We start from the raw sequence: 57,671 nt of genomic DNA, 5'->3' as shown, positions 1-57,671 counted from the left end.
CGGCGCGGCGGCGGGATAGACCACCGGACGGGTGCGCTCCAGTACTTCTATCTCGCTGCCTGCCTCAATCCAGCCCTCGTTCAGGGCGATCAGATTCTGACCGAAGTAGACCTCGCCATCCTCGCCACGGCGGTAGCGGGTGAGGGTGGCCAGCGGCTCTTTCAGGGCGTTGAAGCGATCGGTGCCTGCTTCCACCGTGGTCATGATGCAGCGGCTGCAGGGCTTGACCACCTTGAATTCCACCTCGCCGATGCGGATACGCACCCAGCTGTCCTCCTCGAAGGGCTGGGTATTGCTTGCCACCAGATTGGTGCGGAACTGGCTCATCTGGTGCAGCGCATCGGAGCGCAGATTGAGATCCTCAAGGGAAGCCTGGCTTATCAGCAGCAGCGGATAACCGTCGGCAAAGCTGACCCGGGTGCCGGTCTTCTCGCGAAAGCGATCCGAGGTTTCACCCAGCCAGAGCAGTTGCACCGTCTCCCCTGCCACCCGGCTTAGCCAGCCATCGGCTTTGGGGTCGGTGTGCAGGGCGGTGAAACGGTCGCTCCAGACTCCGGTAGCTTGCGGGGTGCGGCTGAAGTCGACCTCTTGCAGGGTGAGCGGTTCAAAGCCCGGATAGCGCAGTTGCAAGCCTCCTTCGATGGGGGTGGCCACGACCTGTTGCAGCTGGGGATGGGTACGGGCGGTGATAAAGGTGCCGTCCGGTTTGACCACCATGTAGCGGCGATCCCCTGCCAGTCCCTCTTCGGTCACCCGGGCGCGAGCCAGCGGCATACCTGCAGTCGATTTGATGGGGTAGAGGTGAATGCTGTCTAGCCTGGGCATCTTCATATCCTTGTGACGCGGCGCGATCGCCTGGAAAAAGGGGAACATAACGGTTCCCCGACGATCCGGCAATCCTTTCAAGGGGGCGGTCTATAGTTGGGAAAACAGAACAAGAGGGCATCGGGATGAAAATAAGCTGGTTGCTGGCGGGGAGCCTTTTTTGCCAAGGGCTCTGGGCGCAGGAGCTGACTCTGACCACGGGAGAGTATCCCCCTTACTGCTCCGAGACGCTGAAGTATCAGGGGCTGATCCCCCATGTGGTGAGCGAGGCATTCAGGAGTGAAGGGGTGAGCGTCAAGTTCCAGTTTCTGCCTTGGAAGCGGGCCTTTCGCTTGTCGGAGGAGGGGGTGGTGGATGGCACTGTCCACTGGTATGAGTCGAGCGAGCGGCGCAAAACCCATCTCTACAGCGATCCCATCCTGAGCGAGACCTACGTCTGGTTCTATCTCAAGTCCGATCCGCTGGAATGGCGCAGCTATCAGGATCTGGCGGATCGCAAGCTGGCTGCGGTCAGTGGCTATACCTACAATGCAGATTTTTTTGCAGCCATCGCGCAGGTGCCGCTGCAGGTGCAGTTCGTCACCCGGCTGCGCCAGAGCTTTGATCTGCTGCTCTCCGGCCGCGCCGACCTGACCCTGGAGAACATAGATGTCGGCTACTACTCCCTGCGTCAGTTCTACCCGGCCAGCACGGTCGATCTCTTTGCAACCCATTCAAAACCCGTGATGAAGGTCGAAGGTCACCTGTTGATCAGCCGCAAGCGTGCCAACGCTGACGAATTGATCAAAACCTTCAATCGGGGGCTCGCCAAACTGAAAGCCAGCGGTCAGCTGGAGAAGATGTTACTTGAGTCACGTTCTGGTCTCTATGAACCATAAAGTGCAACATTTTTTGATCCTGATTCGCTAATCAGTACAAAAAAGCGGCCATTATCGACTCAGTTCCCAGTTTCTAACGCTTTCGCTTCTTCCCCATCCGGCCACCGTCCGCCTCGGCTACACGGTATCAAGCGCCATCGGGTGGGGCCTGTCACACAAAAAGAAGAAAGCAATGTATGAGCAAACAACTGGACATGACCCCATTGCCGGATCTCTCCCTGAAAACGGGAACAGGCCCGGTGCGTACCCGGCTACCCGTTTGGCGGCCAGCCCTGCCACCCTGCAATCACGCCTGCCCGGCCGGAGAAAATATCCAGGCCTGGCTCTCTTTGGCGCAGGCCGGCCGTTTTGAGGCGGCCTGGCAGACCCTGACCGAAGAGAACCCCTTGCCCGCCATTCATGGCCGGGTCTGCTATCACCCCTGCGAGAGCGCCTGCAACCGCGGTCAGGTGGATGAATCCGTCTCTATCCATGCCATCGAGCGTTTCCTCGGCGACGAGGCGCTGGCCCGTGGCTGGCAGCCTGCGCCACCTGCCCCTGCCAGCGGCAAGAAGGTGCTGGTGATCGGTGCCGGCCCCTCCGGCCTCTCCTGCGCCTGGCACCTCAACCGGCTCGGCCATCAGGTGGAGATCCGCGAAGCCGGGCCGCTTGCTGGCGGCATGCTGCGCTTTGGCATTCCCGCCTACCGTCTGCCCCGCGACGTGCTGGATCGGGAGGTGGCCCGCATCGTGGCGGCCGGGGTGACCCTGACCCTCAACCACAAGGTGGAGGATGTGCTGCGTGAGCGCGACGAGGGGGGCTTTGATGCCGTCTTTATGGCCATCGGCGCCCATCTGGCCAAGCGGGTCGATATTCCGGCCCGTGAAGCGGGCAAGATCCTCGATGCGGTGAGCTTCCTCGAACAAGCCAGTTTGGCCGAAGAGCAGGGCTTACCGCCCCCTAAACTGGGACGACGGGTGGCGATCTACGGCGGCGGCAATACCGCCATGGACGCGGCCCGCACCGCCCGCCGTCTCGGGGTCGAGGAGGCGATGATCATCTACCGCCGTGACCGGGATCATATGCCCGCTCACGCCTTCGAAGCCGACGAGGCCGAGGAGGAGGGTATCAAGATCAACTGGCTGCGCAGCATCCGTCAGCTCGACAACACCAATATCGAGGTGGAGGTGATGGCGCTGGGTGCCGAGGGCAAGCCGGTGCCCACCGGCAAGTTTGAAACCCTCGAAGCGGACTCCCTTATTCTGGCGCTCGGTCAGGAGGTCGACCTATCGGTGCTGGAGAGCATCCCCGGCGTGCGGGTCAACAAGGAGGGGGTCGTACAGGTGGCGGGCAACCTGATGACGGATGTGCCGGGTCTGTTTGCGGGCGGCGACATGGTGCCCTCCGAGCGCACCGTCACCATCGCCACCGGCCACGGCAAGAAGGCGGCGCGCCATATGGATGCCTGGCTGCGCGGTCGCCACTACCACAAACCGCTCTCCTACCCGCTGGTGGGGCCGGAGCAGTTGCAACTCTGGTTCCAGACCCACGCCTCGGCCAGCAGTCAGCCGGTCAAACCGGCGTGGGCGCGGGATGACTTTGGCGAGATCATCGGCGGGCTGGATGAGGTGGCCGCCCGTTACGAGGCGGCGCGCTGCTACTCCTGCGGCAACTGCTTCGAGTGCGACGGCTGCTACGGCAGCTGCCCCGAGCAGGCCATCGCCAAGCTGGGGCCGGGCAAGGGGTATCAGGTGGATGCCGAGCGCTGCACCGGCTGCGGTGCCTGTCACGACCAGTGCCCTTGTCACGCCATCGAGCTGCGCCAACCGGAGGAGTCCTAATGAAACATGAACTGATCATGGTCGACGGCAACGAAGCCGCGGCCCGGGTGGCGTACCAGCTGAGTGAAGTGTGTGCCATCTACCCCATTACCCCGAGCTCGACCATGGCAGAACTGGCCGATGCCTGGGCGGCGGAGGGGCAGACCAACCTGTGGGGCAACATTCCCACTGTGGTGGAGATGCAGAGTGAAGGGGGGGCGGCCGGTACGGTACACGGCGCCCTGCAGGCGGGGGCGCTCGCCACCACCTTCACCGCCAGTCAGGGGCTGATGCTGATGCTGCCCAACATGTACAAGATTGCCGGTGAGCTGACCTCGGCGGTGTTCCATGTGGCGGCCCGCTCGCTGGCGGCGCAGGGGCTGTCGATTTTTGGTGACCATCAGGACGTGATGGCGGCGCGCAGCACCGGCTTTGCCATGCTCGCCTCCGGCTCGGTGCAGGAGGCGCAGGACTTGGCCTTGGTTGCCCACAGCGTCACCCTGCAGTGCCGGGTGCCCTTTATCCACTTCTTCGACGGCTTTCGTACCTCCCACGAGGTGAACAAGATCACCGCCCTGCATCGGGATGAAATTCGCGCCCTTATCGACAACGACTGGGTACGCGCCCACCGTGCCCGGGCGCTGAACCCGGATCATCCGGTGATGCGTGGCACAGCCCAGAACCCGGATACCTATTTCCAGTCCCGCGAGAGCGTCAACCTCTTCTACGAAGCGGTTCCGGCGCGGGTGCAGCAGTGCATGGACAATCTCGGCGAGCTGACCGGCCGCCACTACCGGTTGGTTGAGTACCACGGCGCGCCCGATGCCACCGACGTCATCGTGCTGATGGGCTCGGGGGCGGCTACCGCCCGCACCACAGTGGATTGGCTCAACCGGCAGGATCGCAAGACCGGGGTGCTGGTCATTCGCCTCTATCGCCCCTTCCCGGTACAGGCGCTGCTCGACGCGCTGCCCGCGAGCGTGCGGCGCATGGCGGTGCTGGATCGCACCAAGGAGCCGGGGGCGGGCGGCGAGCCGCTGCTGCTGGATGTGCAGAGCGCCCTTATCGATGGCTTGCAGCGCGGCCTTATCAAGCGGTTGCCCTGGCTCAGTGGCGGTCGCTACGGCCTCTCTTCCAAAGAGTTCACCCCCGCCATGTGCGCGGCGGTGTTCGAGGAGTTGGCATCCGATGCGCCGCGCCCGCGCTTTACCGTGGGGATAGTGGATGATGTATCGGGCCTCAGTCTGGCCTGGCACCCTATCGGCGATCTGGAGCCCGCCAGCCGGGTGCGGGCGCTCTTCTTCGGCCTCGGCGCTGATGGCACAGTCGGCGCCAACAAGAACAGCATCAAGATCATCGGCGAGCTGGAGGGCTTCCACGCCCAGGGCTACTTCGTCTACGACTCCAAGAAGTCGGGCTCGCGCACCGTCTCCCACCTGCGCTTTGGCCCCGAGCCTATCGACGCCCCCTGGCTTATCGAGCAGGCGAGCTTTATCGGCTGCCACCAGTGGGGCTTTGTCGAATCGGTGGATCTACTGGAACACGCCGCAGAAGGGGCGACCCTGCTGCTCAATGCTCCCTATGAGGCGGACAAGGTGTGGGGCCAGCTACCCGAGCGGCTGCGCGCCCGTGTTCGCGCCCTCAATATCCAGCTCTACTGCATCGATGGGGATCGGGTGGCCGAGCAAAACGGCATGGGCAATCGCATCAACACCATTATGCAGACCTGCTTCTTCGCCCTGGCCGGGGTGTTGCCACGGGACGAAGCCATTGCGCTGATCAAGGAGAGCATCGAGAAGAGCTATGCCCGCAAGGGGCCCGAAGTAGTCGAGCGCAACTTCGCGGCGGTGGATGACACCCTGGCCCATCTCCATCAGGTGGCCATCCCGGCCGGTGAGGAGCAGATCAGCGACTATCCGCTGCCATTGGCTCCCGGCGGCAGCGAGTTTGTCCAGCGGGTCACCGGCGAGATGCTGGCTGGGCGCGGCGATCTTATTCCGGTCTCCATGTTGCCGGTGGATGGCACTTACCCCACCGCCACCAGCCGCTTCGAGAAGCGCGATATCGCCCGCGAGATCCCGATCTGGCATTCGGATATCTGCATCCAGTGCGGCAACTGCGTCTTTGTCTGCCCCCACGCGGCGCTGCGGGCCAAGTTCTACCATCAGGACTGGCTGGCGACCGCCCCCGAGGCAGCGCAGTCGGTGCCCGTCACCGCCAAGGGCTTCCCCGACAGCCGCTACACATTGCAGCTCTATCCGGAGGATTGCACCGGTTGTGGTCAGTGCGTGCAGGCCTGTCCGGTGCGGGCTGGGGCCGATGAGGAACACGAGGGCGAGCGCGCTATCGCCATGATGGACAAGGCCCCCCATCTGGCTGGCCAGAAGCAGGCACTGCGCTGGTTCGAGAGCCTGCCGTGGCCTGCCCGCGAGCGGGTGGACTTCTCTACGGTGCGCGGTGCCCAGTTCCTCGAACCCCTGTTCGAGTTCTCCGGCGCCTGCGCCGGTTGCGGTGAGACCCCCTATCTCAAGCTGCTGACCCAGCTGTTTGGCGATCGCATGCTGGTGGCCAACGCCACCGGTTGCTCCTCCATCTATGGCGGCAACCTGCCGACTACGCCGTGGGCCAAGAACGGCGAAGGGAAGGGGCCAGCCTGGTCCAACTCCCTGTTCGAGGACAACGCCGAGTTTGGCTTTGGTTTTCGTCTCACCGCCGATCAGCATCACGGGCAGGCGGTGGCGGCCTTGCAGGCGATGAAGGGTGAACTGGGTGAGGCATTGGTCGAGTCGCTTATCAACGCTCCGCAGCGGCTGGAGTCGGAGATCCGCGCCCAGCGTACCCGGGTCGCGCAAGTGCGCGAGCGGCTGGAGGAGGTGAAATCCGGCAAGGCTCGCGAGCTGCTCTCCTTGATTGATCAGCTGGTGCGCCGCTCGGTCTGGATCATCGGCGGCGATGGCTGGGCTTATGACATCGGCTCGGCGGGGCTCGATCATGTGCTCGCCTCCGGCCGCGATGTGAACGTGCTGGTGATGGATACCGAGGTCTACTCCAACACTGGCGGTCAGATGTCGAAATCGACCCCGCTCGGCGCCGTCGCCAAGTTCGCGGCGGGAGGCAAGACGCTGGCCAAGAAGGATGTGGCGTTGCAGGCCATCTCCTACGGCAACGTCTATGTTGCCCGCATCGCCTTTGGTGCCAACCCGCAGCAGGCGCTGCAAGCGTTGCGTGAGGCCGAAGCCTATCCGGGGCCGTCGCTTATCATCGCCTACAGCCACTGTATCGCTCACGGTATCGATATGGAGTTTGGCCTGACCCAGCAAAAACGCGCCGTGGCCTCCGGTCACTGGCCGCTGATGCGCTACAACCCGGTATTGCGCAGATCGGGGCAGAACCCCTTTAGTCTTGACAGCCTGCGCCCCTCCATTCCCCTTGCTACATACCGGCAGGAGGAGACCCGCTATCGGGTGCTGGCCCAGAGCCATCCGGAGGAGGCGCAGCGGCTGATGCAGGTGGCACAAAAGGTGGCGTGGCAGAAGTGGGCCACTTACGAGGAGATGGCCACCCGCGAGGCCAGCCATTTCCATCCGCCGGTGTAATGATAGGGTGAGTGAAATATAACCAAGCGGGCCAATGGCCCGCTTTTTGTATTGGAAATACACGAATTGTTCTTAGGAAAAACGCATTTTGTCCGATGGTAAGTACCGTTACAGAATCATCACGATATTGATCAAAATAACAAATTTATTGATATGTAAGCCCCAAGTGGGCATTATTCACATATGAAATAATTTTAATTCATCTATTCTATAAACAATATTTGTATTTGGGGAGAGGTTATGAGACTAACAGTTCCAGAATTAAAAATTAATGATGGTGAAGGATTTTCAACAGAAAAAGATTTGTTTAATAGAAAGCAGTTTGGTGACCGACTTTATAATTTGATAATTAATTCTGATGAGAATTTGGTACTGGCCTTGGATGCTCAATGGGGTGAAGGCAAAAGCACATTTATAAAAATGTGGTCTGGTGAAAATAAATATAAGCAAGAGCCACCTCTTGAAACAATATATTTCGATGCATTTGAAAATGATTACCAAAAAGAACCATTCTTAGCTCTCGCCTCAGAAATATATGAGTTACTAGAGGACAAGGCTGAAAGTAAGAAAGTAGAGTTCAAGCAAAAAGCAGCTCAGGTTTTTAAAACTTTTAGTCGGGGGATGATTAAAACTGGTATTCGGCTAGGTACTGCGGGTCTACTTGATGGATCGATTCTCGATCAAGCTGAAAATGATATTTCTACATTGGTTTCTGAGCAAGTAGATTCCGTTATTGCATCAAAGTTTGAGAGTTCTAAAGCAGATAAATTAGCATTGAGCAATTTCAGAGAGTTTTTATCAGATATAGCGATCAATCATACACCTGGACAACGCATAGTTTTTGTTATTGATGAGCTCGACCGTTGCAGACCTGATTTTGCATTAGACCTACTTGAGAATATTAAACACCTATTCTCAGTATCAGGTATCACATTCTTGCTTGTTATGAATAGAAAGCAATTGGAGGAGTCGGTCAAGTGTCGATATGGCAATGGAATTGACTCTGTTACATATCTACAGAAATTTATTAATGTTTGGCTATCTTTGCCTCGTACATCTGGAAAATATCGGCAAGATGATGGAGTATTATATCTAATGAATTCATTTAATTTAATGAAGGAAGGGCAATCTATTCAAAATCAGAATACTATACTCGTACTAAAGTCATTGGTGAGACATTTAAAGCCATCATTGCGTGATATAGAGAGGATGTTGACCTATTTTGCGATCATTGAAAACTCTTGTAATGAATCTATGAATGAACTTTATCAGAGTGTGATGGCGACAATTTGTTTCATGAAAGTAGCTAATCCAAGGATACTGGATGCAGTAATTAGTAAGCGCGCTAATGTTCGAGAATTACTTGATTTTCTTCAATTGTCTAATGGTTCGGATCACTCAGAGGAGTATACTTTGCAGTATTTGGCTTCAGCGATAGAATTTGATCTTTCCTCTGAAGAACGTAGGGGAGAAATAATTGCGGCTAAGGTGATAAATCCCCCGTATGGGTATCAATCAGGCCAAGTTTTTGATTATTTTTATCAGATGTTGAATAACATTCAGCCCGTTAGGTGATGTGCATATTTAGTAGTTCGAAATGCATTGTTGAATATGACATTTATCTATCTGCAGGCCAAGGCTTCCTTTTCCTACCAAGGCAGGTAAGCTGCGGGGCAAATAGCGTCAAGCAGGAGAAGGGACGATGACAGAACAACATATCGCCGGGACGATCGGCATTCTGGGGGCGGGGTGGCTGGGGCTGCCGCTGGCGCGGGCCCTGCTGGCGGCAGGCAAGTCGGTGGCGGTGACGGTCAGTAGCGCCGAGAAGGCGGCCCGTTTGCAGGGGGAGGGGTTCAACGCCCATTCGCTGACCATCTCTGCCAACATGGGCTCTGCCGAGATGCCCGTCGCTGATCAAAAAGCGCCGTGGCCCATCCCCTGCGAATCGCTGGTTATCTGCGTACCGCCCAGCAAGACCGATGACTATCCGCAGGCGGTGGCAAAGACCTGCGCGTTGACCAAAGCAAGCGGCACCCGGCGAGTGCTGTTTGTCAGCGCCACCTCGGTGTGGGGGGCGGGGCAGCAGGAGGGGGAAGAACCCCAACCCCGCCATGCCCGTGGCGAGCGGATGCTGGCGGCGGAGCAGGCGGTGCTGGCGGCCGGTTTCGAGGCGGTGATGATAGTGCGCCCCTCCGGCCTTTATGGCCCGGATCGCCATCCCGGCCGTTTTCTGGCGGGCAAGACCCTGGATGGCGGCGCCCAGTCGGTCAATCTGGTCCATCTGGACGATGTGGTGGCGGCTTGCATGCTGCTGCTGGAGCGGGGCAAGGACGGGGATGTTTTCAACCTGAGCGCGCCTGTGCATCCGCGCCGCGAGCAGTTCTACCCCTTTGCAGCCCGCCAGCAGGGGTTGCCCGTGCCGATCTTTATCGAGCCTGCCGGTGAATTTCAGCCCATCGACGGTCAGTTGATTTGCCAGCAGATGGGATTCAACTATCGCTGGCCCGATCCGGCCCACTGGTTTGCCGAGCTCGCCGCCTCGGACAATTGAGGTTTGCCAAGGGGGTGATCGCCCCCTATCATGCCGCCATCCATGAGAGAGAGGCGGTAATGATGGTAGATACAAAACGTCACCCCGATGGGGAGTTGTTGCTGAGAACCCTGGCAATGCCAGCCGATACCAACCCCAATGGCGACATCTTTGGTGGCTGGATCATGTCCCAGATGGATATAGGTGGGGGCATTATGGCCAAGGAGCTGGCAAAAGGACGTATTTGTACCGTATCCGTCGAAGGCATGACCTTTCACAGTCCGGTCAAGGTGGGCGATGTGGTCTGCTGCTACGGCCGCTGCATGAAGATCGGCCGCAGCTCCATGAAGCTCAAGCTGGAGGTGTGGGTCAAACCGGTACTGCGGGAAAACGATGCCCAGCGCTACTGCGTGACCGAGGGGATCTTCACCTATGTCGCCATCGACGAACAGGGCAAATCCCGCCCGGTTCCGGTGAGTGCCTGATTAAATCAGCCGGGCATTGATGATGGATATTTCCTGCTCAAGCCCGGTTTTTTGCCGTATCATGCGTTCCAGCATCTCTTCCGAGCCCACATATTGCAGGGTGTCAAACAGGCAGAGATCGCATTGAGGGTCCCGTCTTATCTGATAGACGGTGGACAGCTCCACTTGATGACAATTTCCTTGTTGATCATAAAACGTCACGTTGTACCGAAGTTCTTTCGCCATGAGACAAGGTCCTTCTGGTTGGGTGGAACAGGGACTATCAGCTTAGTCGGCGTGGATGACGTTTGTGATGGTCGCAACAAAAAGCAAAGGCGGGCGGTTGTTAGCCAATGAAAAATAGTTATCGCATTCTTGGCACCTCCCTGCTGACCCTGGGGTTGGTAGGCTGTTTTGAGGTGCCTGATCAGAACCATCTGGTCACAGCTCAAGGGATTGTGCCGGGACTCGACTGCCAGCGTCCGCCGCTGGTGGCGTTGGCGACCACGGCGCTGCCCCGTGAATTCGGGGTGACGGTGTGGAATCTCTACAAGGGCCAGCGCAAAAACTGGCGCGAAGGGATGGACAGTTATGCCAAGGGGCAGGATCTGGTGCTGCTGCAAGAGTCGGCCACCCGTCCCGAGATGCTCGACTGGCTGCGCGCCGGTGATTTCCAGTGGCAACAGCTGCAAGCCTTCACCCAGGGCGGCGTCTCGTTCGGGGTGATGACGGTGGCCAAGACCCCGCAGGCGTTCGTCTGTGGCGTGCGCTCCCCCGAGCCCTTGCTGCGCATCCCCAAATCCGGACTGGTGAGCCTCTATCCGCTGCAGGGCGATCCTGACGGCGTCATGGTCATCAATATCCATGCGGTCAATTTTGAGCTGGGGATGGCCACCTTCCGCGAGCAGCTCAACGATTTGACTGCCTTGGTGCGCCGCCATCAGGGGCCGGTGATCCTGGCCGGTGATTTCAACACCTGGAGTGACAAGCGTCAGTTCTGGTTAAGCAAATTGGTGGACGAGCTGGGTCTGCAAGAGGCCGTGCCGGTGCCTGATTTGCGCCGCACCGCCTTCGGTCGCCCGCTGGATCACCTCTACTACCGCAATCTGGACCTGGTTGAGGTGAGTTCACCGGCCACCGACAGTTCGGATCACAACCCCATCATTGCGCGCTTTGCCGCCCAGTCTGTAACTCCCTGACAAGAGATGGTGCGAGTTCCGCTCATAAAAAAATCCGGCGCCTGATGGCGCCGGATTTTTTATACGTTCTGGCGGTCAACCCGCTCGGGATGACCCGCAGGCATTACTGGTAGAGACCCAGATTCGCTTTGGCGTAGGCTTCGAAATCGGTGCAGCCACCGATGTGCTGCTCGTCCAGGAAGATCTGCGGCACGGTATTGACCGGCTTGCCGGCGCTCTTGGCCAGATCTTCTTTGGTGATGCCTTCTGCATGGATATCCACGTAGCGGAATTTGAAGTCATCGCGCTGTTCGGTCAGCTGCTCGGCGATCTGTACGGCACGGACACAGTAGGGGCAACCCGGGCGACCAAAAATCACTGCAAACATATTTTCTCTCCGTTTTTTAAGCCGTTTATGTATGGCCGTTGATATGAGGCAGGCAACAGCATAGCCCTGCCTTGTGGCGACTTGAAGCCGAAATTATCGATACCCTGATCCGAGTGGGCCTATTGGCTCAGCTCTCATCGGCGATCTGGATCGGCTGCTGTTGATAGATGCTCTCCAGCACCCCCTTCTCGAATACGGTCCAGGGCCACGGCGCTTTGCTGGCACGGTAGCGCTCATGGGTGGCCGGATCTTGGGACAGGCCACGCTGGAACATCACGAACGCCTTGCGCTGGCCGCCTGCCGTGTCGATAAAGCCCACCAGATTGGAGGTGCCGGTGATGGTACCTGTCTTGGCATGGACCTTGTTCTTCATCATGGGGGCGGTGACGCTGCGGCGCCACGCCAGGGTGCCATCCACCTGAGAGCTTGGCAGCAGCTTGATCAGGCCAAGCTCGGCATCATTCTTCTGGATGAAGTTGAGCACCGACATCATCTGACGGGCGCTGATGAGATTGTGAGCGGAGAGACCGGAGCCATCGGCCAGGGTGGCGTTGCCCAGATCGATGCCGTTCTTGGTCAGGATGGCGCGCACCGCCATGGTGCCGCTGCGATAGCTGCCCGGCTTGTTGTAGTAGTGACGACCCACGGTTTTGAGGAAGGTATCGGCATAGAGGTTGTCCGATTTCTTCAGCATCTTGGCCAGCATCACCGGCAGGGAGACCGAGTAGTGGGTGCCGAGGGTCTCAGCCCCTTCAGGGGCCTTGTGGGTGACCCGCAGCAGGCCATCATGCTTGATACCGGCCCGGTTCATCGCCCAGCGGATGTTGTCCCAGCCCCAAGCCTCCACATCGTGAATGGCGAAACGCAGACCCTGCGGCTCCTTGTTCGGAGTGATGCAGCCCTTGAGCTCGTAGAAGTTGCCCTTGGCCATGTCCACTTCCAGTGCGCAGAACTGGCGTGCCATGTCGCCATAGCTCATCACTTCCACGTTGTCGGCACCGATGCCGATGGGCACGCCTGTAGCTACATTGCCGACCGCCGGTTTGCCAATCTGGGTGGCAGTGATGGTGCCGTAGGCGCAGTTCTTGTCGATGATGACCGAAGAGACGGGCGCTGCGAAGCAGAGGGTCTGATCCCCCCACGACCAGCCGTTGCCGCGCTCGTAGCCGTTGTAGGCGCCGGTGTTGACGTAGACATTGCCCTTGATGCTGGTGACGCCGAGCTGCTTGAACAGGGCCAGCAGATCCATGCGGGAGAGGGTGGGGTCGCCGACGAAGTTGATCCAGATATCGCCGTTGATGGTGTCACCCTGTTTGGCGCCCGGCTGGGCCTGAATGTCGGTGGCGAAGCGGAAATCGGCACCCAGCTCGAGGCGGGCTGCCAGTGCGGTGAGCACCTTCATGGTGGAGGCGGGGGCGATCATCTGATCGGCGTGGCGGGCGAACTCGACGCCGTTATTGCCCTGCACCATGATGGCGTACTGGCCACCCTGAGGGGGCGTCAGCGGGGCGGCATGAGCCGCCAGAGAAGAAAAGAGAGCACAAAAACCAATCAACAGCCGCTGCATAACATCCTCTAACGTGACGAAGGGCCCGGCAGTGGTGCCGACCCTGATAATTCAACCAGCCGATGCGGGATCGACGGGATAACGCAATTCATGCCATGTATGCCGGTCGCCATCATGCCAGCGAGTTGGCGGTACGATAGCGACCCTCATAATCAAAAATTTTCTCTTTTATCTGCCAGAAGCGACCCGATTTGCGGGCGATGACAAAATCTGGATGACGGAACTGGCTTTGCGCGGCCAGCACGCTCGCCAGGGTGGTAAATTCGGGCTCCAGCCCCGGGGCGGGCCAATGATGACGCACAAAGTGCTGTTGAAACAAGCGCCGTGCGCCCGGGGAGTGAAATCCGAAGTATTCACTGAGGGTCAGCCCATCCTCATCGTGGTAGGTCACCTCCAGCCGCTCCCCCTGTTTGCCGCGCCCTGCTGTGAGGGTTAGCCCGGCGCAGCGGATCACCATGCAATCCTTGAGATTGAGCGCCTCTTTGAGCTTGTCGTCAGGGTCCACCAGCAGCTGATCGCAGCTCTGGCAGCGGCGGGCGGCGATGTCGTTCTCGGCGCCACAGCCGGGGCAGATCTTGGCGCGAAAGCGGTAGTCACACTCCTCGCGGTTACCCTCATCATCTTCAAACAGCCCCTGACAGCGGCGGCCGTAGTGCTCGATCACCTTGCCATCCTCGTCGGTCTTGCCCCAGAAGGTGTTGGCAAAACCGCAGGCGGGGCAGGGCACCTGCACCGGCTCGGTACCGGCGTGGGGGCGAGTCTCCCCCACTTCGGGGGCGAACAGGTTGAAGTTGTTGCCCGCATAGTCGAGCACCAGACAATCGCGCTTGCCCGGCGAGAGACGCAGGCCCCGCCCGACGATCTGCTGATAGAGCGAGACCGACTCGGTGGGGCGCAGCATCACGATAAGATCGACGTGGGGGGCGTCGAAGCCGGTGGTGAGCACCGCCACGTTGACCAGAAACTTGAGCTCCCGCGCCTTGAAGGCGTTGATGAGGGCATCGCGCTCCGGCCCCGGCGTTTCGCCGGTAATAAGGGCTGCCTGCTGACCTCTGGCGCCAAGCAGGCCGTGAATTTCACGGGCATGCTCGACGGTGGCGGCGAAGATCATCACCCCCTGCCGGTCGGCGGCATACTCCAGCACCTGACTAAGGATATGGGGGGTGACCCGCTGCTGGCGCTTGAGCTCGCCGTTGAGATCCGCCTCGCTGAAGAGGCCATTCTCCCGCGGCACCAGCTTGCTGAAGTCGTAGTGAACTATGGGGGCATCCACCATGCGCGGTGGGGTCAGGTAGCCGTTTTTGACCATAAAGCGCAGGGGCAGCTCGAACACGCAGTCGCCGAACAGCCGCTCGCCGTGGCTCTTGACCATGCCGTGGTAGTGGCGCCGGTAGATCCAGCCCAGCCCGAGCCGATAGGGGGTGGCGGTGAGGCCGAGGAGCTTGAGGGCGGGATTGGCGGCCTTGAGGTGGTCGATCACCTGATGGTACTGGCTATCGTCATCGAGCGAGACCCGATGGCACTCATCGATGATGAGCAGCGAAAACGCCCCGTCGAAGGCATCCAGATTGCGGGCAACCGACTGCACCGAGCCAAACACCACCTGGGCGTTCGCCTCCTTGCGATCCAGACCGGCGGCGAAGATGTCTGCCTTGAGCTCCCACGCCTCGTACTTGGCGTGGTTCTGCTCCACCAGCTCCTTGACGTGGGCCAGCACCAGCACCCGACCGCGTGCCTTGCGGGCCAGCTCGGCGATCACCAGACTCTTGCCAGCCCCGGTGGGCAGCACAACCACGGCGGGATCCGGGTGTTTGCGAAAGTGGTTGATCACGGCGTTGACGGCGTCGGTCTGATAGGGTCTGAGAACGAACATGAGGGCGTGGCGTTTGGGCATGGTGCGGCGCAGGGTGGCGCCATTATAGGGTGCTTGCCGTCACAAAAACAGCGGGCCGGCATGATGCCGACCCGCAGGGTGCTTGGTTGCTGATCAATGGAACGGGAAGATGTAGTTCATCCAGCTTGCCATGCGCAGCAGCACTTTGCGCATCACAGATACATGGTGGAAGTAGTGGGTATAGATGGCAGCCTGTCCGCTGGAGCCTGCAATTACCTGATACTTGGCCCACTCTGGGTCGGTGATGGAGATAACCACCGGCAGACGACCTGGGCGCACCGCAGTGGTCTGATCCAGCAGACCGGCGTTGGCCTGCACGTTACCGGCGGCAATGGCCGGAACCACGGCTGTCACCTTGCCTTTGAAGATCTTGCCGGGTACGCCATCGATCACCACTTCTGCCTCATCACCCACCGCCAGTCGCTGCATGCTGTTCTGCCAGAACCAGCCGACGTAGGCGGTGTCATCCTTGTGGATGAAGGTCATCACCGGACGATACATGAAGGGGGTGGCGATCATGCCGGGGCGCAGGGCCAGCTGCACCACATGGCCATCGCTCGGGGCATAGACCACGGTTTGGGACTGCTGGTACTTGGCTTCCATCAGCTGGGCCTGCAGATCATTCAGGGTGGCTTTCTGCTGGTCAATCTGGGCCACGATGTCATCCACGTTGGCCTGGGTGACGTCGAGGTCGCGCTGCTTGCCCACGCCACGACGCATCAGGTCGCTGGCGCGATCTCTGTCCAGCCTGGCGGAGCGCAGTCTCGCCTCGATGGACTTGAGGTGCTCGCGGTTGGATTCGACCCGTGCGGTGAGGCTATCCACTTTCAGGCGGAACGGCTCGTCATCGAGGCGAAACAGCACATCCCCTTTCTTCACCGGCTGATTGGCCTGAACCGGAACCTCAACGACCCGGCCCTTGACCAGCGGCACTATGGGGGTAGAGACGTAGTAGTTGCGCGCCATCTCGGAGTAGGGGTGGTTGTAGTTCATCAGCATGATCAGGGTGCCGATGAGCAGCACGCCACCCAGTGCTGCGGTGGGGACGGTCCACTTGTTGAGCGGGATGCGGAAGATTTTGAAGATGGCGACACACAGCGCCGTGTAGGTCAGGATCAGTAGCAGGTCCATGGTTTATCCCTGTTGCTCACTCTGTTCGATAGTGTTGATACGGCTCTTCAGATCCGCCAACTCCTGCTTGAGGGCTGCCAGCTCCTCTTCATCTTTTTGCAGCCGCTGGCTAAAGCCCCAGCCGCGATCGGGGCGATAGATGGTTGCCCAGATCCAGAGGAAGGGCCACAGCACATGCAGGGTAAACAGGCTGACCCAACCTGCCACGTGAATGGCATCCTGATGAGGGTGATTCCGATGTTTGGCAATCTCGTAAGGAATATCGTGGATAACGATGACTCCATAAAAAATGACCAGCCCGACAAAGACGAGCAGACCAAGTGCAAAGTAATCAAGGGCCATTTATAACCTCCACTGGCATGACGCACAGCTTAATCATTGGTTCCAACAAGCACGAAAGCAATTAAGAATCACACATTTATCGTCAGTTCGCCCGGAATCTTAAAGCTATTCGCTGTATTGAAGCTGAAGCCATTCAACAGTTGCATTATTAGTCTTTTTGTCATTAAAAAAGGCGCCATCAGGCGCCTTTTTTGTGCTGCTTTCGCTGCATTTTTTGCTGTTTTTACCCTTCGCTGGTACTGCTGACCAGCGGCTGGCGGAACTTCATCAGGAAGGCCACGGTAATGGCCGCCGTTGCAGTCAGGCCGATGATGGTGGAGGTCCCCATCTCCAGCCCGAACCCGATGGGGGCGTTGGCCAGATAGGTGATCACCACAGCAGTCATGAACATGGCGGGAATGGTGCAGATCCAGTGCAGCTTGCCCTCTTTGATGAGGTAGGCAGCCGCAGCCCACAGCATGATGACGGCGGTGGTCTGGTTGGCCCAACCGAAGTAGCGCCAGATCACCCCGAATTCAGCCTTGGAGATGATGAAACCAAGGATAAACATGGGGATGGCGATCAGCAGACGCTTGGCCAGCGGCTTCTGTGTCATCTTCAGGAAGTCCGCCACGATCAGGCGAGCACTGCGAAACGCGGTGTCACCGGAGGTGATGGGCAGGATCACCACGCCGAGGATGGCCAGAATGCCGCCGACTGTGCCGAGCAGGCTGGTGGAGACTTCGTGTACCACGGCTGCCGGGCCGCCGTTGGCCATGGTAGCGTTGAGCGCTTCGGTGCTGTCGTAGAAGGAGAGACCCAGGGTGCACCAGATAAGGGCGATGATCCCTTCACCGATCATTGCGCCGTAGAAGATGAAGCGGCCGGATTTTTCGTTCTGCATGCAGCGCGCCATCAGCGGTGACTGGGTGGCGTGGAAGCCTGATACCGCGCCACAGGCGATGGTGATGAAGAGCAGCGGCCAGAGCGGCAGTTCGGTCGGGTGCAGGTTGGAGAAGTCCATCCCGGTGTTGTAGAAGCCTTTGCCGGAGGCGATCAGGCCAACGATGAGGCCGACCGACATGAAGACCAGCAGGGCGCCGAAGATGGGGTAGAAGCGGCCGATGATCTTGTCGATGGGCACTATGGTCGCGAGGATGTAGTAGGCAAAGATTGCCACGATCCAGTAGACCAGATCGGTGGAGGTGAGGTTGGCGAGCAGCCCTGCCGGGCTCAGCACAAATACCACGCCCACCAGCATCAGCAGCACCACGGCAAACAGGTTCATGAAGTGCTTGGCGGCGGTGCCCAGATGCTCACCGACCACGGTTGGCACCGAGGCCCCCTTGGCGCGAACCGACAGCATGCCGGAGAAGTAGTCATGTACCGCACCGGCGAAGATGCAGCCAAAGACGATCCAGAGCATGGCGACCGGGCCGTAGAGGGCACCCAGGATGGGGCCGAAGATGGGGCCAACGCCTGCGATGTTGAGCAGTTGAACCAGATAGACTTTCTTGTCCGACATCGGGACATAGTCCACCCCGTCAGCCATGGTGATGGCGGGGGTTTTCAGCTCGGGTTTCGGGCTGAATATCCGTTCGATGAATTTGCCGTATATGAAGTAGCCGGCCACAAGTAAGCCGACACAGAGGAAGAACCAGATCATTGCTACGCTCCTGCATTGTTATTTTTTAGTGTGCAGAGCGAGTCTAAAACGGTTGCGCCTGGCTGGCAGGTGAAACTCCCCGAGCGGCGCTTTGGCGCGCCGAGCGGTCGGCGGCTGTGATCAGGCGCACACTCCGCGGCTCAGTCCAGCCCCAGCTGATCTTTGAGCTCCTTGAGATAGCGACGACTGACCGGCACCCGGGCGCCGCTCGGGGTGACGATCTCCGCCAGCTGGTTATCCAGCAGCCGGATCTCGAAGATGGCGTTGGGGGAGACCAGATATTGGCGGTGGCAGCGCAGCAGCGGGCTCTTCTCCTCCAGCGATTTGAGGGTGAGCTGGGTGTGGAACAGCTCGCCCTGGCAGGCCACATGGACCCCGCCCAGATCGGAGAAGGCATATTCCACTTGCGCGATGGGCAGCAGCCTGACCCGATTGTGCAGATAGCCCGGAATATGTTCGATAGTCGGGGCCAGCCGCTCGATGGGCTGCGGGGAGATATCCTGCTTGAGGCGAGCGAGGGTCTTGGCGAGCCGGGCGGGCTCCACCGGTTTGAGCAGGTAGTCGAAGGCGTTCTCTTCAAATGCCTGAATGGCATATTCGTCAAAGGCGGTGACAAAGACGATGCGGGGCAGGGGGTCGAGCATAGCGACCAGCTCCATGCCGCTCAGCTTGGGCATCTGGATATCGAGGAACACCACATCAGGCTTGAGGCGCTGAATAAGCGGCAGCGCCTCGATGGCGTTGGCCGCTTCCCCCACGATCTCGATGGCAGGATCGCAGGCCAGCTGCTGCCTCAGCTCTTCGCGGGCGTAGTGTTCGTCATCGACTATCAGGGTGCGGATCATGGTTGCTCCTTGGGGATGGTGAACGAGCCCCGGGTCCACTGTTCAGGCTCGCAGGCAATAGTCACGCCATAGCGCTCGCCAAAGGCGCTTTTCAGTCGCCGATCGACGATGGTCATGCCCAGACCGTCGCCAGCGGGATGCGCTTGCCAGGTGCCTGCATTATCTTCCACATGGATGGTGACGCTGGTGGGATGCTCATCGGTATAGAGGCGAATGCGCCCTTGCTCCAGCAGAGTCGAGATGCCGTGCTTGATGGCATTCTCGATCAACGGTTGCAGGGTGAAGCTGGGCAGTCGCAGTGTGGCCAGATGGGGCGGGATCTCGTTTATCACCGTCAGCCGATCGCCAAAGCGGGCAAGCTCGATCTCCAGATAGGATTGGCAGTGCTCCTGCTCCTCCTGCAGCGTCGCAAGGCCGCTCTGGCGCTTGAGGTTCTTGCGAAAGAACAGTGAAAGATGCAGCAGCAGATCCCGCGCCTTGTCCGGATCGCGCCGGGTGATGGCACTGATGGTGTTGAGGGTGTTGAACAGAAAGTGGGGGTTGATCTGGGCCTGGATAAGTTTCAACTCGGACTGCACCAGCAGCCGCTGATGTTGCTCCAGCCGACCGGCCAGCAACTGCTGTGACAGCAGGTTGGCAATCCCTTCCCCCAGGGTGTGGTTGATCTTGAGAAACAGCCGCTTCTTCGGCTCGTAGAGCTTGATGGTGCCGATCACTCCTTTATCCCCCTGCAGCGGGATCACCAGCACCGAACCCAGCTGGCATCCGGAGGAGAGGCTGCAGCGATAGGGTTGACTGTTGCCATCGGCAAACAGCACCTTGTTCTGGGCGATGGCCTGCATGGTGATGGCTGACGCAATGGGGGTACCCGGCAGATGGTGATCTTCGCCGGTGCCGATAAAGGCGAGGATCTGCTCGGTGTCTGTGATGGCGACCGCCCCCACGCCGGTCTCCTCCTGAATGATGCGGGCAATCTTGTTGCTCGCCTCCGGGGTAAAGCCCTGACTCATGATCCCTACTGTGCGGTTGGCGATATTGAGCGCCTTGGCGGAGAAGACCCGGGAGAACTTCTCATACATCCGCTGCTGGTCGCGGATCATGCTGATAAAGAGCGCTGCGCCGCAGGAGTTGGCCAGAATCATCGGGGTGGCGATGGTGCGCACCAGCAGCAGGGATTTGTCGAACGGGGTCGCCACCAGCAGGATGATGACCATCTGCATGATCTCGGCATAGAGAGTGGTAAAGAAGGCGATACGCGGTTCAAACAGGGCATCCGTTCGCCCCGAGCGCATCAGGCGCCAGTGCACTATGCCCCCGAGCAACCCCTCGCAGGTGGTGGAGATGGCGCAGGCGAGATCGGTAAATCCCCCCAGCGTATAGCGGTGCAGGCCGCCGGTCAGCCCCACCAGAAAGCCCACCAGCGGTCCCCCCAATAAGCCCCCCAAGACGGCGCCGACCGCCCGGGTGTTGGCGATGGCATCGTCGATATCGAGGCCCACATAGGTGCCGAGGATACAAAAGCTGGAAAAGATGATATATATCAGTATCTTGTGAGGTAGTCTCACGGAATAGTTGGCAAGCGGGCGCAGCAGCGGGCTTTTCGAGAAGAGATAGGCGATCACTAGGCTGACGCTCATCTGTTGCAGCAAGGAGAGGACCAACTGCATAAAAAACGCTCCTCATAAGCCAGCTGAAAAAATAGCCAGTCCGTGAATAAGTGTGATCAGGATCTTGTTCTGTTGGCCCAACTGGGCGCAACGGGCCGTCAGTTTGCCAGAACAAGTGGATAAAACCATATTAAATCAGCATGTTAAATTGATATTTGTGTAAGCGGCAGCGGGTTGATATTGATGGATGGAGCATGAATGTATCCGCTGGATACGCCACACGGAGGTGGCATGCTCCGCCCGGCCCCTTGGCTGGGCGTTTTTTATACATGGTCAGTTGGCAACCTTCTGATGGGGGTTTGAGCAATTATTCCGGTTTGTCCAATGAGTTATCCCCAGCTTCTGGGGATAACTCAGAATGCAAAGTAGTAGCAGAAGCGGCGGGTCAGGTTGAAGAACTGCCGTTGTCCCTCATCGAGCTCTTCCTGTTTGATAAAGGCAGTAATGGTGCGTTCATCTTCCCGCAGATCGATCATGGCGACGGCTTCAGGCCGCTGGGCCTTGATATAGGGCAGGATCTTCGGCTTGAGGGGCATGGTGGGCTCGGTGGAGAGCACCAGCGCGATGCTCTCGTCCGAGAGTTTCACCAGTGATCCCGGCGGATAGACCCCCAGCACCTTGACCAGCAACTTGACCAGATTCTGGTCGAACTTTTTCTGGGATAACTTGTAGAGCTGGCTGATGGCCTGACTCGGCGCGGCCGGGTTGCCGCTGTTGCGCGGATGCAGCAGCTCGTCGTAGAAGTCGACCAGCCCGATCAACCGCGCCAGCGGCGGGATCTCCCCGCCCTTGATCCCGAGCGGATAACCGCTGCCGTCGAGCCGCTCGTGGTGCAGATGGGCGACCTGACGGATTTTCGGTTCAAAGGCGTTGAGCTGGGTCAGCATCTCCAGCCCGTACTGGGGATGCATATTGAGGAAGTTCTGCTCGGCCTTGTTGAGATCCCCCCGTTTTTGGGTGATCTGGCTAGGGATCTTCAGTTCACCGATATCGTGGATAAGTCCCGCAAGTCCCGTCTCCTCAATCTCGATGGGGTTCATGCCGAGTTCGCGGGCCATCAGCATGGCAATAAAAGCCACATTGAGGCTGTGTTGCAGCAGGATATCGGTGTGGGGGCTGCGAATAAGGTGGAGCCCGAGAGGCCCTTCATGCTGACTGAGGGTGAAGGCGGCATTACGAACGATCTGGGCGGTATTGGCCAGCCCCTCATCTGGTTTGAGGTTGAGTGCCCCGAGTGCATCGCGCAGCTCGCTCATGGATTGGCCAAAGGCTTTGTCGGCGGCGCGCATGGAGCGGCGAAAGGCTTTCTCGTCAAAGGGGGGCGGGCCCGAGGCAATCAGCTCTTCCAGCTCGTCAAGGTCAGGCCCGGCATCCGGGATATCGCCGCGCAGCAGCGGCTCGATGGGCAGATCGCTCTTGTCGGGGTCGACCATCAACAGGGTGAGATCAAGATGACGGAGAATGTCGAGTTGCTGCTGATCCTTGATCTTGAAGGTATTGAACATAAACGGGTGGTTAGTCCATCCCGTGGGGAGATGGATATAGTGGCCTACTCTCAATTGCTCTATCGAGGCTTGGATCAGTGCCATCGGTTAACCTGCATTTCATGAATGCCTACTCAACAAGCTAGCAAAATCCGATGGATAGACAACTAAAAATCCATTTCGGGGCTGCGGAGCACCCCGTGCTGTGATGGGGCGCACGAGCGCCGTGCTTCTCCTCTTAATTCGCGCTTAAGTTTTACTTCCTACGCTGGCCCCGTCGTTTTTGTTGGCTTGACCGGCCCGCTGCGCTGCAGGCCGGTATGTAGGAGTTGTTTATGCGTGTAACCCTCGGTGTACTGCAGACCAATCTGTTGCTGGTGCTCTTTTTCGCCCTGGTACTGAACTGGCCAATCTTTTTGCATTTCTATACGGTGCTCAGCGCCCTGACCCATGTCAAAGCCGGATTTGCCATCTCGATCCCGCTGGTGCTGATCGCGGCGCTCAATGCCGTGTTTATTCCCTTCACGTTCCGGTTTGTGCTCAAGCCCTTTTTTACCGTGCTCATTCTGACTGGCTCCATCGTCAGCTACGCCATGCTCAAATACGGCGTCATCTTTGATGCTGGCATGATCCAGAACATAGTGGAGACCAACAGTGGTGAGGCGGGGGCCTATTTGAATGGCTCGGTTGCGCTCTGGTTTCTGCTGACCGGGCTGCTGCCTGTTCTGGTGCTCTGGTCACTGCGGATCCGCTATCCGGCTCGCTGGTATCAGGGGTTGGCGTTGCGGGCTGGTGCACTGGCTATCTCTCTGCTGTTTATCGGGGGCGTCGCGTCACTTTACTATCAGGATTACGCCTCGGTCGGGCGCAACAACAAGTCTCTGGCCAAAGAGATTGTGCCTGCCAACTATGTGCACGGCCTCTACAAATATGGGCGGGATGTGCTGTTTGCCACGCCGATCCCCTACCAGCATCTGGGGACAGATGCCAGGGTGGTGGCACGGGGAAGCAAGCCGACTTTGATGTTCCTGGTAGTGGGGGAGACGGCGCGCAGCCAGAACTACTCCCTTAACGGGTATGGCAAGGCGACCAACAGCTTTACGGCAAAAGAGCAGGGGGTGGTGTCGTTCAAAGATGTGCGCTCCTGCGGCACGGCTACCGCTGTCTCGGTGCCCTGCATGTTCTCCAACCTCACGCGCCGTGGCTACGATGACCAGCTTGCCAGCTCCCGTGACGGCCTGCTCGATGTGCTGCAACATGCCGGAGTCTCGGTATTGTGGAAAGAGAACGATGGCGGCTGCAAAGGGGTATGCCGCAATGTGCCGACCATCGAGATCCTCCCCAAGTCCTATCCTGCGCTCTGTCAGGGGGAGTCCTGCTATGACGAGGTGCTGCTAGAGGGACTGGATCAGCAGATTGCCGGCATGAAGGGCAACAAGCTGGTGGCTTTTCACCTGATGGGCAGCCATGGCCCGACCTATTTCCGTCGTTATCCCGCCAGCGAGCGCGTCTTTCTGCCGGACTGCCCGCGCAGCGACATTGAAAACTGCAGCAACGAAGAGCTGGTCAACACCTATGACAACACCATCCGCTACACCGACAAGGTGGTGGGGCTGCTGATAGACAAGCTCAAATCGCTGGAGAGCCAGTACGATGTGGGACTGGTCTATCTCTCCGATCACGGCGAATCCCTCGGGGCCATGGGGCTCTATCTGCATGGCACGCCTTACAAGTTTGCGCCGGATGATCAGACCCGGGTGCCGCTGCTGACCTGGTTCTCGCCTCAGTTACAGGCCGATCGCCAGCTGGATATGGGTTGCCTGGCGGCGGAGGCGAGCAGTCAGCGTTTCTCCCACGATAACCTGTTCCACTCCATGCTGGGGATCATGGATGTGCAGACCCGTGTTTACGACAACAAGCTGGATCTGTTCAAGCCATGTCGGGCGAGCTAAACCGCCAGCAAGCACACAATAGAAAACGGCAGCCAGTGGCTGCCGTTTGGTTATCTCGCAAGATCAGTGTCTTACTTCTGCTCCATGATGATCTGCAGCAGATCTCCCTCCAGCAGGGCGCGCTTGACCAGTGCAAAGCCGCCATAGGTCGGCTGGTTCTGGAAGCGGGCTTTCACGATGGGCAGGCCACGGTGGAAGCTCGGCAGGGATTGATGCTCGACGCAGCGACGGATGGCCGGGAAGAGGATCTCTTCGGCGGCGGTGATTTCACCGGCGATCAGCACCTTCTGCGGGTTGAACAGGTTGACCGTGATGGCCACCGCCCGTCCCAGATGCTCACCCACGTTCTCGATGACGCTGCGGGCCAGTTCATCGCCCGCCAGCGCCGCCTTGCACACCTCCTGAATGGTGATGTGCTTCTCCTGCAGCGCGCTCTGGTGACCGCGGCTGATGAGCTCCTTCACTTTGTCGATGATCGCTTCGTTGGAGGCGATGGTCTCGAGGCAGCCGAAGTTGCCGCAGTGACAGCGCTTGCCAAGGGGCTCGACCTGGATGTGGCCGATCTCGCCGACGTTGCGGTTCTGACCGAGGAACACCTGACCCTTGGTGATGATCCCGGAGCCCGTCCCTTGGTGGACACTCACCAGAATGGAGTCCATGCAGTCGCGGGACTCGCCGAAGAAGTGTTCGGCCAGCGCCAGCGAGCGGGTGTCGTTGCCCACGTAGCAGGGGAGGTTGAAGTGGTTCTCAAGCAGCTTCGCCAGTCCCAGATTGCGGATCTGATACTTGGGGGTGTAGATGACCATGCCGGATTCCGGGTTGACCAGACCCGGCATGGTCAGCGCGATGCTGATGAGGTTGCGACAACGTTCGCGGTTGGCATCGATAAAGGCGCCAATCTCTCGCAGCAGCATGTCGACCACGGGTTGCTGGTCGATCTCGGTCACCTGAATGACGTGCTGGTCGAGCTCCTTGCCATCTAGGTCATAGAGACTCAGTTGCAGGTAGCCGCGGCCCAGCTTGGCAGAGACAAACTGAAAGCGATGTTTGATGGTGGTCAGGGAGATGGCACGCCGCCCGCCTGTTGAGGCTTGCGGAGAGGTCTCCTTGATCAGGCCATGCTCGATCAGTTGCCGGGTTATTTTGGTCACGCTGGCCGGGGCCAGCTGACTCAACTCGGCAATCTTGACCCGGGAGATGGGGCCTTGCAGGTCGATGAGCCGATACACGGCTGCACTGTTGACCTGCTTGATAAGATCTACGTTTGCTATTTGTCCGCCAGTCATGATGTCACTGTTGTGTGTAGTGTCCGTTAACCACGGTCCCACGGACCGTGAAGTCCTGATCGAAGACAGTGAGGTTGGCTACTTTACCGACCTGGATACTACCGAGACGTGAGTCCCATCCAATGGCGCGAGCGGGGTAGAGGCTGGCCATTCTCAGTGCTTCATCGAGCGGTAATCCGACCTGCTTGACCAGATTTTCCACCCCCTCAATCATGGTGAGGGAGGAACCGCCGAGTGTACCATTCTCGTCGACACACTGACCATCGCGTAAAAAGACGGTGGTGCCACAAAAATCAAATTTCTCAAAGCCTTCCGGTGCACCGGCTGCCGCGGTGGCATCGGTGACCAGCACCAGTCGCTCCCCCAGCGCCTTGTGAGCCAGACGCACGTTGGCCCAGTGCACATGGTGGCCATCGACGATGATGCCCGCGTAGACATCCTTGCGATCATAGATGGCGCCCACAACACCCGGCTCGCGACCGTTGAGGGTCGGGGTCATGGCGTTGTAGAGGTGGGTCGCAAAGCGAATACCGTTATCGAACCCGGCCATCGCCTGATCGTAACTGGCGGCAGTGTGACCGGCCGAGACCAGAATGCCCGCTTCCACCAGACGGCGGATATGGGCCGGCTCGTTGCGCTCCGGAGCCAGGGTGATTTTGGTGATGGCATCCGCGTTGGTGCAGAAGAAGTCGATCATCTCGTCCGCTGGCTGGCGAATTTGCGCGGCAGGGTGGATCCCCTTGCGCTTGAGGTTGGTGTAAGGCCCTTCCAGATGGACGCCCAGCACCTCGTTGGGGTGTGCCGCCATGTAGTCACGGGTCACCGCAACGGCCTGCTTCATGTCGGCATCCGGACTGGTGATCAGGGTCGGCAGGAAGCTGGTGGTACCGGATTTGAGGTTGGCCGCCTGCATGGTCGCCAGGGTCTCGACCGTAATGTCAGTGTTGAACATCACACCGCCACAGCCGTTGAGCTGCACGTCGATAAAACCGGCGGTCAGGTTGGCGCCTTTGAGGTCAATCTGCTCGATGCCCGCAGGCAGTTCGGCCAGGTGAGAGATGGCGACAATCTTGTCGCCCTCGATAAGCACCCCATAGCCGGTCAGCACACAGCTGCCGGTGTAGAGGGTGCAGTTGGTCAATGCGTACATGACGACTCCTTACAGACGGCCGATGTTGGCGGCTTCCAGCTGCTGGAAGTAGCGAACGGTCTTGACCTTGAGCTCCATGGTGGAGGGCTCGTCGCACACCATCATTCCCTTCGGATGCAGTTGCAGGGTGGAGATGGTCCACATGTGGTTGACGCTGCCTTCCACGGCGGCCTGCAGGGCCAGTGCCTTGCCGTGACCGGTGACCAGGATCATGATCTCTTCCGCATCCATCAGGGTGCCGACACCCACGGTCAGGGCCAGTTTGGGCACCTGCTCCATGTCGCCACCGAAGAAGCGGGAGTTGGCGATACGGGTATCTTCGGTCAGGGTCTTGACCCGGGTGCGGGAGGAGAGGGAAGAGGCCGGCTCGTTGAACGCGATGTGGCCGTCGTTACCCACGCCACCCATGAACAGGTGGATCTTGCCGTAGGACTTGATTTTGTCTTCGTAGCGCTTGCACTCGGCCACCAGATCCTCGGCATTGCCGTTGAGGATGTTGATGTTTTCGGGACGAATGTCGATGTGGCTGAAGAAGTTGTTGTGCATGAAGCTGTGGTAGCTCTCCGGGTGATCTTCCGGCAGGCCGACGTACTCGTCCATGTTGAAGGTGACCACGTTCTGGAAGCTCACTTCACCGGCTTTGTGCAACTCGATCAGGCGCTTGTAGGTATTGAGCGGGGTGCCACCGGTGGGCAGGCCCAGTACGAAAGGGCGATCGCTGGTCGGCTTGAACGCGTTGATGCGGTCAACGATGTAACGAGCAGACCACAGGCCTACTTGGCTGGCAGATTTCAACGGGATCAGGCGCATATGGGATACCTCTGTGTCGGGTTGCGACCGGTTTGGCGGTGGCAATTGGCTAAGACGGATTCAAGTTGTTTTATAGCGTAAATAAAGATTGCGAACTAAGCCACATCTATCCACCACCTTTATCTTGTTTGGGTGATAACGATCACGATTATCGGTTTATTAATTTGCGCAGCGAAATAAAAGCCCTAGACTGCCAATCAAGCCTTGATGGCTTATGCGTCAAACGTGATAAGCACTTAATTTCTAGAAAAACATTAACTAAGGAGAGGAACCGTGAACATTCTCGGTTATTTGCAAAAGATCGGCCGTGCCCTGATGGTGCCGGTAGCGGTATTGCCTGCCGCCGCGATCCTGATGGGGGTTGGCTACTGGATTGATCCGAATGGTTGGGGTGGTGACAGTGCGCTGGCTGCCTTCCTGATTAAAGCGGGCGCAGCCATTATCGATAACATGTCCGTACTGTTCGCAGTCGGTGTCGCTTACGGTATGTCCAAGGATAAAGACGGTTCTGCTGCGCTGGCAGGTCTGGTCGGCTTCCTGGTCGTTACCACCCTGCTGAGCCCGGGCGCTGTGGCCCAGATCAAGAGCATCCCGGTGGAGCAGGTTCCTGCCGCGTTTGCCAAGATCAGCAACCAGTTCGTGGGTATCCTGTGTGGTGTTATCGCCGCTGAGCTGTACAACCGCTTCAGCAGCGTCGAGCTGCACAAGGCACTCTCCTTCTTCTCCGGTCGTCGTCTGGTACCGATCGTAACCTCCGTGGTGATGATCGTCGTATCCTTCATCCTGATGGCCGTATGGCCGGCAATCTACGGTGGTCTGGTCTCCTTCGGTGAGTCCATCGTGAGCCTGGGCTCTACCGGCGCCGGTATCTACGCCTTCTTCAACCGTCTGCTGATCCCGATCGGTCTGCACCACGCCCTGAACTCCGTGTTCTGGTTCAACGTGGCCGGTATCAACGACATCCCGAACTTCCTGGGGGGTCAGGCTACCATCGATGCCGCTCTGGCCGCTGGCAAGAGCCTGGAGCAGGTGAAAGGCGTGGTTGGTATGTACCAGGCTGGCTTCTTCCCCATCATGATGTTCGGTCTGCCGGGTGCCGCTCTGGCCATCTATCACTCCGCCAAGAAAGAGAACAAAGAGAAAGTTGCTTCCATCATGATCGCAGCTGCCTTTGCCTCCTTCTTCACCGGTGTTACCGAGCCGCTCGAGTTCTCCTTCATGTTCGTGGCGCCGGTACTGTATGTCATCCACGCCGTACTGACTGGTATCTCCGTGTTCATCGCTGCCTCCATGCAGTGGATGGCCGGTTTCGGTTTCAGTGCCGGTCTGGTGGATATGGTGCTCTCCAGCCGTAACCCGCTGGCGACCAACTGGTACATGCTGATCCCTCAGGGTCTGGTCTTCTTCGGCCTCTACTACACCGTGTTCCGCGTAGTGATTGCCAAGCTGAACCTGAAAACCCCGGGTCGTGAAGATGATGAAGAGACTGCTCCGGCTGCCGCTCAATCTACCAACCGTACCGAGCTGGCCAAGCAATACCTGGAAGTGCTGGGTGGTCAAGAGAACCTGGTCTCCATCGATGCCTGCATCACCCGTCTGCGTCTGACTCTGAAAGACCGCAGTATCGTCGATGAGCGCAAGCTGAAAGCCCTGGGCGCGGCCGGTGTGGTCAAACTCGGTGAGCAGAACCTGCAAGTGATTCTGGGCCCATTGGCCGAAATCATCGCCGGTGAGATGAAAGCACTGCGTTAATCGAGCGACTCGCTCACCTCAAGTCTAAGTCCATTGTTGACATAACTAAGGGCCCCGCTCAGGGGCCCCATATAAAAAAGCCAAGAAAATCCAACCTTTACTTCAAATGAGAGCAGCAGTTATGAACTTGAAACATTCTCTGTTAGCCATTGCCATGTCTACCGTTTTTGTCAGCCAGGTCCAGGCAGCCGATGCCGCCAAGCAGGCCGTGGTCGACTCCCTCGCCAACAACCTGGTGGTCAAGTATGAAGTGGTCACCAACGACGGTGCTGGTGCCGGCCTCGATTGCCAGGCGCTGGGTTCCGAGTGGGCGAGCTGTGGCGTTGCCAAGCTGCACCTGACCAATACCGGTGCGGACGTCACCTCCAAAGACTGGAGCATCTACGTCTCCTCCATCCGTCGTATCCAGCGTGTGGATAACGACCAGTTCACCATCACTCACCTGACCGGCGATCTCTATCGTTTGACGCCAACCGAGAAGTTCCAGGGCTTTGCCAAGGATGCCACGGTCGAAGTGCCGCTGGTGGTGGAATACTGGGTGCTGTTCGAATCCGACATCATGCCGAACTGGTATGTCGCCAGTGAAGGTGCCGAGCCGAAAGTACTGGCCAGCATGAGCAACATCAATGATGCCAGCACCTACGAGAAGCCGATGCCGGCTGATGGCTGGAAGCGTACCAAGGATGACAAGAACATCCTGATGAACAGCGAGACCCGTTTCGCGGCTAACCAGACCAGTACCCTGCTGCCGGCTGGCAAGATTGACAACCAGATCCTGCCGACCCCGATGAAGCAAGTGGTCAAGGCTGGTCCGCAGGTTGACTTCTCTACCATCAAGCTCAATGCCCTGGACTTGCCGAGCGATCGCGCCGAGGCCCTGAAGGCTCAACTGACCAAGCTGGGTGTTACCCTCTCCGACACCGGCTACCCGGTGACCATCAAGCTCGGCAGCAAGCTCAAGCAGGCTGAAGGCTATGACATGACCATCGGTCAGAAGGGCACCGTGATCCAGGGTCGCGACATCGACGGGGCATTCTGGGGGGCACAATCCCTGATCTCCCTGCTGGGTGTTGATGACAAGCTGGTGAGCCCGATGACCGTCGAGGATGCGCCGCGCTTTGAATACCGTGGCATGCAGACCGACGTGGCCCGTCACTTCCGCAGTCTGGATACCATGAAGAAGCTGGTTGACCAGATGTCTGCCATGAAGCTCAACGTGCTGCACCTTGGCCTGACCAACGATGAAGGCTGGCGTCTGGAGATCCCGGGTCTGCCGGAGCTGACCCAGGTCGGTAGCCAGCGTTGCCACGACGAGTCCGAAACCAAGTGCCTGATGCCGCAACTGGGTTCCGGCCCGACCAGCGACAACCAGGGTTCCGGTTTCTACAGCAAGTCTGACTACGTGGATCTGGTGCGTTATGCCAAGGCCCGCGGTGTGACCGTGATCCCCGAGATCAACATGCCGGCCCACGCCCGTGCTGCCGTGGTCTCCATGGAAGCGCGTTACAAGCGTCTGATGGCGGAAGGCAAAGAAGCGGAAGCCAACCAGTTCCGTCTGACTGATCCGGCTGACACCTCCAACGTCACCTCGGTCCAGTTCTACGACAAGATGTCCTTCATCAACCCTTGCCAGCCAGGTGCTGCCACCTTCGTGGCCAAGGTAATGGATGAAGTTGCCCAGATGCACCAGGCCGCCGGTCAGCCGCTGACCGCATGGCACTACGGTGGTGATGAGGCGAAGAACATCATGCAGGGCGGTGGCTATCAGGATCCGGCCGTCACCAAGAAAGAAGAGCTGGTCGCCTGGAAAGGTAACGTCGACTCCAGCAAGCAGGACAAACCGTTTGGCAAGTCCCCGATGTGCCAGAAGATGATCGATGAAGGCAAGATCAAGGAAGTGGGCGAGCTGCCGGTTTACTTCGCCAAGGAAGTGGGCCAGATGGTCAAAGACCGCGGCTTCTCTACCCTGCAGGCGTGGGAAGATGGTCTGAAGTACGCCAGCGGTGCCAAGGACTTCGCCACCGACAACACCCGTGTCAACTTCTGGGAAACCCTCTACTGGGGTGGCTTCAACGAAGCGATGAAGTGGGCGCACAAGGGTTACCAAGTAGTGCTGTCCAACCCGGATTACCTCTACTTCGACTTCCCGAACGAAGTACACCCGGCCGAGCGTGGCTACTACTGGGCAACCCGTTTCAACGACACCCGCAAGGTGTTCGCCTTCGCCCCGGAAAACCTGCCGCAGAACGCCGAGACCTCGGTTGACCGCGACGGCAACGCCTTCGTGGCCAAAGGTGACCAGGATCCGGTCAAGTTCAAGGGGATCTCCGGTCAGCAGTGGAGTGAAACCGTGCGTACCGATGCTCAGTACGAGTACATGGTCTACCCGCGTATCTTCTCCGTGGCCGAGCGTGCCTGGCACAAAGGTGGCTTCGAGCTGAACTATGTGAAGGGTCGTGAGTTCTCCGGCGAGACCAAGTTCGTCAACAAGGCCACCCTCAACAAAGAGTGGAACCAGTTTGCCAACGTACTGGGTCAGCGCGTGCTGCCGAAACTGGATCAGGCCGGTGTTGAATACCGCCTCTCCGTACCGGGTGCCAAGGTAGTGAACGGTGTGCTGGAAGCGAACGTGGATCTGCCGGGTCTGCCCATCCAGTACAGCCTGGACGGTACCAACTGGAGTGCCTATGATGCCGCGGCCAAGCCGACCGTGAATGGCAAGGTCTACCTGCGTACCACCAGCTTCGATGGCAAGCGCACCAGCCGAGTCACCGAACTGAACTGATAGCAGTCAACCGTTAACATCAGGTGGGTCGCAAGACCCGCCTTTCCCAAGGGCGATGGCGTATCGGATTTGGGAAAGGTTGACTGTGCGTGTGAGCCTTTGTTGTGTGTAATTGTCTGTTTTGTGTTTTTCATCACTTTCAGCCCCGCCTTGTGCGGGGCTTTTTTATGCATTTGGTGTGCAATGTGCCAAGCCACGCCGTTTTTAGTGGCGCAATGGCCGGGAAATGGCCCGGAAGTGCCAAATTCAGGTTGAGACAGCGCCCGTAATAAGGGATCATACTCGGCTTGACGGCGGGGGGATGAGGGTGCCAGCCGGCACAACTTCCGCCAGTGACGCTTTTTTGAGGTGAGCCATGAGTCAGGCGAACAGCCCAACTAACTTTATTCGTCAGATCATTGATGAAGATCTGGCCAGCGGTAAGCACAGCAGCGTGCATACCCGTTTTCCGCCCGAGCCGAACGGTTATCTCCATATCGGCCACGCCAAATCCATCTGCCTGAACTTCGGCATCGCCCGCGACTATCAGGGCCAGTGCAACCTGCGTTTCGATGACACCAACCCGGTGAAGGAAGATATCGAGTACGTAGAGTCCATCAAGCAGGACGTACAGTGGCTCGGCTTCCAGTGGAACGGCGAGATCTGCTACTCCTCCGACTATTTCGACAAGCTGCACGGCTACGCCATCGAGCTGATTGAAAAGGGTCTGGCCTATGTGGACGAGCTGACGCCCGAGCAGATGCGCGAGTACCGTGGCACCCTGACTGAAGCTGGCAAGAACAGCCCGTTCCGCGATCGCAGTGTGGAAGAGAACCTGGCGCTGTTTGCCAAGATGAAGAACGGCGAGTTCGCCGAAGGCACCGCCTGCCTGCGCGCCAAGATCGACATGGCATCTCCCTTCATGGTGATGCGTGATCCGGTTATTTACCGTATCAAGTTTGCCCACCACCACCAGACCGGTGACAAGTGGTGCATCTACCCGATGTATGACTTCACCCACTGCATCTCGGACGCGCTGGAAGGGATCACCCACTCCATCTGTACCCTGGAGTTCCAGGACAACCGTCGTCTGTACGACTGGGTGCTGGACAACATCACCATCGACTGCCACCCCCGTCAGTACGAGTTTTCTCGTCTGAACCTCGAATACACCGTCATGTCCAAGCGCAAGCTGAACCTGCTGGTGACCGAGAAGCACGTCGATGGTTGGGATGACCCGCGCATGCTGACCGTCTCCGGTCTGCGTCGTCGTGGTTACACCCCGGCTTCCATCCGCGAGTTCTGCAAGCGCATCGGCGTCACCAAGCAGGACAACATCGTCGAGATGAGCATGCTGGAAGCCTGCATCCGCGAAGACCTCAACGAGCATGCGCCGCGCGCCATGGCCGTGCTGCATCCGGTGAAAGTGGTCATCGAGAATCTGGTTGCCGACGAAGTGCTGACTGCCCCGGCCCACCCGAGCAATGCTGAGATGGGTACCCGCGAGCTGAACTTCACCCGCGAAATCTTCATCGATGAAGCGGACTTCAAAGAAGAGGCGAACAAGCAGTTCAAGCGTCTGGTGCTGGGCAAGGAAGTGCGTCTGCGCAATGCCTATGTGATCAAAGCCGAGCGTATCGAGAAAGATGCCGATGGCAAAGTCACCTGCATCTACTGCTCCTACGATCCCGAGACTCTGGGCAAGGATCCGGCCGATGGCCGCAAGGTGAAAGGGGTGATCCACTGGGTCAGCGCCACTCACTCCCTGCCAGCCGAAGTGCGTCTCTACGACCGTCTGTTCAAGGTACCGAACCCGGGCGCCGAGGATGACTTCGAAGCCGCGCTGAACCCGGATTCACTGGTGATCATCGAGGGTGCCCGTGTCGAGGCCTCCCTGAAGAGTGCCAAGCCGGAGCAGGCTTACCAGTTCGAGCGTGAAGGCTACTTCTGCGCCGACAACAAGCTCTCCAGCCCAGAGCATCTGGTGTTCAACCGCACCGTTGCCCTGCGTGACTCCTGGGGCAAAGTCGAAGGCTAACTCAGTAGGGCAGGGGAGACCCTGCCCGGTGTGATGCCAAACGGCCTGCGCCTGACAATAAAAAAGCCAGCATCAGCTGGCTTTTTTATTGTCCGTTATCTGCAAGTCACGGGCGACTTATTCGTCGTGCTTGCACTCACCAGTAGCACAGTGACCGTAGAGGTAGAGGCTGTGGTTGGTGAGACGGATATTGAATTTCTTGGCGATCTCGCGCTGACGCTGTTCGATCACTTCGTCGGAGAACTCGATCACCTTGCCGCAGTCGAGGCAAACCAGGTGGTCGTGGTGCTCCTGAGTGGCCAGCTCGAATACCGACTTGCCACCTTCGAAGTGGTGACGGGTAACGATACCGGCATCATCAAACTGGTTGAGAACGCGATAAACGGTAGCGAGACCAATCTCTTCACCCAGGTCGATCAGTCGTTTATAGAGATCTTCGGCGCTGGTGTGCTGGCAGTCCGGCTGTTGCAGGATTTCCAGGATTTTGACCCGGGGCAAGGTGATCTTGAGCCCGGCCTTTTTTAACGCTTGGTTGTTGTCTGCCATATTCTACTTATTCGCATTCTCGAAGGTGGGGTTATTCTGATGGACTGCCGCAGGAATGGCAACCTTGAACTCGCTTGGCCTGTCATTATAGGTCGTAGCCTCCCTAAAAATAAACCCAGCAATTCAAGGGGTTTAGCCATAAATGGCCGGTTGGATTGAAATAATCAATCGTGTCGTCCGACTTGCTGGCATGGCAGATGTTGATAAGATGTAACTTTCATATTTCTGGTCGGATGAGATCCATGGATTGGCTTTTTGACAATGCGGCCTGGGTGCGCCGCGCACTCAACGCCTGGCCCCCTTTCTGGGGCGCCGGTATCAAGATAGAGACCCTGAGCGATGACTTTCGCTACTGCCGGGTGACCCTCAAATCCCGCTGGTGGAACAAGAACGCCAACCGCACCCAGTTTGGCGGCAGCATGTTTGCCATGACGGACCCCATCTATCCGCTGATGCTGATGGGCTACTTCAAGAATCGCTACTACGTCTGGGACAAGGCGGGCAGTATCAACTACATCAAGCCGGGCAAGGGCAAGCTGGTGGCCGAGTTTAACCTGACCGAGGTCAAGCTGGCCGAAATCGTGGCGGCGACCGAAGGTGGCAACAAGCACTTCCCAGAATTCGAGGTCACGGTACAGGACAAAAGCGGCGAACTGGTTGCGCAGGTCAAGCGCACCCTCTATGTGCGAGCCAAACCGGAGCACAGAGGTGAATAACAAGAGAGAATAAAGGCAAGCATCGCAGCAAGCAGATACAACAAGGGCCCCGACGGGGCCCTTGTTGCTTCAAGCAGGGGGAGGAGATTACTCCAGCTCGCCCAGGCACATCTCTTCGTGCAGCTGCTTGCACCAGCCCTTGACGCGTTCGGCAGTCAGCTCCGGCTGGCGATCTTCATCGATACCCAGACCGACAAAGTGCTTGTCATCGACCAGTGCCTTGGAGGCTTCGAACTCGTAGCCGGCAGTCGGCCAGTGACCGATGATGATGGCGCCTTTGGCTTCGACGATGTCGCGCAGGGTGCCCATGGCATCGAGGAAGTACTCGGAATAGTCTTCCTGATCACCGCAACCGAAGATGGCGACCAGCTTGTTGGTGAAGTCGATTTCGCCCAGATCGGGGAAGAAGTCGTCCCAGTCGGCCTGGGCTTCGCCGTAGTACCAAGTCGGGATGCCGAACATCAGCAGATCAAAGCTCTCGATGTCGGCCTTGCTGCTCTTGGCGATGTCACGGACTTCAATCAGGTTTTTGCCCAGCTCTTTCTGGATCATCTTGGCGACAGCTTCGGTGTTACCGGTATCGCTGCCAAAAAACAGACCTACACTTGCCATAGTGTTTAGTTACCCGTATTTGGTGTTAATGCTCAACGCTCAGACTGCAATGTCCACCGCAAAGGCGGACTCAATCTGTTGTTTCAGGATAGATTGGATCAGCTCGGCTCGGCTGATGTTCTGTTGTAACGCAAGTTGGTTCAGGCGCTCCAGCAACTCGGCCTCCACCTTTAACTCTACCCGCTTCAGCCCATTTTCCCGATCGCGCTTAAGCTGGTTACGCTTGTTGATCTTGAGCTGGGTCTCGCGGGGGAGTGGATTGGTCTTTGGCCTGCCGGGGCGCTTCTCATTTGCGAACAGATCCAGTGTTGTTCGATCAGTTTGCTGTTTGGCCATACATCACAGATGAAAATAAGTTAGCCGAGTCCTGAGCCTTCCCAGCCCAGTTCGATCAGCCCCTTGGCGACAAAACCCGCACAACCCAGAAACAGTACCAACCAGACGATAAAACGACCGAAACGGGGCACGTTGCCGCGCTTGAGCACGTCCTGAATGGCCAGGCCAATCAATATGAAAATGGCCACAAAGAATAACTTGAGGCCCAAACTTTCGATCAGGTCGATATGTTCACTTAGCATGGATTGCGCACACTCCTTATGACGGGCGCACTATATCACAAAGGATTTGAAACTGTTAACCGCCTGTCGACAGGAAATCCACAACCAATTTGTTGAACAGAGCCGGTTTTTCCGCATGCAGCCAGTGGCCGGTACCCGCGATGACACGCACCTTTGCCGCCGGGAATTGAGCCAGTGCCGTCTCGCTGTATTGGGGCTGCATATAGTCAGAATCCTCCCCTTTGATAAAGAGCACAGGCCCCTCGAAGCGGTGCTCATCCTCTGGCCAGCCCATGATGTTGGCGTAGTTTTGCTCAAGGGCGGGCACATTGAAGCGCCAACCCCAGCCATGCTCGCCTCTGGCGAACGATTTGAGCAGGAACTGGCGCACCCCGGCGATCTCGATGTGCTGCGCCAGCATGGCTTCCGCTTCACTGCGGCTTAGCGGCGGCGTGCGCAGGGTGGCGTTGAGGCCGGCAAAGACATTCTGGTGGCGGGAGTGGGGATAGGCGACTGGCGCCATATCGGCCACCACCAGCTTGGTCACCCGCGCTGGCGTCAGCTTGGCGAGCTGCATCGCCACCTTGCCGCCCATCGAGTGGCCAATCAGGGTCGCTTCGGCAATATTCAGCCGATCCATCAGGGTGAGGATATCGGCCGCTTGCGCCGGATAGCTCATCTCGTCCGAGTGAAAGGAGGCACCGTGGTTGCGCAGATCGACGCTGATGACCCGGTACTGTTCACAGAGGGCACGGACCAGCAGGCCGAGGTTGTCGAGGCTGCCAAACAGGCCGTGGATCAGAATGACCGCCGGGCCCTGACCCTGCTCCTTGAAGTTCAATATGCTGTTTTGTTGCAAAATGACACCTTGTCGGTCGTGGGTGCGTATCGCTGTTTTATTTAACGCACTGGAAAGAAAAGGATTTCGTCCAATGGATTGGGATTTTATGTGGTTTTTTTTCTAAAAAATCCTGTCCGGATCGGCTATCAGTGCGGCTGATCACACACTTGGCCCGCTATTATGCCGTATTCTCGGTGAGATTCATGTACATCTGCCAGCCCCTTGCTTGGGCTGTCGGGTTTGCCTATGTATAATCGCCGCATCCGAATTTCGACGAGTCCAGCGCATCCCTATGAAAACCATCGAGCTTGATGACGATCTCTACTTCTATATCGCCAGCCAGACCCGGCACATCGGTGAGAGTGCCTCCGATATCCTGCGCCGTCTGCTGGAACAGCCTGCTCACCAACGTGTGCCGGTTGCCGAGCCCGTTGCCGTCGCGCAGCCCAGTACGGTAGCCACCCAACAAGGGCTGCAAGCCCTGCTCGATTCCGGTGAGCTGCAAAAAGAAGAGAAGTCCATCAACCGCTTTATGCTGGTGCTGAGTACCCTCTACCGGGATAACCCGGAAGGCTTTACCCAGGCCACCGAAATCAAGGGGCGCAAGCGCGTCTATTTCTCGCAGGATCCCGAGGCTCTGCGTGCTAGTGGCAGCACCACCAAGCCCAAGCCGGTACCGGAGACCCCGTTCTGGGTGATCACCAACACCAACACCAGCCGCAAGCAGAACATGGTGGCCCAGCTGATGGCCAGCATGGGCTATGGCGAAGAGGTGATCGCGCAGGTGTGCGGCGCCATTTAACGATTCTTCAAGACTCAGGCCTTGCCCGGCAAGGCCGCCATTACGCAAGGAAAACGCCATGGCTCAGCATTCCCACGCCGGTCAACCGGCCCGTTTAAGCGACCTGACCAACATCCCCCGTCTGGTCAGCGCCTACTACCTCAACAAGCCGGACATGAGCCACCCCGAGCAGCGGGTTGCCTTTGGTACCTCCGGCCACCGTGGCAGCGCCCTGCACAACGCCTTTACTGAATCCCACATCCTGGCGGTGACCCAGGCGCTGGTGGAGTATCGCCAGCAGGCCGGTATCACTGGCCCGCTGTTTGTCGGCATGGATACCCACGCCCTGTCCGAATCCGCCTTTGCCAGCGCCGTCGAAGTGCTGGCGGCCAACGGCGTCGAGACCCGCATTCAGGCTGGTCTCGGTTTTACCCCGACCCCGGTCATCTCGCACGCCATCCTGCGCTACAACTCTGGCAAAGAAGGGGCCAGCAAGCCTGCAGCGCGCGCCGACGGCGTGGTGATCACTCCGTCCCACAACCCGCCGGAAGATGGTGGCTTCAAGTACAACCCGCCCCACGGTGGGCCTGCTGAAGGGGAGATCACCAAGTGGGTGGAGGACCGTGCCAACGCCATTCTGGAAGCGGGTCTGGCCGGCGTGAAGCGGATGCCGTTCGCCGAAGCGCTCAAGAGCCCGTTCGTGGTCGAGCACGACTATGTCACCCCTTATGTGGATGATCTGAAGAACGTGCTGGACATGGACGCCATCAAGAACGCGGGCATCAAGATCGGTGTCGATCCGCTGGGCGGCTCCGGCGTCGCCTACTGGGACGTTATCGCCAAGACCTACGGCCTGAACATCGAGGTGGTGAACTACAAGGTCGACCCGACCTTCTCCTTCATGACCCTGGATAAAGACGGCAAGATCCGGATGGACTGCTCCAGCCCGTTCGCCATGGCGAGCCTGATTGCCCTCAAAGACAAGTTCGACATCGCCCTTGGCAACGACCCTGACTACGACCGTCACGGTATCGTCACCAAGTTCGGCCTGATGAACCCGAACCACTATCTGGCGGTGGCAATCCAGTATCTGTTTACCCATCGCACCGGCTGGTCTACCGATGCGGCCGTCGGCAAGACGCTGGTATCTTCTTCCATGATCGACCGGGTTGCCTGCGAGATTGGCCGTACCCTGAAAGAGGTGCCGGTCGGCTTCAAGTGGTTCGTGGATGGCCTCTACAGCGGCGAGTTCGGTTTTGGTGGCGAAGAGAGCGCGGGCGCCTCCTTCCTGCGCAAAGATGGCACCGTCTGGACCACCGACAAGGATGGCTTCATTCTGGCGCTGCTGGCGGCGGAAATTCTGGCGGTGACCGGCAAGGATCCGCAGTCCCACTACGATGCACTGGAAGCCAAGTTTGGTCGCTCCAGCTACCGACGTATCGACGCCCCGGCCAACAGCGCCCAGAAAGCGGTGCTCTCCAAGCTGGATCCGGCACTGGTAGAAGCCTCCACTCTGGCGGGTGAGCCCATCATCGCCAAGCTGACAAAGGCGCCGGGCAACGATGCCGCCATCGGCGGCCTCAAGGTGGTGACCGAGAACGGCTGGTTCGCGGCGCGCCCCTCCGGCACCGAGTCCATCTACAAGATCTACATGGAGAGCTTCAAGGGCGACGCGCACCTCGACCTCATCCAGCAGGAAGCCCAGCAGATCGTCTCTGCTGCGCTGGCCAAGGCTGGTGTATAAGCCACCTTCAAGTCACTGACCGCTGACTAAAAAGAGGAGCCGCAATGGCTCCTCTTGTTTATGCGCGGATTGAGGTGGTCTGGTGTTTACGCCTCGTTACAGATCCCTGTACTCGCTCGGCGGGCTTGCCAACGTTTGAAGAAGAGGCGTGCTGGCAGCTTCATCAGGAACAGGGAGAGCAGGATCACCCCGATGCCGATCCACTGGCTGACATCCAGGGTTTCACCCACCATCAATACCCCAAGCGACACAGCCATCATGGGATTGGTGAGGGCTAGCATGCCCATCACCTTCGGGCCGTGGTGCTTTAATCCCCACAACCAGGCCCAGTAGCCCAGCGCGGTGTTGAGCAGGATCAACCAGAGCAATCCCGGCACACTGGCCGGATCCGGTAACGGCATTGGGCCAGCTAGCCACCAGGCGAGCGGGATCAGCATCAAGCCCCCAAGCAGCAATTGCCAGGCGGTCAGCGCCAGCAGATCGTTTACCGGCCAGTGGCGCATCCAGCGGCTGGATTGGCCGATCAGCACTGTGGCCAGCATGGCGCATGCAACTCCGACAGGATCCAGATTGGCAGAGGGGTTGAGCAACAGTAATACCCCAGCCAGCCCCATCAATCCCAGCAGTAGCCATTTCAGGCTTGGTCGTGTGCCATCTTGCAACCAGGCCAGTAGCATCAGCACCAGCGGCAGGGTGGCACCAAGTGTACCTGCTACTGCCCCCGGCAGCCGGAAGGCCGCCACAAACAGCAAAGCGAAGAAGGCGGCAATGTTGCAAAACGCCAACAGGAACTGCTTGCCCCAGGGCAGAGGCGGCATGCGCGGATGCAACAGTAACAAGAGCAGCCCGGCAGGCAGTGCCCGCCATACGGCAACCCAGTAGGGTGAGTAGTCAGTCAGGTAGAGGCTGACGACAGCATAGGTGCTGCCCCACAGCAGTGGAGCCAGCAAGGCGATCAGCATTGGCATTATTTATCTCTTCATAAAGTATCTTTAAGTGAAGATAAATTAGCGCCAAATTGATTTATCATCAAGTATCTCGATATAAAGATAAGTGGTTGGCGATGGAATTAGATCATGTAGACCTGCTGCTGGCTCAGTGGGCCCAGCAGCGACCGGATCTCGACTGTTCTCCTATGGGGGTGCTGGGTCGGGTAGCCCGGATGGCGGCAATTGCCGGTCGTGAGGTGAGTGAAGAGCTCAAGGAGTGTGGCCTGCTTGGCACGGACTTCGACATTTTGGCGACCCTGCGTCGGTCGGGTGAGCCACTGACGCCGACAGTGCTCTACCAATCGGCCATGTTGAGTTCGGGTGCCATGACGGCTCGGCTCGACAAGCTGGCCGAGCGGGGACTGATAGAGCGGCAAGCGGCGCCTAGCGATCGGCGCAGCCTGCTGGTCTGCCTCACCGAATCGGGCAAAGCGCTTATCGACCGAGCGGTTGAGCTGCACGTGGCCAACGAGCGTCGCCTGCTGGCGCCACTGACCGAGGCGGAGCAGGCTCAGTTAGCGGCACTGCTCAAACGCTGGTTGCTGGAAAACGAATAACAAAAACGGGCCAGCAGGCCCGTTTTTGTTGGCAAATCAGTGCTTGACTCAGTAACCGCCTTTGGCCTCTTTCACCGCCAGACCCAGCTGCCACACCGCCATAGCGTAGTGGGTGCTGTGGTTGTAGCGGGTGATGGCGTAGAAATTGGGCAGGCCGTACCAGTATTGGTAGCCGGTGCCCACATCGAGGCGCAACAGGCTCGATTCGCTGTGATTGCCCAGGTTGCTGGTGGGGGTCAAACCGGCGCTGCGCAAGGTGGCGACCGGGTAGCGGGTCTGGAAGCCGTGCTCGTAGCCGGGCAGTTGCCCCTGACCGCGTACCGCCACCGGTTGGCCTTTCTCCCAGCCGTGGGCCTTGAAGTAGTTGGCGACGCTGCCGATGGCATCCACCGGATCCCACAGGTTGGTGTGGCCGTTACCGTCAAAGTCCACCGCATAGCGCTGGAAGCTCGACGGCATGAACTGGCCATAACCCATGGCGCCGGCGTAGGAGCCCTTGGGTTCTGCCGGATCCATCCCCTCGTCGCGGGTCATCACCAGGAAGGCTTCCAGCTCGCTGGTGAAGAACTCGGCGCGACGCGGATAATCAAACGCCAGGGTGGCCAGCGCATCCAGAATGCGGGTCTTGCCCATCACCCGGCCCCATCTGGTCTCGACCCCGATAATGCCGACGATGATCTCAGGCGGCACCCCGTAGACCTGCTCCGCCCGGTTCAGCTCGCTTGCGTATTCACGCCAGAAGTTGACGCCATTCTGTACGTTGTCCGGGGTGATGAACTTGGCGCGATAGCGGTTCCAGGCGCCGGTCGGGCCGGTGGGCTTGGCTGTAGTCGGCGCCTGGGCATCCATCAGGCGGATGATCCAGTCGTAACGCTCTGCCTGTGCCAGCACCTGATGCAGCTGGGCGTTGTCAAAACCGTGCTTCTCGACCATTTTCTGGACGAACCGGTCCACGTTGGGGCGATTGGCGAAGTCCCCCTTGCTAACCCCTTGTGTATAAATGGGTTTGCTCGATGGTGCCTGATTGATAAAGGCGCTCTTGGGCTGGGGGACGACCACGGGTTTTGGCGCTGGGGCGCTGCTGCAGCCACCGAGCAGGGGGAAGAACGACAGAGTGAGAAGAGAGGCAAGGCGACGCATAGGGTTCTCAAAGAGACTGATAAAAGTGTCGCAATGGTAAAACATTGTCATCCCCGTGCAAGTGTTCCGTGCGCCTTGTTTGCCGCCAATTCATCGTGCGATGGATTAGCCCTTCTGTGAGGGCTGTGCTGTTTAGGGCTGGGGGGGACGCAGGGTGTGGTAACCGCTCCAGAGCCGGGTCAGGGTGGTGATGAGGCAGAGCAGGGCAAAGCCGTAGGCGAGCGGGGCGAAGGCGGCGGGCCACAGGCACATCAGCACAAAGAGGGCGATGGTTTCGCTCCCCTCGGTGAGGCCGCCCAGATAGTAGAGGGATTTGTGGTGGTAGACCGGATTGTCGATCCCCCGTTTGCCCGCCATGATGGCAAACGCCAGAAAGCTCGACCCTGTGCCCATAAAGGCAAACAGCAGGGTGGCGGCGGGCAGTGCATTGGCGGGGGCGGCGAGGGCAAAGCCCAGTACCACGGCGGCGTAGAAGATAAAATCCAGCGTGATGTCGAGAAAGCCGCCGCAGTCGGTGATGCCGGTTTCCCGCGCCACGGCGCCATCGAGCCCGTCCAGCAGCCGGTTGAGCAGGATGGCCGCAAGCGCCCACGGATAGCAGCCAAAGGCCAGCAGCGGCAGCGCCAGCATGCCGATGGCAAAGCCGGTGAGGCTCACCTGATTGGCACTGATCCCGGCGCGGCAGAGCGGTTTGGCAAGCTGGGTGAGGGGGCTGCGGATCACGGGGATCAGATGGCGATCAAACAAGGTGAACACTCCTCGGTTAAAAACAGGATTCGGTGAGGTGGAGTATGGTGCCCGGCGCGTCTTCCGCATCGTGGGTCACCAGAATAGCGGGGATGGCCAGCGCCTTGATCTGGGCGAATACCAGCTCGCGAAAGGCGGCCCGCAGCGGTTTGTCGAGGCGGGAGAAGGGCTCATCCAGCAGCAGGGCGTCGGGTTCGGCCAACAGCGCTCGCAGCAGACTGACCCGCGCCCGCTGACCCCCTGACAGCAGCTGTGGCAGCTTGTCAGCCTGATCTGCCAGTGCGACCTGCGCCAATGCGGCCAACGCCTTTTCCCGCCGCGCACGTTTTCCCTTGATGGTCGCTGGCATGCCGAACATCAGGTTCTCCGCCACCGTCAGATGGTCGAACAGCAGGTCATCCTGAAACAGCATGCCGATGCGCCGCGCCTGCGGCGGTAGGGCGTTGAGTGGCCGCTCGCCGAGCATTATCTCCCCCTCCAGCCGAATCGAGCAGCTCCTCGTCAGCGCGCCCGGCAGTACTCCGGCCAGCCCCGCCAGCAGGGAGCTTTTACCGCAGCCGCTTGGGCCCATCAGGGTCAATACCTCTCCGGCGGCCACCTGCAGGGGGGGCAGCGAAAGCAGCAGATTTTCATCAAGATAAAGTCGAAGAGGTGTGGTGCTCAGCATATGGCTGTTTCCATCATCAGAGTTCATCGTGAGCCGCCCCCCTTGAGCGCCGGATTGATCCGCGCCGGCAGCCAGAGTGCCAGCAGGTAGATAACGAGTGGCAGCAGCAGTTGCAGCAGGCCGTAGAGCCCCGCCAGCCGCCGGTTGAGGCCGCTGCCGATGGCCACAGCTTCGATGGTGATGGTGACCACTCTGCCAGCCCCAAACAGCAGGGTCGGCAGGTATTGGGCCAAACTCACCGCCGCCCCGACGCCGAAGGCAAACAGCAGCGGGCGCGCCAGCAGAGGCGCTTTGACCTGCCACCAGGCTCGCCATGGCGTTGCCCCCAGCAGTAGGGCGCTCTGAGTGATCCGCGGATCGAACTGGCGATAGGGGCCGTGCAGACACAAATAGACATAGGGAAAGACAAACAGCAGCTGGCTCCAGAGCACCCAGCCCCAGCCAATGCCGCTGCTTATCGAGTCATGTGCAAGCCAGTCCAACCCGAGCCGGATACCAAATAGCAGGCTCGCTTGCGGCAGCAACAACGGCAGGCAGATAAGCCAGAGCGGCCAGGGGCGGCGGCCGGCTTGTGCCTCCAGACTGCACACCGCCATTCCCAGTGCCAGCAAGCCGCTCACCAGCGCCAGCAGTGTGCTGGTTGTCAGCAGTGGCAGCAGGGTTGGCAGCAGATCCAGCCAGTAGTGACTGCTCCACTGGCTGGGCCAGAGGGCGGGAAAGGGCCAGCGGCGCGCCAGTGACCAGAGCAGCAGCGCCGCCAGCACCGCCAGATTGAGGGTGATCAGGGTGAAGGCAAAGCCCGCTGCGAGCCGGTTGGCAAAGAAGTGGGGCGCCGCCCGTTTGCCATCGAGCCAGCAGCCTTTGCCCATCTCTTTATGAAGCCACTCCAGTAATCTGAGCAGAGCGATGAGCAACGCCGTGATGGCGAGCAAAAGCAGGGCGCCGCTGGCGGTGGCTCCGCGCCAGAGCAGATCCGGGTCCTGATACCAGAGCCACAACCGCACCGCCAGCGGGGCGGGGGCATCGGGCCCGAGCAGCTGGGCGAGATCCACCACCGCCACTCCGTAGGCCGCCACCGCATAGATGGGCAGGCGCAGGGCAGGCCACAGCGCTGGCAGCAGCAGGCGCCACCAGATCTGGGGGGCGCTGAAACCGAAGCTCGCCCCCAGCCACTGCTGGCGTGCCAGCAAGATGGGCTGCTGCGCGGCCATCGCCATCAGCAGCAAAAAGGGGGTCTCCTTGAAAACGAGCAGTGCAATCAGCCCGAGCCCCCAAGGGTCGCGGATGGTCTGCCAATCGGGGGGGAGATCAAACCCCGTTAGAGCTGGCGAGAGGAGCCGCAGCAGCCAGCCGGAGGGAGCGAGTAGAAAGGCAAAGCCGATGGCAAAGGCGACGTGGGGCATGGCCAGCATGGGCGAGAGCAGGCGACGGAGCAGGCCGAAAGCCCGGCTGTCGCTGTGGGCCAGCAGCAGGGCGGTCAACAGCAGGCTGCCAAGGGTTGAGGCGGCGCCAATCCACAGACTCAGCGCAGCTGAGTGCCAAAGACCGGGTTGGGCGAGCAGCAAGGCGAGATGAGAGGCGGCCATCCCCTCCGCCAGCAGTTGCCACAGTCCCGCCAGCAATGGGATGACGAAGATCGCCAGATAAATGACCGCCATCCCCGTACTCATACTGGGGTGGCGTGTCAACCGGCACCACGGTCGGGAGCGGGAAAGCGGGTGACCAGCGGCACTCATCAGTGACCGTAACGCTCGGCCCAGGCCGCTTCCAGCTTGAGCTGCCAGCTGGGGTGAGGCTCGGCTACCGCTTTGAAGCGCAGTGCCGGTTGCCCCTTGGCTGAATCAGGCAGCGCATCGGCCTGCAGCACGCTGGGATCACCCCAGAAAGCCGGATTGGCTTTTCGTGCCTGCGCCGCCGGGCTCAGCAGGAAGTTGGCCACCACCTTGGCACCTGCACGGGCACTGGCGTTGAAGGGGATGGCGAGAAAATGGCTGTTGGTGAGCGCCCCTTTCTCCATGGCGACTGCCTCCACACTGGGGGGCAGGGCACCAATCTGAGCGGCGCTCTGCGCCTCCTGCGGGTTGAAGCTGATGGCCATGGCCAGTTCGCCATCATCGAGCAGTTGGCGGGTCTCGGCGGCGCTGGTAGGGAACAGTTTACCCTTGCGCCAGAGCGCCGGGTGCAGCTCATCGAGCCAGGCCCAGAGCGGGGCGGTGAGTTGGGCAAAATCGCTCTCGGTCGCCTCCCGATAGAGGGGGGCGGGGTTTGGCGTCAATTCCAGCAGGATCTGCTTGAGAAAGCTGGAGCCATGGAACTGGGGCGGCTTGGGATAGGTGAAGCGGCCGGGATGGGCCTTGGCCCACGCCAGCAGGGCTGCAGCCGAGGTGGGCGCTCTGGCGACCTCTTCGGTGTCGACCATCAGATTGAGCTGGCCGATGCCCCAAGGGGCTTCCAGCCCTTCCACCGGCAGGGTGAAGTCCTCACTTACCGGCAGGGTGCTGTCTACCAGCGCCATGTTGGGCAGCTCGGTGGTAAAGGGCGCGCCGAGCAGCCCCTGCTCCTTGAGCGCCTTGAAATTCTCGCCGTTGACCCAGAGCAGGTCGATGGGGCCGCCAGCTTGCTTGCCCGCCAGCTTGTTGGCCAGCAGCTGGCTGACGCTCTGGGCGATATCATCCACCTTCACCTGCACCAGCTTGACCTGATAGTCGCGCGCCAGCTCCTGCCCAGCCCACACCAGATAGGCGTTGATCTCCGGGCTGCCGCCCCAGGCGTTGAAGTAGACGGTCTGCCCCTTCGCCTCCTCAAGGGTCCGTTGCCAGTTGTCGTCTGGGTTGGCCGCCAACAGCGGGCCGCTGGCCAGCAGGGGCAGGGCGCACAGCAGCGCATTTAGCCGCTGTTTGAGCCGAGATCTGCGGTGTGAGTTGAGGTGTGAGCCGAGCAGTGAGAATGGCTTTAGCATAAACGTTTCTCTGGTTGTCAGGCGCCACGGCGCCAGCGGTGATAACGGGCCAGCAACGCCAGCACCCGGGTGGGCCGGTGGGCCCGTTTCCATTCACCCGCCACATATTTGTTCCCTTCCATCAGGGTGGGATAGGCGTGAATGGTGCCGAGGATCTTGCCAAGGCCGAGGTGGTGACGCATGGCGAGCACGAACTCGGCAATCCGCTCACCGGCGTGAGTGCCCACTATGGTGGCGCCAAGGATAGTATCCTTGCCCTGCACGGTCAGCACCTCGACAAAACCGTGGCGCTCCCCATCGGCGATGGCTCTGTCCAGCTCGGCCAGCTCGAAGCGGGTCGCCTCGAAGGGGATCCTCTGCGCTTCGGCCTCCTTGCGATTGAGGCCGACCCGGGCAATCTCCGGCGTGGTGTAGGTGGCCGCCGGAATGACCCGATAGTCGGCCCGAAAGCGCTTGAACTGGCCAAACAGGGCATTTACTGCCGCATACCAGGCCTGATGGGCGGCAAAGTGGGTGAACTGGTAAGGGCCCGCTACGTCTCCCACTGCCAGTATGCTGGGGAAGTTGGTGGCAAGAAAACCATCGACCGCTATGGTGCCGCGGGGGGCCAGCTCGACTCCCAACTCTTCGAGCCCGAAGCCGCTGACGTTGGCGACCCGACCCAGTGCCAGCAGCAGTTGATCCCCTTCCACCACTTGTGTCTCATCGCCCCGGCGCAGTTGCAGCCGGATGGGGAGATCCCCATCGGCTGCGGGCAGATAGTCGGCTCGTTCGGCACGCCAGCCGGTGAGTAGCTGTACGCCATCGCGGCTCATCTGCCCGGCCAGGGCGTCGGCTACCTCTCTCTCTTCGCGGGGCAGCAGTTGCTCCGAGAGTTCCACCAAGGTCACGGGAATGCCGAGCAGGGCGAAGCTCTGGGCCAGCTCGCAGCCGATGGGGCCACCGCCCAGCACCAGCAGGTTGCGCGGCGGGGTGCGCAGCTGCCAGAGGCTATCCGAGGTGAGGTAAGGCACCTGATCCAGCCCCGGCAGCTTGGGCACCAACGGTCGGGCGCCGGTGGCGATAACGATATGGCGGCTGGCAAGGCGCTTGCCGTTAACCTCCACCTCCCAGGGGGAGACCAGCCGCGCCTCTCCTTCGATGCACTCCACTCCAAGCCCCTGATAGCGTTCGATGGAGTCGTGTGGCTCGACCTCCTTGATCACCTCAGCCACCCGCTCCATCACGGCGGTAAAATCGGCGCGGGAGTGGCTTGGGCTAAAGCCCAGCTCGTCGGCCTTGCGCTGCTCTGCGGCAAAGCGGGCGCTTCGGATCAATGCCTTGGAGGGGACGCAGCCGCTGTTGAGGCAATCGCCCCCCATCTTGTGTTTCTCGATGAGCGCCACCTTGGCCTTCACCGCTGCCGCGATATAGCTGGTAACCAGCCCACCTGCACCTGCACCGATCACCAGCAGGTTGTAGTCATAGCGAGCGGGTTTACGGTAAGGGGCGAGCAGGCGCCGTTGGGCGAGGTGTGCGGTCAATTTCTTGACCAGCCAGGGCATCAGCCCCAGCAAGGTCAGCGCGACCATCAGTCCGGGGGAGAGGATATTGCCGGTGCTGGTCAACTGGCCAAGCTCGCTGCCCGCCAGCACATAGACGAAGGTGCCAGGCAGCATGCCAAGCTGGCTGACCCAGTAGTAGGTGCTGACTCTGATGGGGGTGAGCCCCATCAGCAGATTGACCAGAAAGAAGGGGAAGATGGGGATGAGGCGCAGGCTCAGCAGATAGAAGGCCCCCTCCTTCGCCATGCCGGACTTAAAGGTGGCCAGCTTGTCTCCAAAGCGGGCGGTGACCCAGTCGCGCAGCAGAAAGCGGGCGCTGAGAAAGGCCAGGGTCGCGCCTAGGGTGCTGGCAAAGGAGACCAGCAGCAGCCCCCAGGCGACGCCGAACACAGCGCTGCCACCCAGGGTGAGCAGGCTGGCACCGGGCAGGGAGAGGGCGGTGCTCAGCACATAGATAAGCACGAACAGCAGGCTGGCCGAGACAAAGTGGCTGTCGACCCATTGCGCCACTGCCGCCTGCTGGGCCTGCAAGGCGTCCAGAGTGAGGTAACGGCCAAGATCGAGGGCAAAAAAGGTGCCGATAAGGCCCCCCATGACCAGTGCAAGCAGCAGGCGGGTTCGGTTCATCAGGCGTCCTTGCTGTCTGGCTGGGCAGGGCGTTCCGGCTGCACCGGCAGCTGGCAGAAGCCCTGCGGCGCGATATCGAGGGCGGCGTTGAACTTGGCCGACATGTTCTGGAAGGCGATAAGGCCGGTCAGTTCCACCATGGCATCGTCATCGAACCAGGGCTTGAGGCGGGCTGCCTGTTCATCGCTGACCCCATCGAGGCCAGTCATCGCTTCGGTGTAGTCGAGCACCGCTTTTTCCCGCTCGTCGAACAAGGGGCTTTCGCGCCAGTTGGCCAGCGCCTCCACCTTCTCGCTGGAGCCAGCTCTCTTTACCAGGGTCATGGCGTTGATGTCGACGCAAAAACGACACCAGTTGAGCTGGGAGACTCGCACCGTCACCAGCGAGCGCAGCACGGGGTCGATGGGGGAGCGCTTGCGGTTGATGACCCCGTAGAGGGTGGCGACGGCGGCAAAGAGGCGCGGCGAGCGGCCCCAGCACTTGCCCGGAATAAGCACCTGACCATAGTTGCGCTTTTGCAGCCAGAAAAAGGGGCGGATAAACCAGGCATATTCCCGGTCGGGTTTGACCTCAACGCGCATCAGTTACCTTCTTGTTGTTTCACACTTACGGTTTCAAATTGGGTTTGTAGGCCTGGCCGAGGCGCTCATTCAGGCGGGTCAGGAAATCCTCGATCCGCGCCCGGTTGGTGCCCAGATCGCTCTGCCCCTGGCGGGAGGCGGAGCGCATGTCGATGCGGGTCTCTTTGGGGCCGGCAAAGACCCGCAGCGCCACATCATCCTGAAAGCCGAACCAGCCGGTGGTAACCACCGCATCCAGACCGTCGGGGCTGGGTCGCACCTGCCAGCCCAGCTCCTGCATCAGTTCGTTGGCTTCAATCACCACTTCGGCAGGAGAGGCCCTGGTAAAGAGAGGACCGGGTTTTGCCTCAAACGCTTTCAGCGGGGCGCTATTAATTGGCAGATCCTGCGCTGTTCTCAGCTCTGCCGCCCAGCGCAGCAGGGGGGGATTGTAGGGATCGGTGCTCACATCGTTGATCAGCGGCATGCGAAGCGCCTGCAGCACAAAGAGCAGCGGCAGCAGCAGTGGCAAGGCGCCCAAACCGCTGGCGTAGCGGTTGCGGCTCCAGGGCAGACGCACCAGCAAGATAAGGGAGACAAGCGCTCCGATGAGACAGATCGCAAAACCCATCCACCAGGGCCAGAGATGAAAGCGGCTGCCAAGGGCGCCAGCGAGCGGGAGTAACCAGGCCAGCAGGGGCCACAAGCAAGAGTGGGGCATAGCACGGGATCCATCGTCGAATGTGGACAATGCCGAGAAGGATAAACTTAATTGCCTGATAACGTTAGTAAATTGATGAGAGTTTGGCGTGGTTTTGGTCAGTTTTGCGAGGGAGATGCAGAGGTCGATGAAGCCCGCCTGACGGGAGCTTCACCGAGAAAATGGTCAATTGCGATGACTTAGTTGCGATAGAGCACTTTGATCAGATGGAAGCCGAACTTGGTGCGCACCGGCCCCAGCACCTTGAGCAGTTCGCCCTTGAAGACGGCATCGTCAAATGCTTTCACCATATCTCCCTTGGAAAATTCTCCCAAATCGCCAAAACGCTTGCCTGAGGGACAGGTAGAGAAGCGCTTGGCCATCTGGCCGAAGTCGGCTCCCTTCTCGATCTTCTCCTTGATCTCCAGACACTGTTTTTCGGTCTTGACCAGAATGTGCTGGGCACAGGCTTTTTTCATCGGGGCGCTCCTGGGAGTGATGGCGAAGGTTGTTAACGCCAAGGGTGGTAGCAAATCGGGGCGCAAGAGTACCCCAATTTGACACAGGCGTCAGCCATCACAGCCCGCCCTTTATCGGCCGTATTATTGGCGAGCGCGGGTGGCCAACACGGCGCGGGGACGCGCTTGCCAGATGATCTCCAGACCGAGCAGGGCGTAGAGGCTCCAGATGGCCAGCGGATTGAGCCACTCTCCCCCCAGTTGCAGGGTCATCAGGGCGCAACCTGCCAGCAGCAAGGTGATGCCCGGCAGCCGCCAGTGGACGGGCAGGGGGGCCAGCATCGCCATCGCCAGCAAAATGCCGAGGCCAAACGGCAGGTTCAGGGCGGTAAAGGCCAGTGCCTGTTGGCCACTCATGCCGGTCAGCAGGGCCAGCAGGGCGCTGCAACAGGCGAGAAAGGTGATGAACTCGAGACGATCGGCAATATAGTCAGCCATCTGTTCGCTACGTGCATGCATGATGTGTCTCCTTCAGTTGATTCTTCAAGTGTGAGGGAGAGGCGGCTGCAAAGGCAGCGGGATAATTCGATTGCGCTGAACGAGCAATTCTTAATCACCCGCTACGGCTGGCTTTGGCGTGTGCCGGGCCTGTTAAACGGTGAGGGTGGGGCGATGCCGACAAACTCTGTCGTGGTGGGTTTCTGGTGGTAATGAGAGGGGGAGAGGTGACAAATGGTGCCTGACGACGAAGTGAACCTTGTTCAGGGCAGGTCAATTCGCTTCCATCGGGAAAGCGGGCGTCGTCATTGTCACCAAAATGTGTGATTTGTGGTCAACCGCTTAAAAGATATGGCGAATTTGCCAATGGCGCCGCGCTGTCGCTGGCCGATGCCTATGTTAGGATAAGGTTCGCCATTTTTCTGGCGCGCATTTTTGTGTCACGGCCATGCACGGCATGGCGTGCTGCGCCGCATTCGGGGTTGGCCCGAAAGGGCGCTGGTTTCCTTCACCACAGATTCAGGAATATTGACCTTTGACAGGATGCATTTCATCCCTGCTGGCAGGGCGTTCACTGTCTGGCTCTGCCTTTCGCCGCGGCCTGCGGGTACTGGGGGTGGGCCTGTTGCTGTCGCTGCTGGCTTCGCCCGCGTTTGCCGCCAAGCTCACCTATCAGGTCAAGGGGTTGAAAGGGGAGAACAAGGATAACGTCGACGCCTACCTCAATGCCCTGCCGGTCTATCAGGAGCGGCAATACCGCCCGGCCCGCGCCAAAATCACCGAGAGCGTGCAAAAGGCGCTGCAGGTTTATGGCTACTACCAGCCGAAAATCACTCTGAGTCGCGACAAGAAAACCCCGTCCAAAGTGGTGATTGAGGTGGACAAGGGGGAGCCGGTCATCGTCTCCCGCCTCGATATTCTGCTGGAGGGGGATGCGGGCAGCGACGAGCTTTACAGCGCCTTGCTGGACAAGTTGCCCCTCAAAGAGGGGGAGCCCCTCAACCACGCCAAATATGAATCCATCAAGGCGGATCTGGGCAGCCTCGGGCTGGCCCGTGGTTACTTTGATGCCAAGCTGAGCAAGAGTCAGGTCAAGGTGTTCCCGGACAAGGGGACGGCGGAGATCTTTATTCTGTTCGAATCGGGCCATCGTTACCGTTTCGGCGAGATCCGCTACGATGCCACCCCCGAAGCGCTTCACCTGATCCGCCCGCTTATCAACATCAAGAGCGGTGACCCCTATCTTGCCATCCGTCTGGCCGAGATGTCGCAGGATGTCTCCTCCACCAAGCTGTTCCGTCAGGTCGATATCAAGCCGGTATTGAGCGAGGCGAGCAACTATCGGGTGCCCATCGCGGTGACGCTGGATAACCGGGTCGATCACGAAATCGAGACCGGTATCGGTTACGCCACCGACGTAGGCCCGCGGATGAGTGCCACCTGGGAGAAGCCCTGGGTCAACCGCTATGGTCACCGTCTGTTTGCCACCGCCAAGGTCTCCCAACCGGAGGCAGAGCTCAGCTTCGACTACCAGATCCCGGTGGGCAACCCGCTGCGGGACTACTACTCCATCCAAACCGGTTACCAGTACAAGGACAACAACGATACCCGCTCCGATCTCACCACTATCGGTGTGCACCGCTGGACGCGGCGGCCGGAGAGCTGGGATCGCGACGTCTTTATCCGGCTGGAGAACGAGATCTATACCCAGGGGGCCGACGAGGGGAACAGCTTGCTGCTGATCCCGGGAGTCTCCTGGTCCCGGCTGCGGGTGCGCGGCACCCTGGTGCCCGACTGGGGGGATCGTCAGCAGTTGACGCTGGAGTTCTCCGATCCCAGATGGGGCTCCGACATCAGCTTTATGCGGGTTTGGGGGCGCAGCAAGTGGCTGCGTACCCTCGGCGATAACCACAGATTCCTGATGCGGGCTGAGCAGGGGGCCATCATAGGTGACAGCTTCTCGCTGGTTCCGCCGTCTTTGCGCTTCTTTACCGGTGGCGATCAGACGGTGCGCGGCTTTGGTTACGAGAGCATCTCCCCCACCGGGCCGGATGGCAAGCTGACCGGTGGTCGTTACACCAGCGTGGCCAGTCTGGAATACAACTACCGCTTCAGCGAGAAGTGGCTGGGGGCCATGTTTGTGGATGGCGGCACCTCCACCACCGATTACAGCGAGCCCTGGAAAATCGGTACAGGCGTCGGTGTGCGCTGGGTCACCCCCATCGGCCAGGTCAGGCTGGATCTGGCGGTCGGGGTATCGGAGGAGGACAAGCCCTTGCGGCTGCATTTCGCATTGGGGCCTGAATTATGATGTTGTCTAAACGCTTTTTTCTTTGGCCGCTGCGGCTGTATCTTGCGCGGGGGTCTGCATTGTGATCTGGCTAAAACGCATTTTTCTCTGGCTGATGGGGCTGGTGTTCCTGCTGCTCATCGGTGTCAGCCTGCTGGGCTTTACCCATCAGGGCAACAAGTGGTTGTGGCAACAGGCCAAGGGAGCGCTGCCCTCCCTCAAGGGAGAGCTGGTAGCCGGTCAGCTTGGCTATGGCTGGACCCTGGAAGGGGCAGGCTGGCAGGATGAGCTGGTGGATGTCACGGTGGATCGCGCCGTGCTCGATTGGGATCTCGGCAAGTTGCTTCAGGGCAAGCTCTGGATAAAATCCCTGGCGGTGACCCATCCGGTGGTCAAGGTAGCCGACTCCGAGCCCGCACCGGAAGAGCCTTCCGAACCCTTTGTCTGGCGCCCGCTGCCACTCAAGATCCAGGTCGACAGCCTCAAGGTGGCCGATCTCGCTCTGGCTGTGCCCGGCGTGGCCGTGACCCTGGGGTCCCTCGATATCGGCGCCACCCTCAACCGCAAGGGGCTGATTGTACGCGGCCCGGTGCTCGATAACCTGAAGGTGACGCTGGATGACGCGGCACCCGCCAGCGCAGCCAAATCCGCCAAGCAGCCGACTGCTAACGAGAAGCAAGCCGGTGCTGCGGTGGCGCGCAACGACAAGGCCAGCGCCAAGACCCCCAAACAGAGCAAAGGGGCGCCAGCTCCAAATACGGCAAAGGCTGCCCCCATTCTCCTGCCCGCCATTCATCTTCCTTTCCCCATCCAGCTGGAAGGGGTCAGTGCGACCCGGGTGCAATATAAGCAGGGCGAGCTGATTGAAGGGCTCGACAAGCTGCTGCTGTCGGCCACTGCTGCCGACGATCGCATCGAGGTGCGCGAGCTCTCGCTGCGCCACGCCATGGCCGATCTGGCGCTCAAGGGACACATCCAGCTCAGTGATGACTACCCGCTGGCGGTGACCCTGGATGCCAAGGCCCGCAAGGGGCTGCTGGATGGCGAGCTGCAGGGTGAGCAGGCCACGCTGGCGCTGAGCGGTTCGGTCGGCAAGCTGGGGCTGGCGTTGTCGGCCAAGGGGCCGGTCGCCGCCAGTCTCAAGGGCTCGCTGGCCGCCCTCGACCCGGATCTCCCTTTTGATTTGGCCCTCGACTGGAAGAGCCTCGGCTGGCCATTTCATAAGCCTGCCAAAGATGAGCCAAGCTATCGGCTGGACAAAGGGAGCCTGACTGCCAAGGGCAAGCTCTCCGGCTACCAGTTTGCCCTCAATACCTCCGGCAAGGGGACCGATGTCCCACCCTTCAAGCTTACGCTGGACGGCAAGGGGGATCTGGAGCGGCTCAGCAAGATCGCCTTGCAGCTCAATGCCCTCAAGGGGGAGCTGAAGCTCGATGGCAAGCTCGCCTGGAACAAGGGGATCGAGTGGCAGGGAACCACCCTGTTCAAGGGGATCAATCCGGCCGAGCTGCTGCCCGAGCTGAAAGGGACGCTGGCCGGTGAGCTGGAGAGCCGTTTCGTGATGAACGAAGCGGGCCACTGGGAGCTGAAACTGCCCAAGCTCAAGGTGGATGGCAAGCTCAACCAGTACCCGCTGGCCCTCAAGGGGGAGCTCAGCGGCAACGACAAGATGGAGTGGCAGATCCCGGCGCTCTCGCTCCAAAGTGGCCCGAACCAGTTGCAGGCCAAGGGCAGCATCAGCACTGCCCAATGGAAGCTCGATGCCAACTTGCAGGCTCCCCAGCTGGGGGGTATCTATCCCGGCCTGAAAGGGGATATCAAGGGGCAGGTGAAGGTCAGTGGCAATCAGCAGACGCCAAAAATCGATGCGGATCTCGCCTCCGAGCGGCTCTACTATGCCGGCACCGACCTGAAGGGTATTAGCCTCAAGGGTAATGCGGTGATCGGCGCCAAACCGGCCGGTGAGCTCGCGTTGTTGGTGGCGCAGCTGAAACAGGGCGAAACCAAGCTCAGCCAGCTGGCCCTGAACCTCAGCGGCGATATCAGTCAGCATCTGTTGACCCTGACCATGAAGGGTGACCCTGTTGCGGCCAACCTCAAACTGGGTGGCGGCGTGCGGGGGGATCACTGGCGCGGGGCGCTCTCCGAGTTGCAGTTGAAAACCCCGCTGCGCCGTTGGGACTTGAGCTCCCCTTGGGCACTGGATCTCGATCTGCCGCGTCAGCGGCTGGCGATGGGGGATCTTTGCCTCGGCTCCCAGGGGGCCAGCCTCTGCGTCAAGGGGAGTCAGGTCTCCGCTGCGCAGGGCACCCTGGAGTTTGCCCTGAGCGAGTTTGATCTCAAGCGGCTGCGCCCCTGGTTGCCGGACAACTTCCGCTGGCAGGCGATGCTCTCGGCCGATGGGCGTGCCAGCTGGCGTGGCAATCAGCCGACCCTGCATGCGGTGGTGCGCACCACGCCGGGCACTTTTGTGGCAGATGGCCTCAAGACCGACTATCAGCAGCTGGCACTGGCCCTGGATTTCGAGCGGCAGCAGGCGGCCATTCGCCTCGATTTTGCCTCCAAACAGATCGGCAATATCGATACCGATCTGCTGATCAGGGAGCCCGCCGGGCGCGGTCTGCTCGGTGGTCAGCTCAAGTTTGACGATCTCAAGCTCAATACCTTTGCGCCGCTCATCCCTGAGGTGCGCTCCCTGCAAGGGATCATCTCCGCCGATGCCCGCTTCGACGGCACCCTGGCGGCGCCCCTGCTGTTTGGCCAGCTCAACCTGCGTGACGGTGAAGTGCAGACCCACTCCGACATGGTGACCCTGACCAAGCTGGTGACCCGCCTCAAGATCGAGGGCAATCGGGCCGAGCTCGATGGCTCCATGCTGGTGGGCAAGGGGCCGCTGGCACTGGGAGGCTGGCTCAGCTGGGCCAAGATGCCGGTCAGCGGCAGCCTCACTATTCAGGGCAAGGATCTGGAGGCGCAATATCCGGGCATGGGCCGGGTCAGAGTCTCGCCCGATATCGCGGTGTCGCTGGGTGAGGAGACCCGCATTACCGGTCAGGTGGATATTCCCTGGGCACGTATTCTGGTCAAGAGCCTGCCGGATTCGGCGGTGGCGGTCTCCGACGATGTGACTGTGGTCTATGACGATCTGCCCCCGGCTCCCAAGCAGGCCAGCCTGCCGCTGGCGATGAAGGTGGCGATCCGCCTTGGCAACGATGTGAAGCTTGATGCCATGGGGCTGAAGACCGATGTCTCCGGCGGTCTCAATATCCGTCAGGATCCCGAGAAGCCGCTGGCAGGCAACGGCCAGCTGGTGCTGACCAACGGCCGCTTCAAGGCCTACGGTCAGAACCTCATCATCAAGGAGGGGCGGATCCTCTTCTCCGGTCCGCTGGATCGGCCGTTCCTCAACATCGAGGCCAACCGGGATCCCGATACCATCGAGGGTCAGGTGACGGTCGGGGTGCGGGTGACTGGCCCTGCGAGCAAGCCTGAAATCACTGTCTACTCCGAACCGCAGATGGCGCAGTCGGAACAGCTCTCCTATCTGCTGCGTGGCAAAGGGTTGCAGACCGGCGGTGAGGATGGCGGTTTCAACGGTCTGCTGGTGGCCGGTGCGGTGAGTCAGGCCAACGGCGTGGTGTCGAGCATCGGCGAGTCGCTGGGGATGAGCGATGTTTCCCTCGATACCGCGGGCAGTGGTGACAACACCCAGGTGACGTTGTCGGCCTATCTGCTGCCGGGTTTGCAGTTCCAGTACGGGGTCGGGGTTTTCAGCCCCATCGCCGAATTCAAGCTGCGCTACGAGGTATTGCCACGGCTCTATCTGCAGGCGATGAGCGGGGTGGCTCAGGCGGTCGATATCTTCTATCGCTTTACTCTGTAACGCTTCATTCCGTAACAGGGCTGATATGAACGTAAACGGGAGGGGCAGGCCTCCCGTTTTTTTATTGCGCGATCGGCTGCAGGTAAATGGCGATAAGGGACTGGAGGGCAGAGGAATTACGGATTAGGCAGACCAGAAATGCGAAAACCCGGCGCCAGGCCGGGTTTTCTGAATGATGGTGGAGGGAGAAGGATTCGAACCTTCGAAGGCAGAGCCGTCAGATTTACAGTCTGATCCCTTTGGCCGCTCGGGAACCCCTCCACGGGGTAT

Annotated in this window: 47 protein-coding genes and 1 tRNA gene (1 of these 48 running past the window's edge); 17 read left to right on the top strand and 31 right to left on the bottom strand. The window is 59.6% G+C overall.

Annotation, left to right across the window (positions count from 1 at the left end):
• Nucleotides 1-873: the beginning of an MOSC N-terminal beta barrel domain-containing protein gene (locus AB5Y83_RS00240; RefSeq protein WP_368174472.1), read on the bottom strand. The gene continues 978 nt to the left of window position 1, outside the view; only the first 873 of its 1,851 coding nucleotides appear in the window; it begins with the start codon at nucleotides 871-873; its stop codon lies beyond the left edge, outside the window.
• Between the two features lie 77 nt (nucleotides 874-950).
• Between AB5Y83_RS00240 and AB5Y83_RS00235 the strand changes: the two genes are divergently transcribed.
• The 6 genes from AB5Y83_RS00235 to yciA all read left to right on the top strand — a co-directional run bounded on the left by AB5Y83_RS00235 (nucleotide 951) and on the right by yciA (nucleotide 10,113).
• Nucleotides 951-1,703 (top strand): substrate-binding periplasmic protein, encoded by a 753-nt coding sequence (locus AB5Y83_RS00235; protein WP_368174471.1) that lies wholly within the window; start codon nucleotides 951-953, stop codon nucleotides 1,701-1,703.
• A 176-nt stretch (nucleotides 1,704-1,879) separates the two neighbouring features.
• Nucleotides 1,880-3,523, top strand: a complete 1,644-nt coding sequence (locus AB5Y83_RS00230; RefSeq protein ID WP_368174470.1) for an NAD(P)-binding protein — start codon at nucleotides 1,880-1,882, stop codon at nucleotides 3,521-3,523.
• Entirely contained in the window at nucleotides 3,523-7,098 is a 3,576-nt protein-coding gene (gene nifJ / locus AB5Y83_RS00225) for a pyruvate:ferredoxin (flavodoxin) oxidoreductase (protein WP_368174469.1), read from the top strand. The genes AB5Y83_RS00230 and nifJ overlap by 1 nt, the downstream gene beginning before the upstream one ends.
• Before the next feature lie 240 nt (nucleotides 7,099-7,338).
• Nucleotides 7,339-8,673, top strand: a complete 1,335-nt coding sequence (locus AB5Y83_RS00220; RefSeq protein ID WP_368174468.1) for a P-loop NTPase fold protein — start codon at nucleotides 7,339-7,341, stop codon at nucleotides 8,671-8,673.
• Nucleotides 8,674-8,800: 127 nt separating this feature from the next.
• Entirely contained in the window at nucleotides 8,801-9,649 is an 849-nt protein-coding gene (locus AB5Y83_RS00215) for an NAD-dependent epimerase/dehydratase family protein (RefSeq protein ID WP_368174467.1), read from the top strand.
• Nucleotides 9,650-9,708: 59 nt separating this feature from the next.
• A complete protein-coding gene (yciA, locus tag AB5Y83_RS00210; protein ID WP_005337875.1) occupies nucleotides 9,709-10,113 on the top strand; it encodes an acyl-CoA thioester hydrolase YciA in 405 nt (134 codons plus the stop codon).
• Here the strand turns inward: yciA and AB5Y83_RS00205 are convergent, their stop codons facing one another.
• Nucleotides 10,114-10,338: a hypothetical protein gene (locus AB5Y83_RS00205; protein ID WP_005344394.1), complete on the bottom strand. Its 225-nt coding sequence runs from the start codon at nucleotides 10,336-10,338 to the stop codon at nucleotides 10,114-10,116.
• A 107-nt stretch (nucleotides 10,339-10,445) separates the two neighbouring features.
• On the opposite strand from AB5Y83_RS00205, the gene AB5Y83_RS00200 reads away from it, so the two are divergent.
• Entirely contained in the window at nucleotides 10,446-11,291 is an 846-nt protein-coding gene (locus AB5Y83_RS00200) for an endonuclease/exonuclease/phosphatase family protein (protein WP_019445438.1), read from the top strand.
• A 103-nt stretch (nucleotides 11,292-11,394) separates the two neighbouring features.
• Here the strand turns inward: AB5Y83_RS00200 and AB5Y83_RS00195 are convergent, their stop codons facing one another.
• The 9 genes from AB5Y83_RS00195 to AB5Y83_RS00155 form a co-directional block, all read right to left on the bottom strand.
• Nucleotides 11,395-11,691: a GrxA family glutaredoxin gene (locus AB5Y83_RS00195; RefSeq protein ID WP_223849348.1), complete on the bottom strand. Its 297-nt coding sequence runs from the start codon at nucleotides 11,689-11,691 to the stop codon at nucleotides 11,395-11,397.
• Nucleotides 11,692-11,785: 94 nt separating this feature from the next.
• The gene (dacB, locus tag AB5Y83_RS00190) at nucleotides 11,786-13,225 is read right to left on the bottom strand and encodes a D-alanyl-D-alanine carboxypeptidase/D-alanyl-D-alanine-endopeptidase (RefSeq protein ID WP_005350510.1); all 1,440 of its coding nucleotides are present in this window, start codon (nucleotides 13,223-13,225) and stop codon (nucleotides 11,786-11,788) included.
• Between the two features lie 112 nt (nucleotides 13,226-13,337).
• Complete coding sequence (locus tag AB5Y83_RS00185) at nucleotides 13,338-15,098, bottom strand: DEAD/DEAH box helicase (protein ID WP_368174466.1); 1,761 nt, start codon at nucleotides 15,096-15,098, stop codon at nucleotides 13,338-13,340.
• Nucleotides 15,099-15,212: 114 nt separating this feature from the next.
• Nucleotides 15,213-16,250 (bottom strand): HlyD family secretion protein, encoded by a 1,038-nt coding sequence (locus AB5Y83_RS00180; RefSeq protein ID WP_064336863.1) that lies wholly within the window; start codon nucleotides 16,248-16,250, stop codon nucleotides 15,213-15,215.
• 3 nt (nucleotides 16,251-16,253) lie between these two features.
• Entirely contained in the window at nucleotides 16,254-16,592 is a 339-nt protein-coding gene (locus AB5Y83_RS00175; protein WP_005337862.1) for a DUF3302 domain-containing protein, read from the bottom strand.
• Between the two features lie 223 nt (nucleotides 16,593-16,815).
• A complete protein-coding gene (locus AB5Y83_RS00170) occupies nucleotides 16,816-18,237 on the bottom strand; it encodes a carbon starvation protein A (protein WP_005350521.1) in 1,422 nt (473 codons plus the stop codon).
• Nucleotides 18,238-18,377: 140 nt separating this feature from the next.
• A complete protein-coding gene (gene btsR / locus AB5Y83_RS00165) occupies nucleotides 18,378-19,082 on the bottom strand; it encodes a two-component system response regulator BtsR (RefSeq protein WP_005350523.1) in 705 nt (234 codons plus the stop codon).
• Complete coding sequence (locus AB5Y83_RS00160) at nucleotides 19,079-20,749, bottom strand: LytS/YhcK type 5TM receptor domain-containing protein (RefSeq protein ID WP_368174465.1); 1,671 nt, start codon at nucleotides 20,747-20,749, stop codon at nucleotides 19,079-19,081. The genes btsR and AB5Y83_RS00160 overlap by 4 nt, the downstream gene beginning before the upstream one ends.
• A 353-nt stretch (nucleotides 20,750-21,102) precedes the next feature.
• Nucleotides 21,103-22,338, bottom strand: coding sequence for an HD-GYP domain-containing protein (locus AB5Y83_RS00155; protein ID WP_040066103.1), 1,236 nt, complete (start codon nucleotides 22,336-22,338; stop codon nucleotides 21,103-21,105).
• A 230-nt stretch (nucleotides 22,339-22,568) separates the two neighbouring features.
• Here AB5Y83_RS00155 and AB5Y83_RS00150 point away from each other — a divergent pair, with 230 nt between their 5' ends.
• Nucleotides 22,569-24,185 (top strand): phosphoethanolamine transferase, encoded by a 1,617-nt coding sequence (locus AB5Y83_RS00150; protein WP_368174464.1) that lies wholly within the window; start codon nucleotides 22,569-22,571, stop codon nucleotides 24,183-24,185.
• Nucleotides 24,186-24,256: 71 nt separating this feature from the next.
• Here the strand turns inward: AB5Y83_RS00150 and AB5Y83_RS00145 are convergent, their stop codons facing one another.
• From AB5Y83_RS00145 to nagB, 3 genes are read right to left on the bottom strand one after another with little or no spacing between them, the layout of a single operon-like run.
• Nucleotides 24,257-25,471 (bottom strand): ROK family protein, encoded by a 1,215-nt coding sequence (locus AB5Y83_RS00145; RefSeq protein ID WP_005334312.1) that lies wholly within the window; start codon nucleotides 25,469-25,471, stop codon nucleotides 24,257-24,259.
• Nucleotides 25,472-25,475: 4 nt separating this feature from the next.
• Nucleotides 25,476-26,621, bottom strand: coding sequence for an N-acetylglucosamine-6-phosphate deacetylase (gene nagA / locus AB5Y83_RS00140; protein WP_106843195.1), 1,146 nt, complete (start codon nucleotides 26,619-26,621; stop codon nucleotides 25,476-25,478).
• A gap of 9 nt (nucleotides 26,622-26,630) precedes the next feature.
• Nucleotides 26,631-27,431, bottom strand: coding sequence for a glucosamine-6-phosphate deaminase (gene nagB, locus AB5Y83_RS00135; protein ID WP_005334308.1), 801 nt, complete (start codon nucleotides 27,429-27,431; stop codon nucleotides 26,631-26,633).
• A gap of 273 nt (nucleotides 27,432-27,704) precedes the next feature.
• On the opposite strand from nagB, the gene nagE reads away from it, so the two are divergent.
• The 3 genes from nagE to glnS all read left to right on the top strand — a co-directional run bounded on the left by nagE (nucleotide 27,705) and on the right by glnS (nucleotide 33,985).
• Entirely contained in the window at nucleotides 27,705-29,183 is a 1,479-nt protein-coding gene (gene nagE, locus AB5Y83_RS00130; RefSeq protein ID WP_088869457.1) for an N-acetylglucosamine-specific PTS transporter subunit IIBC, read from the top strand.
• Between the two features lie 121 nt (nucleotides 29,184-29,304).
• Complete coding sequence (locus tag AB5Y83_RS00125) at nucleotides 29,305-31,968, top strand: beta-N-acetylhexosaminidase (RefSeq protein WP_368174463.1); 2,664 nt, start codon at nucleotides 29,305-29,307, stop codon at nucleotides 31,966-31,968.
• A 355-nt stretch (nucleotides 31,969-32,323) separates the two neighbouring features.
• The gene (gene glnS / locus AB5Y83_RS00120; protein WP_368174462.1) at nucleotides 32,324-33,985 is read left to right on the top strand and encodes a glutamine--tRNA ligase; all 1,662 of its coding nucleotides are present in this window, start codon (nucleotides 32,324-32,326) and stop codon (nucleotides 33,983-33,985) included.
• Between the two features lie 117 nt (nucleotides 33,986-34,102).
• On the opposite strand, the gene fur is transcribed toward glnS, so the two are convergent.
• Nucleotides 34,103-34,531 (bottom strand): ferric iron uptake transcriptional regulator, encoded by a 429-nt coding sequence (gene fur / locus AB5Y83_RS00115; protein ID WP_005334301.1) that lies wholly within the window; start codon nucleotides 34,529-34,531, stop codon nucleotides 34,103-34,105.
• Between the two features lie 242 nt (nucleotides 34,532-34,773).
• Here fur and AB5Y83_RS00110 point away from each other — a divergent pair, with 242 nt between their 5' ends.
• Nucleotides 34,774-35,247 carry a DUF4442 domain-containing protein gene (locus AB5Y83_RS00110; protein ID WP_368174461.1) on the top strand — a complete coding sequence of 158 codons (474 nt, stop codon included), beginning with the start codon at nucleotides 34,774-34,776 and terminating at the stop codon, nucleotides 35,245-35,247.
• An 87-nt stretch (nucleotides 35,248-35,334) separates the two neighbouring features.
• On the opposite strand, the gene fldA is transcribed toward AB5Y83_RS00110, so the two are convergent.
• From fldA to AB5Y83_RS00090, 4 genes are read right to left on the bottom strand one after another with little or no spacing between them, the layout of a single operon-like run.
• Entirely contained in the window at nucleotides 35,335-35,859 is a 525-nt protein-coding gene (fldA, locus tag AB5Y83_RS00105) for a flavodoxin FldA (protein WP_005334298.1), read from the bottom strand.
• A 39-nt stretch (nucleotides 35,860-35,898) separates the two neighbouring features.
• Nucleotides 35,899-36,195, bottom strand: a complete 297-nt coding sequence (gene ybfE / locus AB5Y83_RS00100) for a LexA regulated protein (protein ID WP_005334297.1) — start codon at nucleotides 36,193-36,195, stop codon at nucleotides 35,899-35,901.
• A 20-nt stretch (nucleotides 36,196-36,215) separates the two neighbouring features.
• Nucleotides 36,216-36,437: a DUF2788 domain-containing protein gene (locus AB5Y83_RS00095; protein WP_005334296.1), complete on the bottom strand. Its 222-nt coding sequence runs from the start codon at nucleotides 36,435-36,437 to the stop codon at nucleotides 36,216-36,218.
• Nucleotides 36,438-36,492: 55 nt separating this feature from the next.
• Complete coding sequence (locus AB5Y83_RS00090; protein ID WP_368174460.1) at nucleotides 36,493-37,275, bottom strand: alpha/beta fold hydrolase; 783 nt, start codon at nucleotides 37,273-37,275, stop codon at nucleotides 36,493-36,495.
• Between the two features lie 274 nt (nucleotides 37,276-37,549).
• Between AB5Y83_RS00090 and seqA the strand changes: the two genes are divergently transcribed.
• Together seqA and pgm are read left to right on the top strand one after the other, a co-directional pair.
• A complete protein-coding gene (gene seqA, locus AB5Y83_RS00085) occupies nucleotides 37,550-38,059 on the top strand; it encodes a replication initiation negative regulator SeqA (protein WP_005350541.1) in 510 nt (169 codons plus the stop codon).
• Between the two features lie 58 nt (nucleotides 38,060-38,117).
• Nucleotides 38,118-39,782: a phosphoglucomutase (alpha-D-glucose-1,6-bisphosphate-dependent) gene (pgm, locus tag AB5Y83_RS00080; protein ID WP_368174459.1), complete on the top strand. Its 1,665-nt coding sequence runs from the start codon at nucleotides 38,118-38,120 to the stop codon at nucleotides 39,780-39,782.
• An 86-nt stretch (nucleotides 39,783-39,868) separates the two neighbouring features.
• On the opposite strand, the gene AB5Y83_RS00075 is transcribed toward pgm, so the two are convergent.
• A complete protein-coding gene (locus AB5Y83_RS00075; RefSeq protein ID WP_368174458.1) occupies nucleotides 39,869-40,750 on the bottom strand; it encodes a DMT family transporter in 882 nt (293 codons plus the stop codon).
• A 95-nt stretch (nucleotides 40,751-40,845) separates the two neighbouring features.
• Here AB5Y83_RS00075 and AB5Y83_RS00070 point away from each other — a divergent pair, with 95 nt between their 5' ends.
• Entirely contained in the window at nucleotides 40,846-41,328 is a 483-nt protein-coding gene (locus tag AB5Y83_RS00070; protein ID WP_368174457.1) for a MarR family winged helix-turn-helix transcriptional regulator, read from the top strand.
• A gap of 48 nt (nucleotides 41,329-41,376) precedes the next feature.
• Here AB5Y83_RS00070 and mltB read toward each other — a convergent pair whose 3' ends face one another.
• The 10 genes from mltB to AB5Y83_RS00020 all read right to left on the bottom strand — a co-directional run bounded on the left by mltB (nucleotide 41,377) and on the right by AB5Y83_RS00020 (nucleotide 51,249).
• Nucleotides 41,377-42,468 carry a lytic murein transglycosylase B gene (mltB, locus tag AB5Y83_RS00065; RefSeq protein ID WP_368174456.1) on the bottom strand — a complete coding sequence of 364 codons (1,092 nt, stop codon included), beginning with the start codon at nucleotides 42,466-42,468 and terminating at the stop codon, nucleotides 41,377-41,379.
• A 132-nt stretch (nucleotides 42,469-42,600) separates the two neighbouring features.
• Entirely contained in the window at nucleotides 42,601-43,215 is a 615-nt protein-coding gene (locus AB5Y83_RS00060) for a CDP-alcohol phosphatidyltransferase family protein (RefSeq protein ID WP_159158581.1), read from the bottom strand.
• 16 nt (nucleotides 43,216-43,231) lie between these two features.
• Nucleotides 43,232-43,882, bottom strand: a complete 651-nt coding sequence (locus AB5Y83_RS00055) for an ATP-binding cassette domain-containing protein (protein WP_368174455.1) — start codon at nucleotides 43,880-43,882, stop codon at nucleotides 43,232-43,234.
• Between the two features lie 23 nt (nucleotides 43,883-43,905).
• Nucleotides 43,906-45,540, bottom strand: a complete 1,635-nt coding sequence (locus tag AB5Y83_RS00050) for an ABC transporter permease (protein WP_368174454.1) — start codon at nucleotides 45,538-45,540, stop codon at nucleotides 43,906-43,908.
• Nucleotides 45,541-45,617: 77 nt separating this feature from the next.
• Nucleotides 45,618-46,841 carry an ABC transporter substrate-binding protein gene (locus AB5Y83_RS00045; RefSeq protein WP_368174453.1) on the bottom strand — a complete coding sequence of 408 codons (1,224 nt, stop codon included), beginning with the start codon at nucleotides 46,839-46,841 and terminating at the stop codon, nucleotides 45,618-45,620.
• A gap of 17 nt (nucleotides 46,842-46,858) precedes the next feature.
• A complete protein-coding gene (locus tag AB5Y83_RS00040; protein WP_368174452.1) occupies nucleotides 46,859-49,012 on the bottom strand; it encodes an FAD-dependent oxidoreductase in 2,154 nt (717 codons plus the stop codon).
• Nucleotides 49,012-49,593: a carboxymuconolactone decarboxylase family protein gene (locus AB5Y83_RS00035; RefSeq protein WP_021231092.1), complete on the bottom strand. Its 582-nt coding sequence runs from the start codon at nucleotides 49,591-49,593 to the stop codon at nucleotides 49,012-49,014. Before AB5Y83_RS00035 ends, AB5Y83_RS00040 begins: the two co-directional genes overlap by 1 nt.
• A gap of 25 nt (nucleotides 49,594-49,618) precedes the next feature.
• The gene (locus tag AB5Y83_RS00030; RefSeq protein ID WP_368174451.1) at nucleotides 49,619-50,293 is read right to left on the bottom strand and encodes a DUF1499 domain-containing protein; all 675 of its coding nucleotides are present in this window, start codon (nucleotides 50,291-50,293) and stop codon (nucleotides 49,619-49,621) included.
• A 179-nt stretch (nucleotides 50,294-50,472) separates the two neighbouring features.
• The gene (locus AB5Y83_RS00025; protein ID WP_040066119.1) at nucleotides 50,473-50,751 is read right to left on the bottom strand and encodes a peptidylprolyl isomerase; all 279 of its coding nucleotides are present in this window, start codon (nucleotides 50,749-50,751) and stop codon (nucleotides 50,473-50,475) included.
• 123 nt (nucleotides 50,752-50,874) lie between these two features.
• Complete coding sequence (locus AB5Y83_RS00020; RefSeq protein ID WP_005350568.1) at nucleotides 50,875-51,249, bottom strand: hypothetical protein; 375 nt, start codon at nucleotides 51,247-51,249, stop codon at nucleotides 50,875-50,877.
• Between the two features lie 514 nt (nucleotides 51,250-51,763).
• On the opposite strand from AB5Y83_RS00020, the gene AB5Y83_RS00015 reads away from it, so the two are divergent.
• Together AB5Y83_RS00015 and AB5Y83_RS00010 are read left to right on the top strand one after the other, a co-directional pair.
• The gene (locus AB5Y83_RS00015; protein ID WP_368174450.1) at nucleotides 51,764-53,539 is read left to right on the top strand and encodes an autotransporter assembly complex family protein; all 1,776 of its coding nucleotides are present in this window, start codon (nucleotides 51,764-51,766) and stop codon (nucleotides 53,537-53,539) included.
• 61 nt (nucleotides 53,540-53,600) lie between these two features.
• The gene (locus AB5Y83_RS00010) at nucleotides 53,601-57,401 is read left to right on the top strand and encodes a translocation/assembly module TamB domain-containing protein (protein WP_368174449.1); all 3,801 of its coding nucleotides are present in this window, start codon (nucleotides 53,601-53,603) and stop codon (nucleotides 57,399-57,401) included.
• Nucleotides 57,402-57,577: 176 nt separating this feature from the next.
• On the opposite strand, the gene AB5Y83_RS00005 is transcribed toward AB5Y83_RS00010, so the two are convergent.
• Nucleotides 57,578-57,662: transfer RNA gene (locus AB5Y83_RS00005), tRNA-Tyr, on the bottom strand.
• Nucleotides 57,663-57,671 lie beyond the last annotated feature (9 nt).

This window comes from Aeromonas sp. R5-4 (assembly GCF_040908215.1).
Taxonomy (GTDB): Bacteria; Pseudomonadota; Gammaproteobacteria; order Enterobacterales; family Aeromonadaceae; genus Aeromonas; species Aeromonas veronii.
The sequence above is the reverse complement of the archived record's forward strand: the minus strand, read 5'-3'. Positions and strand labels throughout refer to the sequence as shown.

Coding starts and splice junctions, on each gene's coding strand:
- pgm (WP_368174459.1), top strand. CDS start 38,118: ATGGCTCAGCATTCCCACGCCGGTCAACCGGCCCGTTTAAGCGACCTG.
- nifJ (WP_368174469.1), top strand. CDS start 3,523: ATGAAACATGAACTGATCATGGTCGACGGCAACGAAGCCGCGGCCCGG.
- fur (WP_005334301.1), bottom strand. CDS start 34,531: ATGGCAGACAACAACCAAGCGTTAAAAAAGGCCGGGCTCAAGATCACC.
- AB5Y83_RS00095 (WP_005334296.1), bottom strand. CDS start 36,437: ATGCTAAGTGAACATATCGACCTGATCGAAAGTTTGGGCCTCAAGTTA.
- AB5Y83_RS00220 (WP_368174468.1), top strand. CDS start 7,339: ATGAGACTAACAGTTCCAGAATTAAAAATTAATGATGGTGAAGGATTT.
- AB5Y83_RS00030 (WP_368174451.1), bottom strand. CDS start 50,293: ATGCCCCACTCTTGCTTGTGGCCCCTGCTGGCCTGGTTACTCCCGCTC.
- AB5Y83_RS00230 (WP_368174470.1), top strand. CDS start 1,880: ATGAGCAAACAACTGGACATGACCCCATTGCCGGATCTCTCCCTGAAA.
- mltB (WP_368174456.1), bottom strand. CDS start 42,468: ATGCGTCGCCTTGCCTCTCTTCTCACTCTGTCGTTCTTCCCCCTGCTC.
- AB5Y83_RS00070 (WP_368174457.1), top strand. CDS start 40,846: ATGGAATTAGATCATGTAGACCTGCTGCTGGCTCAGTGGGCCCAGCAG.
- AB5Y83_RS00200 (WP_019445438.1), top strand. CDS start 10,446: ATGAAAAATAGTTATCGCATTCTTGGCACCTCCCTGCTGACCCTGGGG.
- AB5Y83_RS00075 (WP_368174458.1), bottom strand. CDS start 40,750: ATGCCAATGCTGATCGCCTTGCTGGCTCCACTGCTGTGGGGCAGCACC.
- AB5Y83_RS00050 (WP_368174454.1), bottom strand. CDS start 45,540: ATGGCGGTCATTTATCTGGCGATCTTCGTCATCCCATTGCTGGCGGGA.
- AB5Y83_RS00185 (WP_368174466.1), bottom strand. CDS start 15,098: ATGTTCGTTCTCAGACCCTATCAGACCGACGCCGTCAACGCCGTGATC.
- AB5Y83_RS00035 (WP_021231092.1), bottom strand. CDS start 49,593: ATGCGCGTTGAGGTCAAACCCGACCGGGAATATGCCTGGTTTATCCGC.
- AB5Y83_RS00110 (WP_368174461.1), top strand. CDS start 34,774: ATGGATTGGCTTTTTGACAATGCGGCCTGGGTGCGCCGCGCACTCAAC.
- AB5Y83_RS00205 (WP_005344394.1), bottom strand. CDS start 10,338: ATGGCGAAAGAACTTCGGTACAACGTGACGTTTTATGATCAACAAGGA.
- yciA (WP_005337875.1), top strand. CDS start 9,709: ATGATGGTAGATACAAAACGTCACCCCGATGGGGAGTTGTTGCTGAGA.
- AB5Y83_RS00025 (WP_040066119.1), bottom strand. CDS start 50,751: ATGAAAAAAGCCTGTGCCCAGCACATTCTGGTCAAGACCGAAAAACAG.
- AB5Y83_RS00040 (WP_368174452.1), bottom strand. CDS start 49,012: ATGAACCGAACCCGCCTGCTGCTTGCACTGGTCATGGGGGGCCTTATC.
- AB5Y83_RS00150 (WP_368174464.1), top strand. CDS start 22,569: ATGCGTGTAACCCTCGGTGTACTGCAGACCAATCTGTTGCTGGTGCTC.
- AB5Y83_RS00055 (WP_368174455.1), bottom strand. CDS start 43,882: ATGCTGAGCACCACACCTCTTCGACTTTATCTTGATGAAAATCTGCTG.
- AB5Y83_RS00125 (WP_368174463.1), top strand. CDS start 29,305: ATGAACTTGAAACATTCTCTGTTAGCCATTGCCATGTCTACCGTTTTT.
- AB5Y83_RS00170 (WP_005350521.1), bottom strand. CDS start 18,237: ATGATCTGGTTCTTCCTCTGTGTCGGCTTACTTGTGGCCGGCTACTTC.
- AB5Y83_RS00235 (WP_368174471.1), top strand. CDS start 951: ATGAAAATAAGCTGGTTGCTGGCGGGGAGCCTTTTTTGCCAAGGGCTC.
- seqA (WP_005350541.1), top strand. CDS start 37,550: ATGAAAACCATCGAGCTTGATGACGATCTCTACTTCTATATCGCCAGC.
- AB5Y83_RS00145 (WP_005334312.1), bottom strand. CDS start 25,471: ATGACTGGCGGACAAATAGCAAACGTAGATCTTATCAAGCAGGTCAAC.
- ybfE (WP_005334297.1), bottom strand. CDS start 36,195: ATGGCCAAACAGCAAACTGATCGAACAACACTGGATCTGTTCGCAAAT.
- btsR (WP_005350523.1), bottom strand. CDS start 19,082: ATGATCCGCACCCTGATAGTCGATGACGAACACTACGCCCGCGAAGAG.
- nagB (WP_005334308.1), bottom strand. CDS start 27,431: ATGCGCCTGATCCCGTTGAAATCTGCCAGCCAAGTAGGCCTGTGGTCT.
- AB5Y83_RS00020 (WP_005350568.1), bottom strand. CDS start 51,249: ATGCATGCACGTAGCGAACAGATGGCTGACTATATTGCCGATCGTCTC.
- AB5Y83_RS00175 (WP_005337862.1), bottom strand. CDS start 16,592: ATGGCCCTTGATTACTTTGCACTTGGTCTGCTCGTCTTTGTCGGGCTG.
- AB5Y83_RS00215 (WP_368174467.1), top strand. CDS start 8,801: ATGACAGAACAACATATCGCCGGGACGATCGGCATTCTGGGGGCGGGG.
- AB5Y83_RS00160 (WP_368174465.1), bottom strand. CDS start 20,749: ATGCAGTTGGTCCTCTCCTTGCTGCAACAGATGAGCGTCAGCCTAGTG.
- dacB (WP_005350510.1), bottom strand. CDS start 13,225: ATGCAGCGGCTGTTGATTGGTTTTTGTGCTCTCTTTTCTTCTCTGGCG.
- AB5Y83_RS00045 (WP_368174453.1), bottom strand. CDS start 46,841: ATGCTAAAGCCATTCTCACTGCTCGGCTCACACCTCAACTCACACCGC.
- nagA (WP_106843195.1), bottom strand. CDS start 26,621: ATGTACGCATTGACCAACTGCACCCTCTACACCGGCAGCTGTGTGCTG.
- fldA (WP_005334298.1), bottom strand. CDS start 35,859: ATGGCAAGTGTAGGTCTGTTTTTTGGCAGCGATACCGGTAACACCGAA.
- AB5Y83_RS00180 (WP_064336863.1), bottom strand. CDS start 16,250: ATGGACCTGCTACTGATCCTGACCTACACGGCGCTGTGTGTCGCCATC.
- glnS (WP_368174462.1), top strand. CDS start 32,324: ATGAGTCAGGCGAACAGCCCAACTAACTTTATTCGTCAGATCATTGAT.
- AB5Y83_RS00155 (WP_040066103.1), bottom strand. CDS start 22,338: ATGGCACTGATCCAAGCCTCGATAGAGCAATTGAGAGTAGGCCACTAT.